45 protein-coding genes, 1 pseudogene and 1 CRISPR repeat array (1 of these 47 running past the window's edge) are annotated in these 57671 nt (G+C 44.2%); of the genes and pseudogenes, 19 read left to right on the plus strand and 27 right to left on the minus strand.

Annotated elements, in window-relative coordinates:
- From QUA43_RS21195 to QUA43_RS21205, 3 genes are all read right to left on the minus strand, one after another.
- The coding region (locus QUA43_RS21195; protein WP_333376258.1) for a two-partner secretion domain-containing protein at positions 1-2564 on the minus strand (2564 nt) is incomplete at its 3' end.
- A 65-nt stretch (positions 2565-2629) separates the two neighbouring features.
- Positions 2630-5578 (minus strand): S-layer family protein, encoded by a 2949-nt coding sequence (locus QUA43_RS21200; RefSeq protein WP_333376259.1) that lies wholly within the window; start codon positions 5576-5578, stop codon positions 2630-2632.
- Between the two features lie 107 nt (positions 5579-5685).
- Complete coding sequence (locus QUA43_RS21205; RefSeq protein ID WP_333376260.1) at positions 5686-6303, minus strand: Uma2 family endonuclease; 618 nt, start codon at positions 6301-6303, stop codon at positions 5686-5688.
- A 256-nt stretch (positions 6304-6559) separates the two neighbouring features.
- Between QUA43_RS21205 and QUA43_RS21210 the strand changes: the two are divergent.
- The 7 genes and pseudogenes from QUA43_RS21210 (at position 6560) to QUA43_RS21240 (ending at position 11637) form a co-directional block, all read left to right on the plus strand.
- A pseudogene (locus QUA43_RS21210) lies at positions 6560-6773 on the plus strand (DUF433 domain-containing protein).
- Between the two features lie 135 nt (positions 6774-6908).
- Entirely contained in the window at positions 6909-7049 is a 141-nt protein-coding gene (locus QUA43_RS21215) for a hypothetical protein (protein WP_333376261.1), read from the plus strand.
- Complete coding sequence (locus QUA43_RS21220) at positions 7046-7324, plus strand: hypothetical protein (RefSeq protein WP_333232807.1); 279 nt, start codon at positions 7046-7048, stop codon at positions 7322-7324. Before QUA43_RS21215 ends, QUA43_RS21220 begins: the two co-directional genes overlap by 4 nt.
- A gap of 380 nt (positions 7325-7704) precedes the next feature.
- A complete protein-coding gene (locus QUA43_RS21225) occupies positions 7705-8328 on the plus strand; it encodes a hypothetical protein (RefSeq protein ID WP_333376262.1) in 624 nt (207 codons plus the stop codon).
- A gap of 2 nt (positions 8329-8330) precedes the next feature.
- Positions 8331-9758: a 7-cyano-7-deazaguanine synthase gene (locus QUA43_RS21230; RefSeq protein ID WP_333376263.1), complete on the plus strand. Its 1428-nt coding sequence runs from the start codon at positions 8331-8333 to the stop codon at positions 9756-9758.
- Between the two features lie 114 nt (positions 9759-9872).
- On the plus strand, positions 9873-11066 hold the full coding sequence (locus QUA43_RS21235) for an XRE family transcriptional regulator (protein ID WP_333376264.1): 1194 nt from the start codon (positions 9873-9875) through the stop codon (positions 11064-11066).
- A gap of 19 nt (positions 11067-11085) precedes the next feature.
- Positions 11086-11637, plus strand: coding sequence for a hypothetical protein (locus QUA43_RS21240; protein ID WP_333376265.1), 552 nt, complete (start codon positions 11086-11088; stop codon positions 11635-11637).
- A gap of 228 nt (positions 11638-11865) precedes the next feature.
- On the opposite strand, the gene QUA43_RS21245 is transcribed toward QUA43_RS21240, so the two are convergent.
- From QUA43_RS21245 to QUA43_RS21305, 13 genes are all read right to left on the minus strand, one after another.
- Positions 11866-14031, minus strand: coding sequence for a ShlB/FhaC/HecB family hemolysin secretion/activation protein (locus QUA43_RS21245; RefSeq protein WP_333376266.1), 2166 nt, complete (start codon positions 14029-14031; stop codon positions 11866-11868).
- Positions 14032-14669: 638 nt separating this feature from the next.
- Positions 14670-15677 (minus strand): protochlorophyllide reductase, encoded by a 1008-nt coding sequence (locus QUA43_RS21250; RefSeq protein WP_333376267.1) that lies wholly within the window; start codon positions 15675-15677, stop codon positions 14670-14672.
- Positions 15678-15936: 259 nt separating this feature from the next.
- Positions 15937-17055, minus strand: a complete 1119-nt coding sequence (locus QUA43_RS21255) for an alkene reductase (RefSeq protein ID WP_333376268.1) — start codon at positions 17053-17055, stop codon at positions 15937-15939.
- Between the two features lie 115 nt (positions 17056-17170).
- Entirely contained in the window at positions 17171-17335 is a 165-nt protein-coding gene (locus QUA43_RS30920; protein WP_445301990.1) for a transposase, read from the minus strand.
- A 74-nt stretch (positions 17336-17409) separates the two neighbouring features.
- A CRISPR array of direct repeats spans positions 17410-22952; the repeat unit is 37 nt; unit sequence GTTTCAATCCCTGATAGGGTTTTAGGTTGTTTTCGGC.
- Between the two features lie 254 nt (positions 22953-23206).
- Complete coding sequence (gene cas2 / locus QUA43_RS21265) at positions 23207-23479, minus strand: CRISPR-associated endonuclease Cas2 (protein WP_333376269.1); 273 nt, start codon at positions 23477-23479, stop codon at positions 23207-23209.
- A 15-nt stretch (positions 23480-23494) separates the two neighbouring features.
- Complete coding sequence (cas1d, locus tag QUA43_RS21270; protein ID WP_333376270.1) at positions 23495-24499, minus strand: type I-D CRISPR-associated endonuclease Cas1d; 1005 nt, start codon at positions 24497-24499, stop codon at positions 23495-23497.
- A 22-nt stretch (positions 24500-24521) separates the two neighbouring features.
- The gene (gene cas4 / locus QUA43_RS21275; protein ID WP_333376271.1) at positions 24522-25115 is read right to left on the minus strand and encodes a CRISPR-associated protein Cas4; all 594 of its coding nucleotides are present in this window, start codon (positions 25113-25115) and stop codon (positions 24522-24524) included.
- A 283-nt stretch (positions 25116-25398) separates the two neighbouring features.
- Positions 25399-26235, minus strand: coding sequence for a CRISPR-associated endoribonuclease Cas6 (gene cas6, locus QUA43_RS21280; RefSeq protein WP_333376272.1), 837 nt, complete (start codon positions 26233-26235; stop codon positions 25399-25401).
- Positions 26236-26278: 43 nt separating this feature from the next.
- Positions 26279-29026, minus strand: a complete 2748-nt coding sequence (cas3, locus tag QUA43_RS21285) for a CRISPR-associated helicase Cas3' (protein WP_333376273.1) — start codon at positions 29024-29026, stop codon at positions 26279-26281.
- Positions 29027-29030: 4 nt separating this feature from the next.
- The gene (locus QUA43_RS21290; protein ID WP_333376274.1) at positions 29031-29843 is read right to left on the minus strand and encodes a hypothetical protein; all 813 of its coding nucleotides are present in this window, start codon (positions 29841-29843) and stop codon (positions 29031-29033) included.
- 3 nt (positions 29844-29846) lie between these two features.
- Complete coding sequence (locus tag QUA43_RS21295; RefSeq protein ID WP_333376275.1) at positions 29847-30833, minus strand: hypothetical protein; 987 nt, start codon at positions 30831-30833, stop codon at positions 29847-29849.
- A 2-nt stretch (positions 30834-30835) separates the two neighbouring features.
- Positions 30836-33376: a hypothetical protein gene (locus QUA43_RS21300; RefSeq protein ID WP_333376276.1), complete on the minus strand. Its 2541-nt coding sequence runs from the start codon at positions 33374-33376 to the stop codon at positions 30836-30838.
- 130 nt (positions 33377-33506) lie between these two features.
- Positions 33507-33692: a hypothetical protein gene (locus tag QUA43_RS21305; protein WP_333185747.1), complete on the minus strand. Its 186-nt coding sequence runs from the start codon at positions 33690-33692 to the stop codon at positions 33507-33509.
- Between the two features lie 479 nt (positions 33693-34171).
- Between QUA43_RS21305 and QUA43_RS21310 the strand changes: the two genes are divergently transcribed.
- A complete protein-coding gene (locus QUA43_RS21310; RefSeq protein WP_333376277.1) occupies positions 34172-35038 on the plus strand; it encodes a WYL domain-containing protein in 867 nt (288 codons plus the stop codon).
- Positions 35039-35211: 173 nt separating this feature from the next.
- Here QUA43_RS21310 and QUA43_RS21315 read toward each other — a convergent pair whose 3' ends face one another.
- On the minus strand, positions 35212-35427 hold the full coding sequence (locus QUA43_RS21315) for a hypothetical protein (protein ID WP_172188518.1): 216 nt from the start codon (positions 35425-35427) through the stop codon (positions 35212-35214).
- 252 nt (positions 35428-35679) lie between these two features.
- On the opposite strand from QUA43_RS21315, the gene grxC reads away from it, so the two are divergent.
- The gene (gene grxC / locus QUA43_RS21320) at positions 35680-35994 is read left to right on the plus strand and encodes a glutaredoxin 3 (RefSeq protein ID WP_332980048.1); all 315 of its coding nucleotides are present in this window, start codon (positions 35680-35682) and stop codon (positions 35992-35994) included.
- Positions 35995-36119: 125 nt separating this feature from the next.
- Here the strand turns inward: grxC and menD are convergent, their stop codons facing one another.
- Positions 36120-38102: a 2-succinyl-5-enolpyruvyl-6-hydroxy-3-cyclohexene-1-carboxylic-acid synthase gene (menD, locus tag QUA43_RS21325; protein ID WP_333376278.1), complete on the minus strand. Its 1983-nt coding sequence runs from the start codon at positions 38100-38102 to the stop codon at positions 36120-36122.
- 73 nt (positions 38103-38175) lie between these two features.
- On the opposite strand from menD, the gene QUA43_RS21330 reads away from it, so the two are divergent.
- A complete protein-coding gene (locus QUA43_RS21330; RefSeq protein ID WP_333376279.1) occupies positions 38176-38475 on the plus strand; it encodes an antibiotic biosynthesis monooxygenase in 300 nt (99 codons plus the stop codon).
- Positions 38476-38527: 52 nt separating this feature from the next.
- Here QUA43_RS21330 and QUA43_RS21335 read toward each other — a convergent pair whose 3' ends face one another.
- Positions 38528-39961, minus strand: coding sequence for an isochorismate synthase (locus tag QUA43_RS21335; RefSeq protein WP_333376280.1), 1434 nt, complete (start codon positions 39959-39961; stop codon positions 38528-38530).
- Positions 39962-40344: 383 nt separating this feature from the next.
- Between QUA43_RS21335 and menA the strand changes: the two genes are divergently transcribed.
- From menA to QUA43_RS21365, 6 genes are all read left to right on the plus strand, one after another.
- Positions 40345-41241: a 2-carboxy-1,4-naphthoquinone phytyltransferase gene (menA, locus tag QUA43_RS21340; RefSeq protein ID WP_333376282.1), complete on the plus strand. Its 897-nt coding sequence runs from the start codon at positions 40345-40347 to the stop codon at positions 41239-41241.
- 150 nt (positions 41242-41391) lie between these two features.
- Positions 41392-41637, plus strand: a complete 246-nt coding sequence (locus tag QUA43_RS21345) for a hypothetical protein (RefSeq protein WP_333376284.1) — start codon at positions 41392-41394, stop codon at positions 41635-41637.
- Positions 41638-41642: 5 nt separating this feature from the next.
- Positions 41643-41849: a retropepsin-like aspartic protease gene (locus QUA43_RS21350; protein WP_333376285.1), complete on the plus strand. Its 207-nt coding sequence runs from the start codon at positions 41643-41645 to the stop codon at positions 41847-41849.
- A 231-nt stretch (positions 41850-42080) separates the two neighbouring features.
- Positions 42081-42881 carry a 2-succinyl-6-hydroxy-2,4-cyclohexadiene-1-carboxylate synthase gene (gene menH / locus QUA43_RS21355; protein ID WP_333376288.1) on the plus strand — a complete coding sequence of 267 codons (801 nt, stop codon included), beginning with the start codon at positions 42081-42083 and terminating at the stop codon, positions 42879-42881.
- An 11-nt stretch (positions 42882-42892) separates the two neighbouring features.
- A complete protein-coding gene (locus QUA43_RS21360; protein WP_333376289.1) occupies positions 42893-43927 on the plus strand; it encodes an o-succinylbenzoate synthase in 1035 nt (344 codons plus the stop codon).
- Positions 43928-44003: 76 nt separating this feature from the next.
- On the plus strand, positions 44004-45431 hold the full coding sequence (locus QUA43_RS21365) for a 2-succinylbenzoate--CoA ligase (protein WP_333376291.1): 1428 nt from the start codon (positions 44004-44006) through the stop codon (positions 45429-45431).
- 118 nt (positions 45432-45549) lie between these two features.
- Here the strand turns inward: QUA43_RS21365 and QUA43_RS21370 are convergent, their stop codons facing one another.
- The 4 genes from QUA43_RS21370 to QUA43_RS21385 all read right to left on the minus strand — a co-directional run bounded on the left by QUA43_RS21370 (position 45550) and on the right by QUA43_RS21385 (position 49296).
- Positions 45550-46521, minus strand: coding sequence for a putative 2-dehydropantoate 2-reductase (locus QUA43_RS21370; RefSeq protein ID WP_333376292.1), 972 nt, complete (start codon positions 46519-46521; stop codon positions 45550-45552).
- Between the two features lie 77 nt (positions 46522-46598).
- Positions 46599-47024 (minus strand): thioesterase family protein, encoded by a 426-nt coding sequence (locus QUA43_RS21375; RefSeq protein ID WP_333376294.1) that lies wholly within the window; start codon positions 47022-47024, stop codon positions 46599-46601.
- A gap of 153 nt (positions 47025-47177) precedes the next feature.
- Positions 47178-47624 (minus strand): tellurite resistance TerB family protein, encoded by a 447-nt coding sequence (locus tag QUA43_RS21380; protein ID WP_333376297.1) that lies wholly within the window; start codon positions 47622-47624, stop codon positions 47178-47180.
- A 367-nt stretch (positions 47625-47991) separates the two neighbouring features.
- Positions 47992-49296, minus strand: a complete 1305-nt coding sequence (locus QUA43_RS21385; RefSeq protein ID WP_333376299.1) for an ATP-binding protein — start codon at positions 49294-49296, stop codon at positions 47992-47994.
- A 125-nt stretch (positions 49297-49421) separates the two neighbouring features.
- Between QUA43_RS21385 and QUA43_RS21390 the strand changes: the two genes are divergently transcribed.
- Positions 49422-49745: a TMEM14 family protein gene (locus tag QUA43_RS21390; protein WP_190735279.1), complete on the plus strand. Its 324-nt coding sequence runs from the start codon at positions 49422-49424 to the stop codon at positions 49743-49745.
- A 202-nt stretch (positions 49746-49947) separates the two neighbouring features.
- Here the strand turns inward: QUA43_RS21390 and QUA43_RS21395 are convergent, their stop codons facing one another.
- Positions 49948-50973 carry a hypothetical protein gene (locus QUA43_RS21395; RefSeq protein WP_333376301.1) on the minus strand — a complete coding sequence of 342 codons (1026 nt, stop codon included), beginning with the start codon at positions 50971-50973 and terminating at the stop codon, positions 49948-49950.
- Between the two features lie 77 nt (positions 50974-51050).
- Here QUA43_RS21395 and QUA43_RS21400 point away from each other — a divergent pair, with 77 nt between their 5' ends.
- Complete coding sequence (locus tag QUA43_RS21400; RefSeq protein ID WP_333376303.1) at positions 51051-52463, plus strand: hypothetical protein; 1413 nt, start codon at positions 51051-51053, stop codon at positions 52461-52463.
- Between the two features lie 225 nt (positions 52464-52688).
- Here the strand turns inward: QUA43_RS21400 and QUA43_RS21405 are convergent, their stop codons facing one another.
- Both QUA43_RS21405 and QUA43_RS21410 read right to left on the minus strand, forming a co-directional pair.
- The gene (locus QUA43_RS21405; protein WP_333376305.1) at positions 52689-55232 is read right to left on the minus strand and encodes a protein kinase domain-containing protein; all 2544 of its coding nucleotides are present in this window, start codon (positions 55230-55232) and stop codon (positions 52689-52691) included.
- Positions 55226-55672 (minus strand): hypothetical protein, encoded by a 447-nt coding sequence (locus tag QUA43_RS21410; protein WP_333376307.1) that lies wholly within the window; start codon positions 55670-55672, stop codon positions 55226-55228. Before QUA43_RS21410 ends, QUA43_RS21405 begins: the two co-directional genes overlap by 7 nt.
- Before the next feature lie 331 nt (positions 55673-56003).
- Here QUA43_RS21410 and QUA43_RS21415 point away from each other — a divergent pair, with 331 nt between their 5' ends.
- The gene (locus QUA43_RS21415) at positions 56004-57248 is read left to right on the plus strand and encodes a glycosyltransferase family 2 protein (protein WP_333376308.1); all 1245 of its coding nucleotides are present in this window, start codon (positions 56004-56006) and stop codon (positions 57246-57248) included.
- Positions 57249-57473: 225 nt separating this feature from the next.
- Here QUA43_RS21415 and QUA43_RS21420 read toward each other — a convergent pair whose 3' ends face one another.
- Positions 57474-57671 carry the 3' portion of an FdhF/YdeP family oxidoreductase gene (locus QUA43_RS21420; RefSeq protein WP_333376310.1) on the minus strand. Its footprint extends 2076 nt past the window's final position, so only the last 198 of its 2274 coding nucleotides appear in the window; its start codon lies beyond the right edge, outside the window; its stop codon occupies positions 57474-57476.

Below are 57671 nucleotides of genomic sequence, written 5' to 3' on the forward strand. Positions count from 1 at the left end.
ACCACATTTTGTGGCAGTTCCACTAAACCTTGAGCAGGATTCACCCCTGAAGCACTAAATGTAACACTACCTTGCAACGCCGGGCCGCTACTTTGGGAAATCGCCGCAATATCGCTGGTAGGAAGTAAAGAAGTTGGATTGACTTGTAAGGCCGCAAATTCAGCATCAGTCAGTCCTAAACTACTCCGGGCTTGTTCGCGGTTAAGGCTTGTAAAGCCAAAAATATTTGGTACATTGACCCTAACTTGACCACCTCTAGCTGTCCGAGCGTTAGCTGTAATATCGCTATTTTCTCTTGGTAAAGCTACCAAAATATCGCTGTCAATTCTGATATTTCCCCCGTCAGAAATACCTGCATCTGTTGTAATTCTGCTACCGCGCCGCAACTGTGCATCTTGCGCCCTGATATTAATATTGCCACCACCGCCAGAGTCAGTTGTACCGTCAATACTAGCTTTATTATCCAAGGCAATTGAGTTAGCTACAACATTAATATTTCCAGCCCTTCCCCTTCCTAAAGACTGAACACTAACCGTTGCTCCATCCCGGATACTCAATCGATTTACATTCAAATTTAATGAACCCGCGTTCCCCGTAGCGTTGGGATTGACAATAATAGAAAAACTGCCAGCCGAAGCCTCAATTCTACTTGCGAAACGACCGTTACTCCCCGCACCTTTAAGTTCTATGCGATCGGCATCAATAGTAATATTTCCGGCATCTACTGCACCCAAAGAAGCCGCAGAAATAATTCCCCCATTCCGCAGAGCTAGCATCGGTGTAGAGAGATGGATATCTCCACCTCGGCCAGAACTTGAAGTTTGAGTAGCCAGAGCACTCGCTCCGAATCCTACATTTCCCAAAACTCCAGATACCCCGCTCACTTCGATAGACTCGGAAGCTCTCACAGTTAAATTTCCTCCTAGACCTCCATTTCTAGAAAACACGACTTGCCCAATAACCGCACCCGTTGATAAACTAATTGAGGCTCCATCAGAAACACTTAGCCGCTTAGTGTCGATCGTAATATCTCCCGATTTGCCATTGCCATCAAAAGAGTTTGTACCGATCCGAGTTTGGGCGGCACTTCCAGAAATACCCCCCGACAATTCTACAGATTCAGTTGTTTTAATCGTGATATTTCCTGATGCTCCATCGCTGCGGCTGATGCTAACCAAACCACCAGCATCGCGTATAATTAACCGTTGGGCCTCAATATTGATATTGCCGCCAGAGCCGCTACTTTCCTTAGTTGTTCCATTATTGATTGCTGAACTGACAAACTCCACCGTGTTAGCGCGGACAGTCAGATTTCCCCCATTTCCAGCACCCAGGGTGGCGGTACCGCCTACCACGCCATCGCGCAACAGCAACCGTCCGGTATCGATGTTAACCTCTCCAGAAGTTCCACTGCCCACAGTACCACTATTAATTACAATTTGGGGGTCAAAGGGGTTGAGGGTTCCAGATAATATATATTGGGTATAAAATCGCTGATAGCCTCCTATTCCTAACCCAATCATTTCTACTGAGTCAGTAGCGCGGATATTCATATTACTCCCCTTTCCATCTCCCAGGGTTGAAGTAAGAATTTGCGCTCCTCTATCTACTCGTAAATTGTGAGCGTTGATGTCAATGCCTCTACCATCAATACTTCCCAATGTTAGGCTATAAATTCCCGAACTACTGACGGTGACGTTTCCACCTCTGATGTCAATTTTTCCACCTCCTAATCCGCTGGTATTTATAATTGCACCGTTCATTTCAATATTGCCGAAGTTGGAAATATTGTCATAGTTTAAATTCAGACCTAAAGCTGTTGGTTCAAATTGTACTAAACCTGGACTTTGGACACTTCCCAGTAATATTTGTCCAGTATAAGCTGTTAAATTTCCTCCTTGCAGTTGAATGTCACCGCCAATTAATGCTAAAGTTTGACCGGGGTCTACTGCTAAACCGAGTTTTTCAAAAGCCGGAATTTCTATGGGTAGAGGCGGTAAGGCTGATGTAGGAGCCATTGTTTGGGAAGAGTTGACAATTGTGCCGGAATTTTCTCTAAAGTTCAAACCCACAGGAATGTTAATCGCTAATAATGGCACTGCGTTAGGATCGGCAGCGCTAAATTCAAAGCCATTATCAAAGAGAACACCGCTACCAGTTGCACCAATAAATGAACCGCGCAAATCTAACCGAGCATTAGGGCCAAAGATAATCCCTTTCGGATTAAGTAAAAATAAGTTAGCATTTCCTTGGACTCCCAGAGTTCCTAAAATATTAGAAGGGTTGCCACCCGTAACGCGGGTGAAGATGTTGGCAATTCCGCTGGGATTGGCAAAATATGCTCCTCTGCCTTCACCCACATTAAATTCTCGTAAACTGTGAAATAAATTTACTCCGCGAGTTGCGCCGCCTTCTATTCTGTCCGAGGGTAAGTTATTAATAGTGTCGGGAACTATGCGCGAACTTTCTGTACCCAAGCTATTATCGGGGATAACTTGGGCGATGGCGGGAAAAGGAAACAGCAGTAAAAATGCAAAAAATAGGGGGGAAGATTGGCGGGGCATCTTTTAAGTCGGGTTAATTTAATATTAGAAAAATAGCGAGGGATTAGCTAAAACCTCAAGAGTACCTATTGAGGTACGCAAACACCGGTTGGTTTCGGACTGCGAAGAGATGCACCACCAGAATTATAGGCTACCAGCGTTACTTGTTCTCGATCGTCCATTACCCAGCCTTGAGCAGGCATAATTTCTGTTGGTCGAATTTCGAGGGATGGTATGACGCCTTCTACTTGCGGACTTCCACCTACCGCTGGTTCCACCCACGGAAACGGCAATGGAGCGCTGCTGAGAACTTCATTAGGACTCGGTGGCAATCCCCCCCGCCCAGTCACAGTAAACTCGTTTTCGGCCCCTTGGATACAGGGATTTGCAGCAATTAACGCAGCCGGATTCACCACATTTTGCGGCAGTTCCACTAAACCTTGAGCGGGATTCACTCCAAAAGAACTAAATGTTACCGCCCCTTGCAAAGCCGGGCCGCCACTTTGGGAAATCGCGGCGATGTCGCTGCTTGGAAGCAGAGATGTAGGACTTACTTGCAACGCTGCAAATTCGGCGTCACTGAGCCCGAACCTGTTTCTGACTTGTTCGCGACTCGCTGCCGTAAAACCAAAAACATTGGGGACATTGATATTCACGCGGCCACCGCCTGCTGTGCGGGCGTTGGCTGTGATGTCGCTGTTTTCTTGCGGGAGGGCGACAAGAATGTCACTGTTGATGTTGATATTGCCGCCGTCAGAACTGCCTCCATCCGTGGTAATTCGGCTGTTGCGGCGCAATTGGATGTCTCGCGCTTGCAGGTTAATATTTGCTCCAGTACCGGATACAGTCGTGCCGTCAATACTCGCTTTGTTGTCAAGAGCGATCGAATTTGCGACAATATTGATATTACCAGCGCGTCCGGTTCCTGTAGCCTGCACCGTCACTGTAGCTCCATCTCTGACAATTAGTCGATCGGCATTCAGATGTAACGAACCGGCATTTGCCGTAGCATTGGGATTAGTACCAAATATTTTGCCCACCGAAGCATCAATTGTACTGACAAACAGACCATTATTTCCGCTGCCGCTGACCTCAATGCGATCGGCATTAATAGTAATATTCCCCACATCTCCCACCCCCAAAGAACTCGTAGAAACTATCCCCCCATCCCGCACGGTTAGGCTGGGCGTATCAATACGAATATCCCCACCTCGACTCGAACTCAACGTTCCAGAAGTCAGCGCACTCGCATTTTGAATTCCGCTGCTCAAAAGTTGAGAAATACCTGAAATTTCTACTGATTCAGTCGCCCTAACTGTTAAGTTCCCAGCAGGCCCGCCCTCCTGAGAAAACAAAAACCTGCCAACTAAAACACCCGTTCCTAATGTAAACGCCGAACCTCCAGAGAGAGTCAACCGCTTAGTATCAACGTTAATATTCCCCGCCCTTCCGTTAGAACCGATACTCAACGTGCTGATTCCAGTTGACACAACTGTTGTCGGGCCGCTGTTAGACAATTCTACTGATTCAGCAGCTTTAATGTTGATATTCCCCGACGGGCCGCTGCTGTAGCTTGTGGTACCCAAAAGAGAACCGTCGCGCATAATTAATCTGGCGACATCAACACTAATGCTTCCTCCCGCACCGCTACTTTCTTTAGCTGTCCCGTTGTTAATTCCAGAACCCACCATCTCAAAAGTATTGGCGCGAATTATTAAATTGCCGCCATTGCCACCACCAAAAGTGATGCCGCTACCTACTACGCCATTGTTGAAGAGCAGGCGGCCAGTGTCGATCGTAATATCGCCCCCTGAACCAGCACCAGCACTAGCATTCAACAGCACAAATAGCGGGTCAAACGGGTCTGTAGTTCCCGATACCAAATATTTAATTGCAACCTGTTGATAACCCTCAACTCCCAACCCGCTCATTTCTACTGAATCAGCAGCGCGGAAATTGATATTGCCTCCTGCACCATCTCCTAGAGTCAAAGTAGAAAATTGCGTGCCGTTTTCCACTCGCAACTTTTGAGCGCTGATATCGATACCTCTACCATCAATATTTCCCAGTGTCAGCGCATAAATTCGCGCACCGCTGAGGGCGACATTTCCACCTTTTAACTCTACTCTGCCGCCACCAGTGCCGCTAGTGTTGATCAGTGATCCCTCGGATATTTGAATATTGCCGAAGTTCTGAATATTGTCATAATTTAAAGTTAAATTCCCCTTTTCCCCCGCTGTCAGTGCAAAATTAACTAAACCGGGACTCGCTGCGCTACCGAGTAAAATTTGTCCGCCGCTGGCGGTTAAATTGCCGCCTTGCAGTTGGATGTCGCCGCCAATCAGTGCTAAAGTTTGACCGGGGTCTACTGCTAAACCCACTCGATCGCTAATCGGAATTGGCACAGGAGAGGCTGGGAGGTTTACCTTTCCTAAAGCTGTCGATTGATTGACAATTGCACCGGGATTGTCTCTAAATCTTAAACCAACGGGAATATTAACGGTTAACAGCGGAGATGTTTGTGGGTTGGTGCTGCTGAATTCAACGCCGTTATAAAAAACAATACTGTCAGCCGTGGAACCGATAAAGGAACCGCGCAAATCTAACCGCGCATTCGGCCCGAATATAATTCCTTTCGGATTAATTAAAAATAAATTGCCGTTGCCTAAGACTCCCAGAGTTCCTAAAATATTTGAGGATTTTCCGCCAGTAACGCGGGTAAAAATATTAGAAATTCCCTTGGGATTTTCAAAATAAGCTCCCCGCCCTTCACGGATGTTAAATTCGCGCAAGCTGTGAAAGAGGTTAACCCCACGAGTTGCACCGCCAGTGATTCTATCTGAGGGTATGTTATTGATAGTATCGGTAACTGTGCGGGAACTTTCTGCGCCCAGGGTATTATCGGGGATGATTTGGGCGATCGCGGAAGTGGGAAATAGCAACAGGAAAGCAAAGAGTAGGGAGTAACTTACGGGCGGGCTAGATTCCCAACCCCTACTCCCCACAATAAAATCTAGTATTTGTGGAACAGGCATCTTGCCTGTTTTTGAGAATGGTGAAAATAGTAAAGAGTAATGGACGGGAAGCATAAAAACACTCTTTCCAGGATAAAAAAATATCGGTGTAATCTCATCTCGTTTCTCTAAATGTTTTGAATTTGGCTGCTGAGTACAAGTTGCTCGACTGTGATTTCTAGTTCGGGAAAAGTTTTAGAGATAATGCGCTCATTACCTGTAAAACTTTGAACTAAATAACTGCCATTTTCCAACGAGTAAACGAAAACTGTGGGAATTTTGGGATTTCCTAGATAAGCCCTAGAAGCGATCGCTAAATAGTCCACAATCCAATACTCACAAATGCCGAGGCGTTGATACTCATCTAGTTTATCCACATAGTCGTCTTCCCAGTTAGTTGAGGTAACTTCAACTGCCAATTGGATAGGTTCGGTAAGGGCTCCGTAGCCACTTACATTGCTGTTCCATACTGATGCCTTAACCACGCCAACATCAGGATTTCTGCCTTGTTCTTGTCCTGAAGCTGTGACAGTCCTCAACACTATATCTTTGTCAACGATATAGTCAAGCCCCAAGCGATCGCTTTCTCTGTCGAAAGACTTAACAAGAAATCGTGCCACATTTTTATGAGCTCTGGTTGCTTCCACTTTGACAATCTCTCCATTTACAAGTTCGTAGATGCCAGATCCGTCTGGGTAATTTTCGAGAAAGTCTGCAAATGTTAGTTTAGTTTGTGTCTGAACCATAAGACAAGCCCTCTTGTGTTAACTAGGTTAGGATTTATATCGTTTCCGGTTCCATCATAATTATATATTTGGATCGTATCAGTGCGATCGTCCCCGATCGCGACCCAAGTAGCGATCGAGACCGCGACTTAATAAAATTTGACCGTCAGCGCTAAAAATAACTGACAACCTTGCCAGCTCCACAGCCATAGGCTAACATTTTGCCAAGGTCGAGAACACAATCTTACCAAGCTTTTTTATGAACTACTGAAACCACATCACGATCGAAGCAAATAAACGCGGTGGTAAGCCTTGTGTACGCGGCTTGCGAATTACAGTTTATGAAGTGCTTGAGTACCGGGCTTCCGAGATGACTGAAGCAGAAATTCAAGGGTGATTTTCCCGATCTGACGCGACAAGATTTAAAAGCCTGCATAGCTTATGCTGCTGACCGTGAGCGTCGGTTTATGACCGCCCCATTATCCGCATGAAATTACTTTTTGATGAAAACTTGTCGCCCAAGTTACCGAACAGTTTGAGCGATATTTTTTCAAATATAAGAAAGATAGCTTTTTTCAGTGCGACGGCTGAGGAAATCTGTTGCTGTTTAAATATGTGTGCAGAATATGCGTCCGAACGTTGATTCTCAGAAGATAGAACGATTGATGCAAGTCTTGGGTAGAGAAGCTCAGGGTTCAGTGCTTAGAAGCAAAGTTGAGAACTTCATCGAACGTTTTGAAGGTAACTCAGAGGAGGAACAGTCATGAGCTTGAATGAGTTGCCGGGAGCGGAGCTAATTCTAACGGGATTGGACGATCTTCATCATGGTAAGACGAATACAGTTGGGTCATTGTTAGTCGCGATCGCATCTGTACGCTTAACCGAAGCAGGCTTGGATATTCCGAAGGAGCCTTTAGTATCAGAGCCGGAACTAGCCTTGTATGCCCATCTTCAGAACGAACGCGATGATGCTTATTATTACTACAATGCTTTACTAAATAGCCTCAACAGCTTTTGTGCTGCACTTGAGTCTAGAACATAACAATGATAATTCCGACTATGAACTACGGTTTTTACCAATGGAGAAAACAAAATGGCGATCGGCCGATCTGCTATTTTTCAAGTCCTTACGAGAATAAATCTTGTTGATTCTCGTGAGCGAACACCTAGAATGACGTAAATACGTCTGATCGCACCTTGACAGGGCTGGCAATGCCTAGGCTGTAGTGTTGGTAATGGATCCAGTTTAGTGGACTATCACCAATATGTTGTAGAAACTTAGACCGCGAATACAGTCGATTAGCTTACGCAATAACCTGACATTTTATAGATTTATTCCCTTTAATTATTGACAATGTCAGGTTATTGATCTAAATTGAGGGTATAAGCAAACTCCTATTTTTGCAGCACGGAGCAGGGAACATGGCTGATGGAGATATTTTCCGCAATGGGCTTGGGTACTATAAAAAGCTATATGAGTCGCTCTGTGAGGGGAAAGCAAGTATCGATGAGTGTACTCGGATGGCGATCTCAGCACTGAAGCGAGATCTTCAAAAAAAAGGCAATCTACCAATCGTTGTTGCCCAACAGATGGGTGAAAGGTTGTCCCAGGTTATTGACATCGCGGGCGGGAATAACTCTGTTGACTGGGGTATGGCGAATAGGGAAATAGAAAAAATACTTCAAGTTGATGGAAGGCATGACGTTAAGGAGCTTATTCTTTGCGCTGGAAAGAGTTTCCTACATGAGCTTAGGTATGGTAACGATCGAGGATTAACTGCTAATAGTATGTCGGAAGCAATTTTGGGGCAATACATGACCACAGTGCTGGAATCAGGATTTCATGGTCGTATACCACTAACCGATGAACATCTTGCAGGGATGAATGATCGAACTCTTAAACAACTAATTCAAGAAATTCAGCCTGCGGTTGTTTCTGGAATCGGTAATTGGGCAAATAAGGCAAATATCGATGGAAGTGTAACCAAGTTACGACTACCACGCCGTCAAGTAAATCCAGTAGATATGGATGAAGACCTATGCTAACAATGAAGAAAGAATTTCATGCCCACGATAGTGATTACACGCTAGATTTTGGCTCTGGGGTAAATAGTAGTGGGTGTATTCAGTTTACAGATCATGCTACTAAAAAGGAGAGTTCTATTGGAATTACGATAGACGATGAAGAATTTAACTATCGAGTCAAGCAAGAGTTTCCATCTGTAGTTGCTGATCTAATCGATCTGGCTGTTGGAATCCATTTCGCTGATCGTCTTGCATTTCAAAATCTACGCCAAGATCAAAGTCGCATTTATGTAAAACTACCAGTCCGTCATCCTGAAATAATGAATACTGAATTATTTCGATCTCACCTAGAAAATTTGCTTGAATGGGCTACTGGAAGTCTATGGTTGTTTGACTTCCCAAAGAGATCAGATGCAGAACGTTCCGTTGTTCGGCAACCATCTTTGCCAGTAGCATCTCAGGATTGTGAAGTGGCCATGTGGAGTGGTGGTCTTGATGCCTTTGCTGGTCTCTATCAACGTTTGCGATCGCATCCAGAAAAGTCATTTTTACTTTTTGGCACTGGAGGTAATGTTAACGTTCACAAGCTACAGGAAGATACAGAAAAACAAATTAGATCTATTTTTCCAAATCGTTGTACTTTATACCGATTTCCAATTAGCTTCTTTGATAGCAATGCAGTTAGGAAAAACAAAATTACCCGCGCAAGAGGTGTTGTATTTGCAATGCTGGGTGCTGCCTGTGCATCTTTAATGGGGCGACAAGAGCTTTGCTTTTATGAAAATGGAACTGGTGCAATTAATCTTCCATATCGCGAATCTGCGTTGGGATTAGATCACACCAGATCGGTTCATCCATTGACTTTGCTGAAAGTGAGCGATCTCATTTCAGAGCTTCTAGGAGAGGCATTTCGGGTCTGGAATCCATTCCTATTCTCAACTAAATCTGAAATGTGTCAGATATTAGCAGAAGACGTGACGGGTAGACTATCTTCGCAAACAAAGTCATGCGACAGCCCCCACAGACATAATATCAGTCAGTGTGGATATTGCTCCTCTTGCCTTTTACGACGACAAGCTCTTAGTGCTGCTAAAATAGAGGATAAGACTCGATATCTAATATTACATGGAAATTATTCACCCGTGAAAGATCCAAGTGAGAGTTTACGACATATGCTCGCACAAGTTGAGACGCTACGATGCTTACTCAATCGACCTAATCCACATGAGATTCAGTGGGAAGCGTTAACTCGTAAATTTCCGATCCTCGATGATATTGTCGATCAATGTTCAGTCGTAGAAAAGTTGACCACTCTTGATATGCAGAGCAAGTTAATTAGACTTTATCAAAAGTATGTCGCTGAGTGGGATGATGTAAAATCTCAACTATCAGTCAACCTCATTAAGAATAGGGACAGTGAGTCGTTAGCTCGAAACTATAGCGGCTCTTAGATAGATGAGGTATATATCAAAGGTCACAAACCTTGATGTACATAGAATCTGGCATACCTCACCTTTTTGAGAAAGGCTATATTCGATCGCTTAATAAGATTAAGGAACACTGTAATGGCTACTAATATATTAGACAACATCGATCTAGCGAGATTGGGGGAACTCCTTCAACAAGCCCGTAAAAGCTGTGACATGACTCAAGCTCAAGCAGCCCAGATTATTGATACTGCAAGAACAACTATTGTTGCAATTGAGAAAGGAGAACGCCGGATCAAAGCAACGGAACTGATTAAACTCGCCCGTGCTTATGGAAAAGCCATCGGCGATTTCGTTCAGCCTCGTGCTGTTACAGAACCTTTTGAGGTTCAATATCGCTCGGCATTTGGGCAGAATGAAGCTGAAGCAGCACGGATTAAACCCAGTATTTTGCGCTTAGAGGAACTGTGCCAAAACTATCTAGATCTCGAAGCGATGATGGATGCACCCTTACCTCGAAATTATCCACAAGAGTACAAGATCGATAATATGCCACTTGAGGCCGCAGCGGAAAGTATTGCCATCTCAGAACGTCAACGGCTTGGGCTTGGTGATGCACCTATTCCATGTCTGCGAGATATTTTAGAACAGAGTGTCGGATTACGAATTTTTTATATAGAGATGCCACCTAAATACTCAGGTATCTATAGCTACAACGAACAAATGGGTGGCTGCATCGCGATCAATGCTGGACATCCTGAAGAGAGAAAACGCTGGTCATTAGCACATGATTATCTGCATTTTCTCGCTCATCGACGGAAGCCCATAGTTGATTTTGACGATCAGTATAAAAGGAAACCAGAGAGCGAGAGACTAGCAGACACTTTCCCTAATTATTTCCTAATGCCGACAAGTGATTTACTCAAGCGATTTAACGATATGCACCGATCTCATGGCAAGTTTACTGCAACAAATTTATTCACTTTAGCTCACCATTATGGAGTGTCTATTGAAGCTCTAATCTATCGATTGGAAGCAATTAAACTGTTACCCTCTGGAACTTGGGAGCGTCTGCGTGATCGAGGATTAAAAGTCCGAAAAGTTCAACAGGAAATGGGCTTGGAACCTATCATGGAACGCATCGACATGGCTCCTGTTCACTATCAGCATTTAGCGATCGAAGCACTAGATCGAGGGTTAATTACCGAAGGACACTTTGCTAATTTTCTTGGTGTCGATCGCCTGGAAGCTCGACGGATTGCAGAATCATTAAGCGGACATTCAAGCGGAATAATCGAAGAAGTTGCTGATTTAGACCTTTGTCAGGCGTAGGATAATTGGGTAATTAACGATGAATATTAAACAATCCCATATTGTCCTAGATGCCTGCTGTATTCTAAATTTCTATGCTTCGGGAAAATTTCGAGAAATATTGCAAGCTATTCCCGCTCAAATTGTGGTTGCTGAAGTTGTTAGATCGCAAGAATTAAAGACGCTTCAGCGGATTGAGAATGAGGAGAGTGAAGGTCCAATTTATTTTGACCAGGCGGTTCAAGAAGGTTTAATATCGATCGTAGATTTTGAATCGGAAGCAGAGGCAGAAACTTTCATCAACTATACTGCTCAAATGAGGGATGAAGGAGAATCTGCAACATTTGCGATCGCCTTTCACCGCGAATGGGCAGTTGCAACTGATGATAAGAGAGCGATCGCCTTTCTAAGAAAAGAGGCTCCTCACATCCAAATTATATCAACACTGGAAGTCATTGAACATTGGTCGGAAAAATCAAAAATTGACTCAGTAACATTAAAAGCCGCATTGAGTGCAATTCGAGTTAAAGCGAGATATCAACCTCCTCGAAATCACCCTTTGCTGATTTGGTGGGAAACTGCAATGAAATAAATAGATGAGCGCTCGAATATATAAAGCCAAGTAAAGCACAAAATAAATCTCGCAAAACATAAAATATTTACTATTTAGGGCTTGATTGACTCTAGTTATTAGTTATACCATTTTTCTATGAAGCTGCATAGAATATATACTTGGCCGGAAAAGGTTTCAGGTTTCCCATTCTGTGCAGCTTCATAAAGAATTGGTATTACTTATCAATTTTGTAACCCAACCTACAATTTAGAAAGCAAAGTAATTAATCCGAAAGTATAGGCCTTTTTCCTGCAAAGATCGATCGCCCGATCGAGCATTTATCAAAGGAATACCATAGTCTAAACGCACATTCAACCGATCGCCCATCTGCCAAACCAGGCCCAAACCCGCACCCAGCAGTTTATCCGAGTCAGGATTCGCCTTTTCCTCCGAATGGTTCCACCCTAGCCCAAAATCGATAAACGGAGCGACTTGCAACAAACCTTGGACTTCCGGGACACGCCAAACCGGAATTCGCACTTCTGCAGATGCGATCGCACCGCTATCAGTTAACAGCAAATCTTGGCGGTATCCGCGCACGCTTTGAACGCCACCGATCCCGATTTGTTCGAGGGAAAGCAGGGGGCGATCGGCTAATTGAATGTCAGAACGCACAATCAGCAAGGTTTCTGGGGCTAGCAGCCGCACGTATTGGGCTTGTCCGCGCCACGCCAGAAAGCTGCTGTCGGGCCCGCTATCGTTCGCAGTAGCGCCGAACAGATTAGTGCCGAGGGAAAACTGCGATCGCGCCGCGAACACTTGGCTGGAACTCCGCTGCACGTATTCTTGAAAAAAGCGCACAGCCGAAACCCGCGTTTCGCCGCGGTCGTTTGCTCCCGCCGAAAGCGCAAATCGTTCCCCCGACAGGAATGTATCGCTTTCTTGCCGCGAAAAACTCAGTCCCAAAGCCAAAGTGCGATCGGGCTTTTCGACAATCGGCTGGCGGTAAGTTAATTCGTAGGTGCGCGATTTCCCCTCAATTTCAGCAGCATCAAACGGTTCCTCGATGATATTGGTGCTAGCAGCACTCGCAGCGAAACCAATCGTGCCGTTGCGGGCGTTGACGGGGACTGTGTAGCTGCCGTTGAATTCGTTGCTGCCGTCGGTGTTAGCATAAGATACCTCTAATCCGTCGCCCAAACCGAGCAAATTTGCTTGATTGATGCGAACACCGCGCCGAAAACTGCCAACGCTGGGCGATCGATTGTTGTCTGCAAACACTTCAGCGCTAAAGCTGTCTGCTTCTTTGACGCGCACTTCTAAGCGGCTGTTTTCCGGGCGGCTTCCGGCTTGCAATTCGGCCGAAATATTGCCAATTAAGGGGTCGAGTTGCAGCAGTTGCAAGGCTTCCAGCAAGCGATCTCGGTTGAGGGGCTGTCTGGTGGCGCGTTCTAGGCGCGATCGCACGTAATTTGAATTTAAGCGCCTGTTTCCACTAATCACAATTTCATCTAATCCGCCTTCTACAATCCGAATTTTCACCACACCTCCTTCTCTCGGGAAGGTTTGGTTGGCGGTAATTACAGCGCCGGAATTGATGTATCCTGCCGCTACATATTTTTGAGTGACGGCTGCTTCGGCTGCGATCAGTTCGGCAAAGGTGATTTCGCGGCCCGCAAACTGTTGCGTAACTTCTGCGAGTTCGCGATCGCTAAAAGCTGTGTTGCCCTCAAATTCAAAGCCATCGACCCTAATTGTACCCAGAATGCTTGGTCGAGAATCGCCCGGAACAGGTTTTAGTGGGGTTGGTTGGAGGGGAGACGGCGCAGGCGGTTGCGGCGGCTCAGGAGTTGGCAATTCCGGCTCTCTGGGCAGAATTGGGTTGGGCAGTTGGCTTAATTGCAAAGGTTGAGCGATACCCAAATCGGTTTTCTTTTGGTCAATATTTTCTTCTAGCTTTTGATCTGAGTTAAAAATCTCGGTTTCTTGAGTTTTTGTGCTGAATGTGCGATCCTCTCCGAGGGCTTCGCTAACGGGCTGAGATGTTGCACCATTCTCAATAAGCCTTTTACCGGCGGGCAAGATGCCCACCCCACAATCAAACTCACTCCTTGTGGAACAGGCATCTTGCCTGTTCTTGACAATCGTGTAAGATGCCACATCGACTGAATTTGCCGCAGACGGCGGTAAGTCGGGAGTTTCCGCCGCCGCCGAGTGTTCTGACTCAGCGGGTAACTGCGTCTTCTCGTCAGCGGTGGCTAAGTCTTCGCGACTGTCAAGATTAGTGTCGCCTGCGCTGCTAACTGCTGCCAAATCCTCAACATTTGAGGTCAAAATTTCAACTGTGCTAGCGGATGTTTTCGCTGGTTTTCCCAACAAAACCAACCCAAAAATTCCAGCGAGTAAAAATAGTTTTTGCGATCGACAAGCCATAGGATATAATTATTATCTCGCTTAAGTGGGGGAAAATATTTTCAGGAAGTGAGCACCTAAGAGTAAAAATCAATCTTAACAGCAAAAAAGGAAACAGCCGTCGCAGCCAACAGTTTCGGCGACGCTACAAACCAAAAGGTCGATCGACGGCTGTTCATTTCCCAAGAATTACGCACCAACCGGGTTCTTATCCGAAAAAATATCGTGTAAGTCGATCGTAAACGGTAAAAAAAACCAAATGTTTGGGTTGCAAAACCTACGCTTTCATGCTAATGGCGCAACCCGAATAGCCCTGTACCCCAGGGTAAACCAGAAACCGGGTTGTTTCCGAAAAGACGCGCTACAACTGAGATCTTGCACTATTCTCAATAATCTTTTGATGAACAGGCTCTTCGGCCTGTTCCACAAGAGATAAATTTTCTTGTGGAACGGGCCGAAGAGCCCGTTCTTAAGAATAGTGCAAGATGTGAGTTACAACCCGCAGAGCCACTAAAAAACCCGGTTTCTTTGATTTTGGTGCATCATACCAAATCCGACTTTAATACCCCCTTCATTATTGAGTCAGCGTCTACCCACCTCCTGTGCGTAGACGCCGTTTCAACCGCCAAGCCTGATAAAGGGGGGTTTGTAACTTTGAACTATGCAGAGCGGCCCGCACCAGCCGCAGCACCCATTTGAGCCCCGTCAGTCAATCCCACCAACTTAGCACTCAACTCCCACATCCGCTCGCCTTTTTCATCATCGCGGGCCTGGGGAGAAACCTTCTGTACAAAAGACTTACCATCTTTTTTCTGGCGATTTCCCCAACTCCAATAAGCCCCAGATTGCTTGTATTCTGGATCAGCAACCACCATCGCCAGCCTTTCCCCCGCCAACTCCTGCGACACGTAACCGCCGGTGATATTCTTCTGAAACAGCGGGAACAGCTTCTGAAACAAAGGATAGTGGTTGCGGAATAGTGGGGTATCCGCAACGCATCCCGGATACAGCGAAGTGAAAGTAATCCCCGTGGATTCATGAAAGCGGCGGTGCAATTCCCGCATCGTCAGCACGTTGCAAACTTTGCTATCTTTGTAAGCCTTGACCGGTTCAAACTTTTTGCCATCAACCATCGAAATCGGGTCTTTGAAACCCGCTTCAAAACCCTCAAACTTGCCCAAATCCGGGCGCGGCGGAATCTTCCCGCCCAACTCGTCTGGATTGTGAGTCACAGTTCCCAAAATCACGATTCTCGCATCGGAATAATAGGAAGGCTTCATATTTTCCATCATCAGGTTACACAGCAGGAAATGACCCAGGTGATTGGTAGTCATCGTCAACTCGTAACCCTCCGGGCTCCGCAGCGGTTCCTTAATCAAAGGCATATAAATGGCGGCGTTGCACACCAAAGCGTCCAGAGGCCTACCGCTGGCCTTAAATGCCCGAGCAAACCTACGCACACTCTCCAAATCGCCCAAGTCAATCTCCATGATGGAGAAACTGCCTTCAGGTATACCCAACTCTTTGGCGGCCTCTCCAGCTTTCCGCACGTCCCGACAGGCCATGACTACGTGCCATCCCTTGTCTGCGAGAGCTTTCGCGCCGTACAAACCGACGCCGGAGGAAGCGCCGGTAATGATAACCGTTGATTTGTGATTTTGTGCCATCTTGTTAAAAGCGCTTCCGCTATTGATTTTTTTCAGGCTCTCAAAAGCTGAGCTAGCAGCTTGGATGTTTTGAAGTACCCTATGGTTATTAGGATATGGGGAAACGTTCTCGATCTCAACCGGCGATGACAATTAAATATCGCTTCAACTCCCACTCCTACTTTTGTGAATTAACCATAAATCCGGTTGGGGCGAGTTCACCATTATCTATGATGCACATACTCGGTATTGATCAACCCGCCCCAACCAACCAACTCAATTAAGAAATAGCGGCCGATTCCTGATATCTAGGGAAATCGATATAACCTTCAGGCCCAAAAGAATACCAGACGCCCACTTCAGCAGGCGGATTGAGCGGCCAACCATTAGTAAAACGCTCTACCAAATCGGGATTGCTGATAAAATCTCGACCAAAAGCAATTAAATCCGCAACTTTGCTACTCAGGGCCGTTTCAGCCTGTTCTTGAGTATATCCGCAGTTGCCGACGATCGGCCCTGCAAACACATCGCGAAACTCTCCTATCATCATGGGCGTTCCCAATTCGTGAAAGCCAAATGCTAGACCGTCCACTAAGTGAAGGTAAGCTAAATTATAGGCATTTAACTGCTGCGCGAAATACAGAAAATCTTCCCGATATTCGGGAGAACCCATATCATTGTAAATACCATTGGGAGAAAGCCTAACCCCTACTCTGTTGGCCGGAAATACTGTGATAATCGCCTCTACAATTTCCTTCAGAAAACGGTAGCGATTTTCGACTACGCCGCCATAGGAATCAGTGCGGTGATTGGTTTTGGTTTGCAGGAATGTGTCAATGAGATAGCCGTTTGCTGCGTGAATTTCTACACCGTCAAAACCTGCCATTTTTGCCCGTTCCGCCGCCTTGCGATAATCTTCTACAACCAGGGAGATTTCATCGGTTTCTAGAGCGCGGGGAGTTTCGTAGGGTTGTTTGCCTAGAGGGGTATGAATGCCTTCTCCATTTATTTTGATGGCAGAGGCTGCAACTGGCAATTGATTGTTTTGATGAAAACTGCTGTGGGAAGCTCGTCCGCAGTGCCAAAGCTGCATGAAAATCGGCGTTTGGTGGGCATGAACCGCACTCACAACTTGTTTCCAAGCTTCTCCTTGCTCGTCTGAATAAATACCGGGGGTATTGAGCCAACCAGTAGCTTGAGTAGAAATCACTGTCGCTTCTGTAATGATTAAACCAGCGGAGGCTCGCTGAGTGTAATACTCTGTCATCAAGGCGTTGGGCATCCGCGCTTCACCGGCTCTGGCTCTCGTCAGGGGTGCCATGAGTACCCGGTTTTTTAAGGGTAAATCTCCGATTGTGAAGGGACTGAGTAGGAGTGGAGAAGTTGTTTGAGTGGTCATAATTTTGAGGTTGTCTCAACTGAAGAATCTGGGAAATCACATATAGCAACGGCCCGTGTTAGGATGCAAGGCGCAAGACATCCAAGGGTCGCCCAAATGTAAGCAATCAAACTCATCAAGCTGTGTACGAATTTGACTTTTTAGCCAAGACTCTTCTTTGTTCAATTTTGTTAAACTCTGGAGAGTATGGCGGTAAATATAATAGTCTACACCGGGCTGTTTGAATCAATTCCTGAATCCGACCACTTTTATGAAATGTGAGATGATCCATGACCACCACCTGTGCTGTGGCAAGTGTTGGAAGTAAACTTGTTGCTAGCCCAAGAGATGAGTAAGGAGATGGATAGCTGCGAGGTTTCAATCCCTGATAGGGTTTTAGGTTGTTTTCGGCTCTCTTACGGGATGATGTCCAACTTGTGCGGCCCTGTTTCAATCCCTGATAGGGTTTTAGGTTGTTTTCGGCCTAAATCTTGGCGAGCACGGTTGATGATGGGTGATTGGTTTCAATCCCTGATAGGGTTTTAGGTTGTTTTCGGCCCAATCATACGATCGGCGGTTTTTTAGTGTCTAGGTGGTTTCAATCCCTGATAGGGTTTTAGGTTGTTTTCGGCTTAAATCCTTTCTCGTTAAGCCAGCCTTGAAATTGTTTCAATCCCTGATAGGGTTTTAGGTTGTTTTCGGCAATCCCATCCATGCAAAAAGTGTCCGAAATTTCGGAGTTTCAATCCCTGATAGGGTTTTAGGTTGTTTTCGGCTGAAGGTTTACCAGAAATCTCGGCGAAATAGTCCACGTTTCAATCCCTGATAGGGTTTTAGGTTGTTTTCGGCCAAATATACCCGTTTGAAAATTATTTGCTGGATGGTAGTTTCAATCCCTGATAGGGTTTTAGGTTGTTTTCGGCATGGTGCCAATTTCTCAGCAACAGATTCAACCGCATTAGTTTCAATCCCTGATAGGGTTTTAGGTTGTTTTCGGCGACTCTGCTTGTAGTTGATTAAAATGCGTTTAGTTTTTGTTTCAATCCCTGATAGGGTTTTAGGTTGTTTTCGGCGGTTAATACAACTTTTTCACTTCTTCTGCAATCGTTTCAATCCCTGATAGGGTTTTAGGTTGTTTTCGGCGCTTTTAAAGAAAGCCATTTCCCTTCTCTATAAGTTTCAATCCCTGATAGGGTTTTAGGTTGTTTTCGGCTCATCTACCAAATTAATCAAAGTCACTTCTTGCTGAAGTTTCAATCCCTGATAGGGTTTTAGGTTGTTTTCGGCTGTCTCAAGATATCAAGGAGGATTTTTACCCTTTGTTTCAATCCCTGATAGGGTTTTAGGTTGTTTTCGGCCATTGCCTCAAAAGTTGGATTCTTACAGATAGTTAGGTTTCAATCCCTGATAGGGTTTTAGGTTGTTTTCGGCTTCCCTGGTGGTTGCCATCGCATTTGCGACCCTTCCCAGTTTCAATCCCTGATAGGGTTTTAGGTTGTTTTCGGCGTTGGCGGCAACTTTCTCATTAATTGCAAAATGTTTCAATCCCTGATAGGGTTTTAGGTTGTTTTCGGCGAGTGATTGCAGTGATTGCAGAGTGATAGCATACTCGTTTCAATCCCTGATAGGGTTTTAGGTTGTTTTCGGCTGTGTTCTAAAGTTAAGCGTACACGTAGCTGTGGTGGTTTCAATCCCTGATAGGGTTTTAGGTTGTTTTCGGCTAGTTCACCGGTGCATAATTTCAGGGAAGATCTGTTTCAATCCCTGATAGGGTTTTAGGTTGTTTTCGGCAGTAAGAAACTGTATACAAATGTTGACAGTGTGCCGAAGTTTCAATCCCTGATAGGGTTTTAGGTTGTTTTCGGCAATGACAGACCAAATTGACAATTACCAGCGCAAAATGGTTTCAATCCCTGATAGGGTTTTAGGTTGTTTTCGGCGTTGCACTAGAAGGTGGATTGCTATCATATCTCGTTTCAATCCCTGATAGGGTTTTAGGTTGTTTTCGGCCAAAGCGCGCTTTCTGTGCTTTTTTGTTTGGCGGTTTCAATCCCTGATAGGGTTTTAGGTTGTTTTCGGCGTCACGATGAAAGACGCTCTGTCTACGATCGTGGTTTCAATCCCTGATAGGGTTTTAGGTTGTTTTCGGCTTTCAACGTTCAGGGTGAATGTATTAAGAATATCCGTTTCAATCCCTGATAGGGTTTTAGGTTGTTTTCGGCGGGAAAAACCCTTTTTGCTTACTTTGAAGCCGGGGTTTCAATCCCTGATAGGGTTTTAGGTTGTTTTCGGCGCTTACAAGTCCAAGTGTGCAATTCGTGCTGAATCGTTTCAATCCCTGATAGGGTTTTAGGTTGTTTTCGGCTACCAGTGTCAGGATGGATGCTAGGAGGCAAAAGTTTCAATCCCTGATAGGGTTTTAGGTTGTTTTCGGCCGAGGCTCCAGCAGTGGAGTTGCCGAAAGCTCCGTTTCAATCCCTGATAGGGTTTTAGGTTGTTTTCGGCCCGTAGTAGCTGCGTAACGGGCACAAAAGCGATCGGTTATTGTAGTTTCAATCCCTGATAGGGTTTTAGGTTGTTTTCGGCTTGCTAGTTTCAGTAACAACAGGCTTAATTCTTTTGTTTCAATCCCTGATAGGGTTTTAGGTTGTTTTCGGCCTTTCCCTTACCTTATTGACCAAAATTACCTGCGTTTCAATCCCTGATAGGGTTTTAGGTTGTTTTCGGCGAGATTATGGCCAAAAACTTGCAGGCAGTCGATAAGTTTCAATCCCTGATAGGGTTTTAGGTTGTTTTCGGCTTGGCATCGTTATTTACTCCTGATTTGATGATTTAGTTTCAATCCCTGATAGGGTTTTAGGTTGTTTTCGGCTCGGAGTAGAGCCACTAGGAGCAGGGGGAGGAGTGTAGTTTCAATCCCTGATAGGGTTTTAGGTTGTTTTCGGCAATTTTAGCTCCAATTCTATCAATGTCTGCTTGAGTAATTGTTTCAATCCCTGATAGGGTTTTAGGTTGTTTTCGGCGATCGAGCCCGGATACCTCACCGGCCTTTACGATCTAGTTTCAATCCCTGATAGGGTTTTAGGTTGTTTTCGGCGCTCAACGCGATCGCCGTTCTGCACATTCCACACGTTTCAATCCCTGATAGGGTTTTAGGTTGTTTTCGGCATAATAAAAAGCGCTACACCGCGTTATATAGAATACGTTTCAATCCCTGATAGGGTTTTAGGTTGTTTTCGGCCGTTGGGGATGCAGATCCTACTGTAAAAGTCCCAGTTTCAATCCCTGATAGGGTTTTAGGTTGTTTTCGGCGAGTGCTTGATATAAATAGAGATGATTGCAAGTATTGTTTCAATCCCTGATAGGGTTTTAGGTTGTTTTCGGCGATACCGCCAAAAATTGACCGCGTACTTGGCACTTATCCGTTTCAATCCCTGATAGGGTTTTAGGTTGTTTTCGGCTCTAAACCTTCAGAAGGTGGTACATCTACCGCTGGAAGAAGTTTCAATCCCTGATAGGGTTTTAGGTTGTTTTCGGCAATAGCTTGACTAACTGCACCTTAAATTTCGATTTTGTTTCAATCCCTGATAGGGTTTTAGGTTGTTTTCGGCGTGCTACCGGGTTGACCGCCCTTGCTAGCGGTGGGTTTCAATCCCTGATAGGGTTTTAGGTTGTTTTCGGCTCGTCTGGTATCGAGAAGAGGTCAAAGAATATGAGTTTCAATCCCTGATAGGGTTTTAGGTTGTTTTCGGCTCACGGGGCAAACACTCAAGCGTTAAAAGCGCTAGGTTTCAATCCCTGATAGGGTTTTAGGTTGTTTTCGGCTTGGATGGAAAAGAGATTTACAAGCGTTTTATGTTTGGTTTCAATCCCTGATAGGGTTTTAGGTTGTTTTCGGCCTTTTTACGTACCTTCGATCGCCAACAAGTAGGGTTTCAATCCCTGATAGGGTTTTAGGTTGTTTTCGGCTCTACCTCAATTCAGCAATTACAGCAGCAATTGCAGTTTCAATCCCTGATAGGGTTTTAGGTTGTTTTCGGCGTTGCTGGCGCGGCGATCGGCAAACGCTGGCTGGTTGGTTTCAATCCCTGATAGGGTTTTAGGTTGTTTTCGGCACTGTTCGCGCATCCCACGTATCGGTAAGCATAGTTTCAATCCCTGATAGGGTTTTAGGTTGTTTTCGGCAAAAGTTAGCTACAATGACAACAAATCGGTCACAATTGTTTCAATCCCTGATAGGGTTTTAGGTTGTTTTCGGCCTTATGAATCACTTGATTTAATTTGTGTTTCTGAGTTTCAATCCCTGATAGGGTTTTAGGTTGTTTTCGGCTCGAAAAGTGCCAGCACCGCCGCCAGCATATCGGTTGTTTCAATCCCTGATAGGGTTTTAGGTTGTTTTCGGCATATCGTTCCAACTAAGCGTGAGTAATTTTCCAGTTTCAATCCCTGATAGGGTTTTAGGTTGTTTTCGGCGCGAGGTTGCAAAATTATTGGCGGTGGCATGAACGTTTCAATCCCTGATAGGGTTTTAGGTTGTTTTCGGCGCTCCAATGCCATTGACCGGATTGATTACTGGGTTTCAATCCCTGATAGGGTTTTAGGTTGTTTTCGGCATTAGCCAAGTTCGAGCCAACCCTCGCGAGCACGGTTTCAATCCCTGATAGGGTTTTAGGTTGTTTTCGGCATTCTCACGCGCTACACCTTGAATACCTCCTATCCGTTTCAATCCCTGATAGGGTTTTAGGTTGTTTTCGGCTTCAACAATTAATTTTTCAAGGCGCTCCATCTTTCGTTTCAATCCCTGATAGGGTTTTAGGTTGTTTTCGGCCGTTGCAACACCATGTCTAGGCAATCGGCTATATGTTTCAATCCCTGATAGGGTTTTAGGTTGTTTTCGGCACTCCAGATAATATTGATGGTTTGGATTTTATTTTTTTGTTTCAATCCCTGATAGGGTTTTAGGTTGTTTTCGGCATCATGTGATAAGATAGGCATAGCTTTTATAATTGGTTTCAATCCCTGATAGGGTTTTAGGTTGTTTTCGGCCGCCGCGGTAACGCTATGCGAGCCACCTATAAATGGGTTTCAATCCCTGATAGGGTTTTAGGTTGTTTTCGGCGCGAGCGCCAGCCATAGAGGTAATGGGGGATGTGCAAGTTTCAATCCCTGATAGGGTTTTAGGTTGTTTTCGGCTTAAGTATTTTAGATTGTAGAGGGTCGGATTGTAAGTTTCAATCCCTGATAGGGTTTTAGGTTGTTTTCGGCTTTCTATTCATGCCAATTAATCAGCCACCCCCTTCTGGTTTCAATCCCTGATAGGGTTTTAGGTTGTTTTCGGCGTCATCGGCATCCAAAACAAACTGCCAAGGGGCCCGTTTCAATCCCTGATAGGGTTTTAGGTTGTTTTCGGCAGTCTATTCAGCACGAATTGCACAGATGGATGTGCGTTTCAATCCCTGATAGGGTTTTAGGTTGTTTTCGGCCCCCACGGTGACTTTGAAGCTATGGATGACTTTGTTTCAATCCCTGATAGGGTTTTAGGTTGTTTTCGGCCTCTTTTGGACTTACCTCAAGAGCTTGCGTATTATGGTTTCAATCCCTGATAGGGTTTTAGGTTGTTTTCGGCGTTTTCTGTTGGTTTGTCGGGGTAATCGCGGTTGTTTCAATCCCTGATAGGGTTTTAGGTTGTTTTCGGCCTAAAACCATTTTCTCAAATTCCGCTTCCGTGCTATTGTTTCAATCCCTGATAGGGTTTTAGGTTGTTTTCGGCTCGAATCTCAGCCCGTTGGTCTTGAATTTCGAGATCAGTTTCAATCCCTGATAGGGTTTTAGGTTGTTTTCGGCTTAGTCGTTCGATTCTCAGTAACTCTTGCCTTTGCTGGTTTCAATCCCTGATAGGGTTTTAGGTTGTTTTCGGCCGCCGGGGCCTGGGAGGTTTGAAATATAAGGTTTTCAAGGTTCAGTTGCGTCTGACTGCAATCAATATACCGTTTGGGCGATCGCCCTGTCAAGAGGGCAAAATTCAAATAGACCTCAAACTCTCTCCCAGTAAAGCTTTCAGCATTTGCGTCTGACCCGCATGAGGTACAAACCACTGCAAACCAAGTCCTGGTAAAGCTCTCAGCCATTAAAATTCACCCCCTCCGTTCAACACCTACAGCCAGACGCAAAATCACACCATAAAAATCGTAGTATCCAGCGGTGCCCGGCCGCCAATCCGCTCGATCTTGCCCTGACAGCAAGCACACAAATAGTGAAACATGATGCTGTCTTCTTCCGACTTAATCACCTTACTCAGACGTTGGCGCATCCGGGCATACTGAGTATCCGTCAGCTCGCAATGAAACACCGAATACTGCTTCCATTCCCCATAAGACTTGAGAATCTGGTGAATCTTAGTGCGGCGCTTGTCCTCTGATATATCGTAGCAAACCAAAACAAACATAACTTAATTACCTCCCTATTTCAGAATCAAAGGCGGATACTTATCAACTTCACCCATCAAATACTTAGCCATCAACCGCCCTTGAATTTCAAAAGCTTCTTGATAAGTACACAACTTTCCCATCACTGGATGCTTGAACTTTGACTGTTTCTTTTGTTCGTAAAGTCGCAAAAAGTTGTGCAGCGCTTCTTTTGTTAAAGAAACCGCCCCGCTCAACGGTTCTGCCGTAAAATCATTAGGCGAAACTTTCTGCAAATTAATCGCCGTCAACACTACAGCATCAACAACCAAAGGTCGAAATTCTTCCATCAAATCCAGCGCTAAGGAAGGACGGCCATAGCGCTCAAAATGCAAATATCCCAAATACGGATCGAATCCCACAATATTCACTGCACTTTGAACATCGTGCCGCAGCAGAGAATATCCCAAACTTAACAGAGAATTTACCGGATCAGTAGGCGGACGGCGGCGGCGAACTTCAAAGCTAAATTCCGGCACCCGAATCAGTTGATTGAAGCAGCCAAAATAAGTCGCACTACCCGCCCCCTCCAATCCTCGCAGAGAATTAATACTGGAAGTTTTATCGATTGACGCAATTACTTGTTTCAATTGTGCGATCGGCTTTTCAAAATCCTGGGGAGAATATTTGCGCTGACATTCTAACAAAGTATTGCGGTAATTCTTGAGTTTTCCCCGTACAAATCCCCTGACTAAATGCACGGCTTGTTCCGATTCCCCAGCCGCTTGCCACTGAGCTTTTCGCACAAAGATATTTTTCGTCATTTCCGGTTCCAACCTCCCCAAATAACGTCCGTTTAAAGTCAAAAAACTCAAAGGAATGTGACGTTCCAACAGTTCCACAACCACAGCCGGCGAAACTGTAGCGCGTCCCAATGCAACAACACCATCAATCTTAATTAATGGCACGTCCAACAGATTTTTTTTATCAGCTTTAACTGTCAGACGTTCATCCACTTTGCCGATAAAAGCATCTTCTTGAGTAATGTAAACTGTTCCCATTGTGAATTCTCCTATTTGCAGGTTAACTTGCTTCTTGATAACGGTTGACTTTGGCCGCAGCTTGGGGCAGACATTGGGGAAAAAGACTGCATCCCGTACACCGAGCGGTGTAAACTGGTAAAGGGATATTTCCCGATCGCCAAAGAGCACCGACTTTTTCAATAGTGGCGATCGCATCCTGTCTCAAACCCTCAGAAATCTCGACTAATTGCCGCTGATGCGACTGCGCGTAATACACATATCCAGTCGCAATAGTTTTCCCCGTCATCTCCTCTAAACAAAGCGCTTGGGCGCAAACTTGCAACTCGTCGTTATCCCATTCCCCCTTCCGTCCCCGCTTATATTCCACGGGATAAATCTCACCCTCAGCCGACTCAATCAAATCGGATTTACCAATAAGTTTATACTTCTCAGACTTCAGCCAAATCGCCCGAACCTGCCAAGTTTCATCGCGATTAATTTCGCCCATCGTGTGAACGCGATCGTGCAAACTTGTCCCTTCTATGGTATACTGATTATCGGTGAATTCTCCCGCACAAGACATTCGCCAGCAGCGGTGAGGACAGTAAGAATACTGGTTGAGAGTTGCGATCGAAATGTAATCAAAATCGTTCATAATTTTGATGGTTTGTAATAGATTGGTAATTGGAATTAATTAGTGATGCCCCAGTCCGCCAGGGGTTGAAACCCCTGTCTTATAGCTAAAGTCGGTTGAAACCGACTGAAGAAGTAATTTAATCATTGATGAGATTTGGAGCTTGTCGGTAACAGTAAGCGCAAAGGTTGAAACCGACTGAAGAAGTAATTTAATCATTCATACTTGCAGTCCTCTTTAGAGGACTTTCGCTTTGAGGCAGGGGTTTCAACGCTTGCCGGACTATGGGTTTTACGTTGAGTTATCAAGAACTCTTATTAACAACAATCCGCCGAGTCATTCCCATCCCCATCGGAGTTTTCCTCCCCACCCCGCAGTAAACAGCAAAATCAGCCAAAGCATTAATTTGCTTAATCACTAAAGGCTCCACATCTCCCAAAATCCGATAACTAACCTCCCCAACCATGCCGACAAAATCGCTTTGATAGTTAGTCAATCTTTCACTTTTGATATTGACAAATGTCGAAAAAAGTGCATCGAATGACTGATCGGGAATTGCGATCGGGCTGTACTTATTCCACCGACTGAGGAGACTATTAAAAACGCAATCTCTAGTAGGAATCACCGAATCGAATTTGCCCTGTCGAAAGGTAGTAGGAGTCGCAAAACTGAAGGCAATTAAGCGATTAGTTTCCGAAGCGCGATCGTACAATTTAGAGTAATCGCAAGCATTAGCCCAAGGCTGATCTACTTGGGGCGTTCCCAGAATCTTAGTAATCATCAAATCGGCGGGCCCGAGATGCCACGGCTTCGACGGATTGAGGTTCAGCCAAAGATTAGTTAATTGACCGAATAAAGTGTCATCAAGCAGAGTAATCCGCCACCAACAGAGGGTATGTTCTGGAATCGGTTCTGTGTGTTCCCATTGCAGGAAATGGTGTTTTTTGAAAGGGCATTTTTTAGTTTGCAAAGGGCTGAGAGTGAAGGATTTTTGGGCGGCGGCATCGTGGAGGCGATCGCCGAGTTTTTTGTCAACGGAGCTCACGAGGGTGAGGAAGAGGGCGTGCAGGTGTCTACCGGTGAGGTATCCGGGGGGAATCGGGGCCAGGGGAAGGATGTTTAGGACTAGGCTGTGTGGCATATTTGGTTAATGGTTGGTTGTGTTGATTAGGGTGCGATCGCTGTTAAGTCGTCTCCTCTAATGCCTTGGTGTATGTAATAATTACTGATTTTTTCTGACCCGTGTTGCCATACTGATATAATAATTTTTCATCAAACCCATTTGTTCTCAGCTTGATGAAAACTCCTGGCAGTTCTACAAAACCTAGTTCTGGGTTATAGGAATATTCGGGATTGGCATCTGGCATAAATGCACCATCATTGGTTTGATTTATTTTGATGACAATTTCTTTTTGATAGGCAAAGCCCCAGCGTAAACCGCGCATTTCCCAGGATGTATTTTCTTGGTCATAGTAGCGTTCGCAAACATGAGTATTGGCATACTGATTGATATTGTTTTTTTTGATGGTTAAACGGTCAATTGGCACTGTCACTTGAGGCATATTTTCAATTTGGTCGCCATGAGTTCCATCGTCATAAACTAATGTTGCGGATGGTGTCCAACTCCGAGTAACGACTAGCCCTTTTTCGTGAGCAGGTTGACAAGTTAAGTCAGCACTGTAAACATAGTCATGGAGCATTGAGAAGAGTTCGACTACTCGGTAGTCATCAACTTGTTGCGATCGCGTGATATGTTCGGCAATTTTATGGCTGTCAAAGCTTTCTAATTGCTGAAGAGTTTCTTGATAGTCTTGCCATTCAGCTTCCTCCAAAGTTTGAGCATAAAAAGGGATACGACTGCCCTCAATTTTACCCAGAACAATTACCTTAGCATCAGGAAAATTGCCTTTCCGATTACAGCGCCCTGCTCTTTGAATTAAGTTTTCAGGTGGGCAAATTTCGGAAATAAGAACCTCACTATTCAAGTCACATCCAACTTCAATTGCGCTGGTGGTAATGAGAATATAAGGTTGAGCCTTATCATCTCGTTGTTTGAGTTGGGTATAGACCTCTTGCCTGACTCGATGGTCTAGACGACCGTGGTAAAGGTATAGTTGTTTATATTCTGTATTTTCAGTCAGTTTCAACTTATCTGAAAGTTGCCCATAAATAGCAACGGCATCTCTAACAGTTTGAACCACGGTAATAATTCTGCAATTCGATTTAGATTGCCATTCTTTAGTTACCGTTTCAGAAATCCGTTTTTGAAAAGGTTCAGGATTTTCAGAGTGGCGCTCGATGTCGTTAATCCATTCAAAACTTCTTCGATTGAGATAAGGCTGTTGTAAGTGTTGTTTCTGGAAATTAATCAACTGTTCAGCTTTGACCGAATCATCGGCAGTACCGATATAATCGATCGTTTCTAAATAATCAAAGCGATAGATGTATTCCTGTGGCATTGTAGCAGTCATTAACACGAGCGATCGTCCAGCTTCATAAAGTGACTTTACTAAACTTTGAAAATTGGTAAATGCTATCTCATCGTAACTGTGAGCCTCATCAAAACAGATGAGAGTTTTTTCATCGCCAGTTTTGTCCCGGTGAATCCTCAAGGGAAATACAAAAGACTTTTGCTTGTCCCCAAAGGCAAAATAGCGGTAGAGAAATTTGTCCAAGGTCGTTAAAATGACATCTGCCTTGTACAGATGCCGTCTGGGATTGTAAGTTCTCGGTTTAGGTTCCTCTTTTCCATTGCGATAAACCCAGCGTTGCATTTGAGAACCCGTATCGATGACTAAAGAGATTTCACGGTCTGGATTCAGCTCAGAAAAACGTTTTAAATACTTTTCTATTCGCTGTTTTTGGTCTTCTATTAAACTTCTAGCAGGTAGTGGCAAAATTAAACGACTATTTTTTGATAATGCCGGAAATAAAATCGCTTCAAACTTTCCAGAACCCGTAGGAGATTTGAGCAAAAAAGCTGGGTTTTCTGTCTGTTCAATTACCTCAAAAATCATTTTTTGCATAGGGTTAGGTGCAAAGCCAGCTAACTGCTGATACCAAAACTCACAATCTCGATTTTGAAACTGCTTGTTTGACGGATAAGGTTTGAGCGTAACTTTTCGAGGTTCTGCTTTTTCTGGCTGACCTTGCTGCTTTTGCCACCATTGTTTAGCAATTGCGTCTAACTTTTTCCCTAAGTCAACATCTCGATTTTCTGTCCGACATTTTTTCAAATCAGCCTTGTCATCCTCAGAAAGACAAAACAACCAATAGTCAAAAGTTAATTCAATTTGGTCTGTCGAGAAAATCCAAGGGTCAACTCGATAAACATTTTGCTCGGAATCATCCTTAGCAATGGTATAATCCATGAAAGTGCGCGACTCGGCTTGCTCGTCATCTCCAATTACCCGACAAGCTAACTCAGCTTCAATTTGATCGCACATTTCTAAAATGTAAAGTTCTCGTGCATAAGCTAAGGGATCTTTAGCAAGAATGCTCTGGTACTCTGGATATTTATTTAACACATAAGCATCACGGCTAATATCTTTTACTGAAAAATCGTGATGTCCTTGAGCAAGTTTTTCCACCCAAAGATTATCCTTGCATTCGGCTAGAAATCGATGCCCTCTAAATGAGTAGATGTATTTTTTAAACTTGTGTTGGGAGTCAGTCTCAACTTGGAGAGCGAATTTCTGGGGTTTACCAATATCGTGAATGTTGGCTGCTTTTATTACTCGCTTGAATGAGGATTCGTAATGGTCAGGAAAATCACTAGGTTGCCATTTTTTTACCAGTTTTCCTACATTGCTAACATGATTGCCCAGAGGCTGAAAACGGATTTCATTGGGAATAGCCGGATTGGGATTGGGTTTACTAGGAAAAAAGACACGACCAAAATTATAGGGAGGCTGACGTTCTGACTTAGCCATAAACTTAATCTCTTAGCAGGTTGATAAGGGAAACGGGGATATAAATTTCTCCGTCGGTGTAGCAATCAAGAGTAGGTGGAGAGTTAAAAGCTTGCGGGTAGTAAGCGACAACAAAAGGAATAAATCCATCTACAAGAGTGCGATTTTGGTCTAAAAATCCCTCTGTTTCTGAATCAATTTCAGAACCAGCAGACCAGTTGTAACGGTACAAGTTGTAAATATCGCAACCTCCAACAAACTGAGAACTCTGTAACATTGCTTCCATCGGGACAATTGTTGATGGATAAGCTGTAACTGTTTCGCGCTTTAACTCAATGGGTGTAAAAACTTCTGTGACAACGGCAAAGCCTTCTTTACCAAGTTTGCAGCCGTAGGTTTCTAGGTCTTGGAAATGTTCTAAACCTTGTAAAGATTCGCTGACGACATAACCCGTTAGTTCTTCAACAATTAAATATTCCCAAGTGTGGAGTTGAAAGTTAGCTTTGTCTTTTTCCACATACAATCGGGAAAATACATCGTGATTAAATTCTCGCATTCCTTTGCGGTAAGTTTTATGCACTCCTCGCCAACTGTTTAAGCTAGGATAAGCTCCTAGCGCTACATAATGACGGGGTAAAGCATAAAATGGCGGGTCATCTTTGTTGATTCGAGTTTCAGGAATTTCTAACCCGACACTGAGCATTCCTAACCTTCGCAAGAAACCTGATAGAGTTGTCGGCGGTACAAAAGGATAGGTAGCAATATTGAGAATTGACCCCGGCAGAATGCGGAATGTCATTGCTGCCGTAGGTGTGATGGTAAGTTTTATGCAATACATAGATCACGCCTGTAAAACAGTTTCAACGAAGTTCGCGGCGTATTCTTGTAATTTCTCTAATGCTGCATTTCCAATCCAGCGATCGAAGTGAGTTGCTTGGATGCGATCGGTGTTATCTTCTGGAGTTCTGGCTAGTTGAAGAAATTTATAGATTGCCTCTCCGGCATGAGTTTCTGAAGGGGAAATAATTGGACGTTTGCCTCTGGGAGAAAGATAGCGATCTAAGACTAATAATGGCATAGAAACATTAAAATTAATTTCTTCACCATTAGCCCGAATAATTTTCTCCCCATTTTCAGCGATCGCAATTCCCTTGGGATTTCCTGAACCAATGCGTGGTAAGGAATCCAGAAAAGCATAGGCAACAGAGGAAAAATCTTTATCAGTAACACTCAACGCATGGTTAGAAACTGGATAGAGGATACCGGGCTGATTGTACTGACGCTTAAATGGTATCGGCGTTTCATCTTTTTGATTTACTAGACGTGCCGGGTGCATTGCCCGTTGCTTCTCTACTGGGTAAATATCTTGAACAGCAACACCGCCACCGTGAGTAACGCGACCAATTAAAGTGCTTTTTCCTGGGTCAAGAGCACCATAGGGAGCGCAAATAGGACAGTCAGGTTTAGCACAAGTTTTGGGAATGCCACACTGTTGTTTATCTCCTAGCAGTTCCCCACTTTTCACAGGTGCCCAAAGCAAGCAACGTCTCTCAACGCCCCGCCGTTTCGTTGGAGAGATATAACATTTTTCGATGGATTTCCCCTCCTTAGTAGTGAGCTTAACTATTTCCACCAAGTTGACATTGACTTGTACTTCATGCCCAAAATAAAGCTCCTGTGAACCTTCAAGAATGGCATAAATATCAAAGTGCATACGAGGGTTCTTTTCATCTGTTCTGGGTAATCCACTGGTTACTTTGGATTCCTTAGCCGTCTCAGAACCATTTTCAGTTTGATCATTAGTTGTTTGAGATTTTTTAGGAGCCATGATTAGTTTTTATCCGTGGTAGATTTTACTTTGCGAACCAATTCAGGAAAACGAGTGTAGAGAGAAAGTTTTAAGTTATAAGTTAACTCATTCCACTCTCGGTCTTGACTGTAGCCATTTTCAGCAAAGTAGGTATAAGCTCTCATCACATCATCAGCGTAGAGCGTTAGCCACATTTGCTGTTTTTCGGCATCTTTTTCTTCTCTGTTGGTAATTTTTAATTCTTCCAACAAATTCTTTGTTTGTTCATAAACAAAGTAGTTTTCAGGGTTGCAATAAAGTCTTGCTTGGACATTTGTTTTTTTCTCATCCCCAAGGGTGGCGTAGTAGCAAAAAGCAACGGCATCATCCACTTTTTCAATGATTTTACTTACTTCTCTTTCTGCATCTTCTGTTTTCATTGCCTTTTTAGCTGTACTTTCTAAAGATTGAGCAAAGGCATAGGTTAATCCAGTCAAAGCAGTGACATCCTTGTATAATTTGGCTCGTTTAGCCATTTGGTTTGATGACCCCATATTTACTCCTTGTAATTTCAAGTCTTCTTGAATGATTTGCCAGTAGAGTTGGCGGACTTTCTCAAGTTGCAAAGAGTTGACTTTAGCAGCAGCCTTCGTCACATCGTATTCAGCAAGAAAGGGTAAATCTTCCTCTATATAGCGAACAGCATCGCCTAGAGTCATATTAATTTCCTTGCCAGTAATTACAATTGATTGGTTGTAGCCGTCGATCAATCCCTTTATGAAAACTAGATATCTGCTGGCTAAGTGTTTTGGCTGACTTCCCTGAATAATTAGGGAGAATTTAAAATCAGCTAAAACCTCAAGGGCAAAAATTGAAGCTACTTTTGCTAGTGCATATTGAACTTGACCGAGTTTCTGGGATGCTAAATCACCCCCACCAGTTCGATCTGAGGCTAGGACTAAATATCGACCTGCACTTAAATGTAACTCTTTATTGGTTAACATTCTAATGTAGTCTTTAACTCTGAGTTTAGCAGGTTCACTTTGATTGACTGGTTCAAGTTTCAAAATGATGCTTTCATCAGTAAGTTTTAAGGGTGAAGCAAATGCTAAAGCTGAACAGGAAGCACAAATATAAGGTCGATCTTCGCTTGATGACGATTGACGACGCTGGGAAGGTCGCTCAAACATAAATCTGGCTACTTTCCATTTAGCATTTTCAAGAGTAACGCCGCAGGAATAGCAAAAATCTTTCCCGTCATCTCCAGCCGATCGCACTTCCTTGAGACTTGGCTTTTCATTCAGCAATGGTTTCGGTAATGGATCGCTTGGCGGATTTTCCAACAGGCGATACATCTCTAGAATACACTGAGTAAAAATATCTCCACGAGTTGCATTGATCTGGTCTGTAGCAGTTTTAGTGAAACTTTTAGAAATGTTAATAATGTCTTTGAACCGAGCGGGATTTTGTTGGCGATCGCACTGAATAAACTTAAATGGTTCACCATCTGACTCTGCGAGCAATCGATTTTTTTGCTGAACAGACTCTTGAGTAAAAATAATTTGAGGCAGTAGCTTGTCTTGCTGTTTGTGTAACTTATTCCTCTGTGCTTTCGTTAACCCTGAGTCGGTCAATTCACTTTTAATTTGATTTAGCTCTTGCCCTATAGACTGTTGCTCCTCCAGAAATTTACCAAATGACTTTTGAAAAGCTTCGTTGTACTTTTTCGCTTCCTTTAACTGCATCTCCTCCTTTTCTAGCAACTTTTTTTCTGAATATTTGCGGTCTTTATCAGTTGTATCAGGATTATCTATTTCTGTTTTGAGCTCTTTAATTTTCTTCTGACGCTCTGTTTGACGCTTTTCTACCTCCCTAACAACTGCAAAATACCAAGCAGCTAAAACATTAGATTGCTCTTGTGTCAAAATCGGAATTTCCAAGGTGCTGAAACCGCGTCCCGCTAGAGTGACACTATTGAGCATGACAATGAATGTTTGTACTAATCCTGGTAAATTGTGCTTGGTATCGCCATAAGTTGAGAAAGCAATATTTTCCATGAACTCTCGCCAATATTGACTAAAGTGTGCTGGCTCTTTTCGATGGGGAATAAAAACCTGTACGTGATAGTCACTTTCATGGAGTACCACTATTTGATATTGCTTCTGCAAATATTCTAAAAATCTATCTATGGCGCTTTCAATAGATAATTTTGCCTGTAACTCTCCTGGTAATGGCGATTTGTACAAAATCTGAGTTTTGCCAATATCTTGATTTTGATAGAAAACGCGATCGCCTGTGAAAGTTAGTTTGGGTAGCTGAGTTTTTTCTTGACTGCGCCTGAGTCTGAGTTTTCTAACTAGACTAGAGTCGCTGAAAGAATGTGCGATCGCTACCGCCACTGACTGATTTGCTAATTTAGTAATTACTTCTGACCGTTGACGGTCAGAAATAACTTTAGCAGCTAAGGCACTTAAAAGAATGCTGATGTCAGAGTTAGTAATCTCATCCATAGCATCTTGATTTGAGACTTTTTGAGGCTGTTCGCCCCAATCATCGAACAAAGAGAGTTGCTTTCCAATCATCAATCTGCCTCCTCTTCCTCAATAGATTGGTACTTCACATTTTTGAAAAAGGTATCTCAGATGGGGGTAGGCTAAAAATCTACTCCCATCTTCGCTGCCAACATCAAAAAATTTTGAACGCTGACGGTTATTAGTGCCTTGAGCTCAAGTCAGCGCAGTCGGCGTATGAGATTACCTCACCTTCCTCGCTTTCGACAGTTTCCCGCCCCAAGTCCCGAAGCAACCTGTCAATCCGTGCGATTTCGCGTTCGTGCAACTCTCGCAGTTCCCTGTATACGGCAACTTTGTAGTCAATAACTTCAATTGAGTAAGTCATACTGGATTTCCTCCAATAGGTTTACACCGAACGAGCCATGCTAGTGCTAGCCTAATAGGTGCGAAGCTACATAGCGAGACTGCACGACTCTCGTGCGGTTTTGCTAACGATAGCATTTTTTAACTGTCTGTGTCCTATAGTGTTTAGGGCAATAGGCTTGACAGGTAGGTTTTTGAAATATATGCTTGAGAAGCCCTAAAACTGACTCCCTATCAGGGATTGAAACTGTGTAAACCGTGTGCTTAGGGCTATAACACAACTTCATAAATCCCTATCAGGGGTCGCTAGCCAGAGTTCTGCTCTGGCTTTTTTAGTGCCTTCCCCGATCGCTCCACCATCACCAGCAGTGAGTTGTTCTAAAGACACCGAATTCTCAGTCTCAGGAACTTCTATCTCGATCGCCAGCCTGCAATCTCCGTCAACTCAAGTACAATATAGACTATGGCACATATATTGCAAAAATACAAGTATATTTAAAAATGTCTAGGAAAAAAGAAACACTTACACTGTCAGTGCCGCCGGGAACCAAGGAGCAGCTAGAGGAGCTAGCTCGCCGCTTGAACATTTTCTGGGGCAAAAGTCCCAGTCCTTCGGGGTTGATCGTAGCGATCGCCCAACAAACCCCGGAAGTCCGCAAACTCTTTACCCTGAACCCGACTCAGGTGGAAGCGCTACTGCAAGCCACTAAAATCCTGACAGATTCAGGTCACGCCGGACAAGCTCAAACCCTTTTAAGTCTGGTGTTAGACCAAGGAGAGCTTGAAGCGCCGATGCGCCAATCGCTTTGGCAATTAGCTAATCAGCCTAGCGTGGCATGGCGAACTCAAGTCGATCGACACATCAATAACCAGCAACCTTTCCGCCTGCTCTACCTGAACGCTCAAGACGAGGAACTGGAGTTTACAGTGCGCTACGCGGAGATTTCCTTTGAAGAAAAGCGCTTTTACTTGGAAATCTGGTGCGAAGAGACTAACGATCTCAAAAATCCCGACTATCCCGAACTTGTTCACAATCGGTGTTTGCGGTTCGATCGGATCAAGGCTATTGAGCCAATGGACGGACTGTGGCGCGAGGAAGGCTTAGATTTTTTAAAAGTGTACTTACACTTTTATCGTGGCATGGTAAAAGCTTACGAACCCAGGCAAAAAGATATCAGTGAGGAAGATCAAGTCATCGGAGATGTCCGCCAAGTCGTGCGGCGCGTCTCTAATCCCTTTTGGCTGATTCGGGAGGTATTCCGTTACGGCGAAGATTGCGTCATTGTGTCTCCAGACAGTGTGCGCGATCGCTTCCAACAAAAACTGATCGACCTCTGCCGCCAGTACAACCTCGAAATCCGCGATTAGATCAAAAAAAAGCAGCCGGTAAAGGCTGCTTTGACAAATAAACCGTTGTTGAGTTAGAGGAGAAAACTTTAAATCGAATTCAAATTACCGCTGTTTCCACTCCTGCCTGAGTTTCCACTATTTTTATCTACCGCTGACTCACCTTGCCTTCAGAACAAAACTTCAAATCCCGATTAGAATGCTGCTGAAAGTTCGTTGACTACTTGGACTCGGCCTCTGAGCACCGCGCGCAGCAAGCGGTTGACACAGCCTCTGTCTTCGTCATTCAGAGAGTCGTCGAAGGTGGCGGCCATCAAACCGTAGCGATCCGCCAGAGTCAAAACGCCTGTATCGGTTACAGAAGCGAGGATTTCAGAGATAGCGCCGGGGAGAAGTTGTACGGGGTGCATGGCAGTGCGGTTGAATTCGATATATTTATCATCTTCTGGTTTCCTCAAAAGCTCAGTGATATTAATGAGGCCGCGAAGGTGATTGTCAGGGGTGAAAGCAAGTGATCCGAGTAGAGTCAAGTTGTGATTTGGGTCACAATGCGATCGCCCGACAGCTTAAAACCCACCTCTGGCAGATGCGCCCATACCAGCGGAATTTATACACTTGGTATGATTTCTAAATGAGTTCCACCCTTACCCCCCCTACCGAAAATGCTTGATTTTCTCAATCCCATCTTGGGCCGCAAGCCCGATCGCATCAAAGCCAATGTGGAAATCTATACTTGGCAAACCTGTCCCTACTGCATCCGCGCCAAAACTTTGCTGTGGTGGAAAGGCGTAAATTTCACGGAATACAAAATTGATGGCGACGAAGCCGCTAGAAAAGCAATGGCCGATCGCGCTAACGGACGCCGCAGCGTACCCCAAATTTTCATTAATAACCAACACGTAGGCGGCTGCGATGACATTCACAAACTCGATGCAGATGGACAGTTAGATCCGCTGCTAGCTCAACCAGCAGTTTAAACTGAGATATTATTGCAGCATTCCCAAGAACAGGCTTTCGGGCCTGTTCCACAAAAAGTGAATTTTCTGCTTGTGGGGTGGGCCGGAAAGCCCGCCCGCGAAAGGCTTATTGACAAAAGTCCTGACTACAAATCTTTGGCAAATTTACTTAGATTGTCTTGCCGCCATTTAGCATCCGATCGCCTGTCTGTTTGCAATTCTAAGACGCGAATCCCGCTATTTGGCAGCAAATTTAATTTTTGTTTGAACTGTTCCCAATCCTCAATTACCTCGTGTTTCACGCCATAAGTTGCACACAACTGAGCAAAGTTGATATGCTGCGGCGTGGCAAAAAACTCTTCAAAGGGCGGGTCAAATTTGGCAACTGGCAACATTTCAAAAATTCCGCCGCCGTTGTTATTAATTAATATGATTGTCAGATGACCGACAAATTTATTTTTAATTAAAAAACCGTTTGTATCGTGCAAAAGTGTTAAATCACCTGTTAGCATAATGCTGCTTTGATTGCGGTGAGCAACTCCCAATGCTGTTGATAATGTGCCGTCTATGCCGTTAGCGCCACGATTGACAAAAGTTTTTATTTCTAAGTTGTTTGGCTTCCAGAAAAACTCTACATCTCTGACGGGCATACTGTTGGCAATAAATATCGGTGTTCCAGGTGGCAAAATTTGGGAAAGCAGCCAGGAAACTTTGGGCTCGATTATGTTGTTAATTGCTGATATTTTTTGGTCTATTGTTTGTCTGATTTGGATTTCGGTGTTGCGCCAAAGTTGGAGGTATTCGTTTGAGGGAGAGGTTTGAACCCCCCCTAACCCCCCCTTATTAAGGGGGGGGACTGGAGTTGATTTGTCCTTGTTTAGGGGGGGGATTTGAGTTGACTCGCCCTTGTTTAGGGGGGGGATTTGAGGGGAGATATTAGTGGTAGCAGTGGTTAGAACCCCCCCTAACCCCCCCTTGCTAAGGGGGGGGACTTGAGAGGACTCCTCCTTAAGCAGGGGGGGGACTTGAGTTAATATAGTTGCGAGATTAGTTGCGAGATTTTCTACGGAGGTTCGGAGATGAATTGTTTGGCCGTGTAGCGGATCGAAGTTGTGGTGGCTGGGGTCGATTATGTAGCGTTTTGGTTGGGTTTTGTCTAGCCAGTTTCGCAGTTCTTTGCTTGTGGGTAAGTCTCCGATTTGAATGGCGATTTCTGGGCTGAATTTATCTGCTAGTTGGCGGTTTCGCAGGATTAAATCGTAGGTGGAAATTAGATGGGGGTTTAGTTGGGCGTGGTTTCTGACTGGGGATAGTCCTTCTGCTAAAACTGGCCAGTTTAATAATTGCGAAATTTGGCCGATCGCACTACAGTATTTTTCGGCAAATTGAGGCTGTGCAACGCCTGCAATAATTATCCCTTTGCTGCACTTTTGCCATTGTTGCATTGTACTTTCTTCTCCCCCCCTTAACAAGGGAGGGCTGGGGGGAGTAGAGCTTTCTCCGGCGAAAATGGGTTCTAATCCTGCAAAAAAATCTTCGGGATTGAATTGTGTTTCTAAAGCTTCTACAGCTATGTCTGGAACGGGTATAAGCGGGTCGCGTAAGGGGATGTTGAGGTGGACGGGGCCGGGTGTTGGAAATTGCGATCGTTCCCAAGCATACACGATCGTCTGGCGCAGATAGTCTAGCATTCCTCTGGACGCAGAAGGTATCGCTAATTCGGCTTGCCAGTTCGGATAATTGCCGTATATTTTAACTTGGTCGATCGCTTGTCCGGCGTGACAGTCCCGCAGTTCCGGAGGGCGATCGGCGGTGAATATTAGCAGCGGAATTCGACTTTCTCTAGCTTCTATTATCGCCGGATAAAAGTTGGCTGCGGCGGTTCCAGAGGTACAAATCAGTGCGACCGGTAAACCGGATTTTTTGGCGATTCCTAATGCAAAAAAGCTGGCTGAACGTTCGTCGAGTATGGGAATAGTTTCTATTTTTTTGTTCTGGGCAAAAGCTATTGTTAGCGGTGCCGATCGCGAACCGGGACAAATCACGGCTGTAGTTAATCCCAACCGCTGCAAAGTTTCTGCTAATACGGAAGCCCAGACGGTATTTGTGTTGCGAAAATCTATTGGCATTGCTAAACCTGAGTAGCTCAACTCTGTATTGTGCTACGATATTATACCCAAATAATTGTCAGGATACATTTTTATGATTCTTGAGGCGGTTGTGCTTAATGTAAAATCTGGCTGTGAGGGTGATTTTGAGATAGCTTTTACAGAAGCATCCAGTCTGATAGCGTCTATAGATGGATATTTATCTCACGAACTTCATCGCTGCACAGAAGTTCAAGGAAAATATCTATTATTAGTGAGATGGGAAAATTTAGAATCTCATACAATTAGATTTAGGAATTCCGCTGAATATCAAGAGTGGAAAAGAATGCTTCACCATTTTTACGATCCTTTTCCCATAGTAGAACATTTTGAGGAGGTGAAAATTAAACATTAACACAGACTCAATCAATTAGCCAGACAACTCTACATTCTGCACATTAGCTGAATTAAACTAAAGCATTTAAAAGTGGTTGTAATTTGAGCTGAATTTCTGCTAGTTCTTTTTCCGGTTCCGAACCGGCAACAATACCAGCACCAGCATAAAGTATAGCCCGATCGCCGTCGATTAAAGCCGATCGAATTCCCACAGCAAATTCGCCGTTGCCACTGCGATCGATCCAGCCGAGGGGTGCTGCGTACAAAGAGCGATCGCAGCTTTCGCAGCGGCGAATTTGTTCTAGGGCAATATCTCTCGGCACGCCCGCTACCGCTGGGGTTGGATGCAGTTGAGCTAAAATCTTTAATAAATGAATATCAGGGGGAATTTGAGCTGTGATGGGTGTCCACAAATGCTGAATGTTTGATAGTTGCAGCAGTCTGGGCACTGGGGAAAATTTGGGAGTTATGCCGAGTTTAGACAGGCGATCGACAATAAAGTCAATCACAACTTGATGTTCGCGAATATCCTTCTCACTCTCTAGCAATCCTTGGGCTAATTTCGCATCACCCGCCTCAGTTTTTCCCCTCGGTGCCGAACCTGCTAAAGCATCTGTTAATAACTGATTGTTGTGAATGCTAATTAAGCGTTCTGGACTGGCACCGATAAAATTTTGTCCTTTGCCGTTACTGGTTGAAAATACATAGCAATCTGGATAGCTGAGGCGCAAGTTGTTTAATGAATCTATTAAACTGAAAGGGGTTTGAGCAATCACATTAATTGCTTGAGATAAAACAATTTTACTAAAATATTTAGATGCGATCAATTCTAAAGCAGACTTGACTGATGCTTTGAATTGATTAGCATCATTGACGGGGATTTGTTTCAAAGATATCGAACTGTCGATCGCAGTAGTTAGTTTATGGTATTTACGAGATTCAATCTTATCAAAAGTTTGCCAAATATTTTCAGCAATGTTTTTAACGTTTCGATCTTTTTCTATTACGGCATTGGCGACGAGAATGCAGCTATCTTTCTGTCGGGTAATTTGCCATTTTGGTAAAAATATGGTGGCGGGCGGAAAGTAAGAATTAGCGGCAATGTTCTCATCAAAAAAAGCAAAGCTACAAAAAAAGTGAGGCCCGCTAAATGGCAAGCGTTCCGCACCAATGGTAATTGTATTGGCAACTGTTGAACGAATAAAGTTTTGAGCTGCCACAAATCGATCGGTTCCTGCTACGGTGAGATGGATTGCCGAATCAAGGGCGGCAATTGCAAAACTTTTGCCGGCAATGGGGTCTCTTTTTTCAAAGTAAAAGTGCCGCTGACAAGGTTCGGAAATCTCTTGCAGTACAGCTAGCGGATCGAGGGGATAAATTTCCTGAGAAATACTAACTATTTTTGTGCGTTCTTTCTCGGTTAAAGACTGCTGGCAATTTAACAGAAACTGATGCAGTTGATTGCGGTCTTGCAAGAGATTAGCGCGGTGCGGTATTACTGTCATGAAAGCGAGAATAGCAGATTTGTCAGATAGAGTGTGGGTTTGTCCGGCTAAAACCCCTATTTCGATCTAAGCACGGGAGGGCGATCGCAAAACACGACCTTTTGAGTTTCCCTCCCTGTTTGGGCTCTGTTGGGGAAAAAAACCGACCGTCGGGCGATCGAGCGAAACATTTAGACACAAAACTTTAAGATCGATCGGCTAAATTTCGCAAAAGTCGATCGCCCCCCGCAGAGGTTTACAGACGGGCTACTTGCGCTGTTTGAGTGCCGCCACAGCCTCTGTGTGGATGTCAGCCGCGCACTCAACCCGATCGAGAGTAGACTTTGTTCACCAATAAAATTGTAAAATTACTAAACTGCTATCAATTGAATCAAGTTTGTGTGATGACAACAAAGTTAATTGAACGTCCAAATAGTAAATTGTGGCTGGCGGCAATCAAGCCGCCCATGTACAGCGTTGCGGTGATTCCTATTTCAGTAGGAACAGCAGTTGCTTTTGCCGAAACTCAAACGATTAATTCGTCAATCTTTTCGACATTTTTAATGTCAGCCATTTTGATTATAGCATGGCTGAATCTCAGCAATGATGTATTTGACTCGGAAACAGGCATCGATAAAAATAAAGCACATTCTCTAGTTAACTTAACCGGAAATAAAGCTTTAATTTTCGGGCTGGCTAATCTGTTTTTAGCAGTCGGAGTGTCGGGAATCTGCGCCATAAGCTGGTGGCAAAAAGACCCAACAGTAATTTTGCTGGTAGTTTTGTGCTGTGCACTGGGCTACACTTATCAAGGGCCTCCGTTTCGTCTTGGCTATCAAGGTTTGGGGGAAATAATCTGCTTTTTCACTTTTGGGCCGCTAGCTTTCGCCGCTGCTTATTATAGTCAGACTCAAACTTGGTCTGCCACTAATTTTGCAGCGTCGGCAATCGTGGGAATTACTACGAGTATCATCTTATTTTGTTCTCACTTTCACCAAGTTGAGGACGATGTGGCGGCGGGTAAAAAATCGCCAATTGTGCGACTCGGTACGAAAAAAGGTGCTCAGTTGTTGCAGTGGTTATGCGGCAGCGTTTATGCTTTGACTGTGCTATTTGTGGCTTTGGGAATGTTCCCAAGTTGGACGTTGTTAATTTTTGGGAGTTTGCCATTTGCGATCGACCTTTGCCACCATGTCACAGACTATCACGACCAACCGGCAAAGGTCAGCAACTCTAAGTTTATCGCAGTCACGCTGCATTTTTCGAGCGGATTGCTGCTGGCGTTGGGCTTTGGTTTGTAGATCGGGCGATCGAGAATTCCGGTAAATTGGAGGTATGGTTTGCTAAGCTGAGGGAGTTGGGGGAGTTGGCAGAGTTGGGCGACTTCTCAAAATCTTCTTTAATTTAGCAATCCGTACCTCACATTGAATGGTCAAAAGGAGAATCAAAGCATGAGTACGCAAACAGAAATTGGCAAAATTATGAGTTTAGAAGAAATCATCCACTTATATCCTAGCGAGTGGGTGCTAATTGCTTACACTGAACTGGATGAGGATTTGAATGTAATTCGAGGTGAAGTTTTAGCACACTCACCGGAGCGCGATTTGCTTTACAATAATGCTTTGTCAAGGAAGGGAAAATCGGTGGCAATAGAATACACCGGCCCTATCCCTGAAGACTTAGCAGCTATGTTGTAACAAAAATGCCAGATTATCAAAAAGCTTATCGCTTGTTGCGTCACGGACGAAATTTGCTCGCGGTGCAAGCAACCATTGGTGGAAATAATGGTGAGGCTACTGAGTATCGGGTGCGTTTATTGGTGGATACGGGAGCCAGCTACACAATATTGCCAGTTAAAACATTAGAGGATTTGGGTTACGATACGCGCAATCCTCTCCGCAGGCAATAAATCTTTACAGGTCAAGGAAGAATCTATGTTCCTGTAATTAATGTATCTTGGTTTAATTGCGTGGGTCAACTAATAGAAAATTTTGACGTATTTGCCCACGATATACCGCCAAATGTTCGTATAGATGGTCTTCTTGGTATGGACTTTCTCACTCGTTTTCAGGCAGTTATCTCTGTTGGCGATGCGGAAATTAGATTTCAGTAAATACGGCAATTATAGTAATAATTGTATATGGAGATATTTAAAAATTATCAATTTCACTATTCCTTAACTGGCAACAAGAATCAACCGACACTTTTATTTTTGCATGGATTCACTGGCAACAGTCAAGACTTTAGTAGCATCATTCCCTTACTTCTTAAAAGTTATTGCTGTCTAGCAGTTGACCTTCCCGGCCACGGAAAAACCAAAGTCAACGGCGATGAAACTTGCTACAATATGTCAAAGACTGCCCAAGCATTGATACACTTATTAGATGACTTAGAAATAGACAAATGTTTGTTGTTGGGCTATTCAATGGGCGGGCGATTGGCACTGTACATGACATTACATTTTCCAGAAAGATTCGAGAAAGTAGTGTTAGAGTCAGCTTCTCCGGGATTGAAGACAGAAAAAGAGCGATCGCACCGCCTGGAAGCCGATTTACAGCTAGCACAAAAGCTGGAAAATAGCAACATTAAAGATTTTTTATTCAACTGGTACGATCGCCCTTTATTCAAATCTTTAAAAAACTCTCCCCACTTCGACAAACTCATAGAAACCCGCTTAGCAAACAATCCCTTAGAATTAGCCAAATCCCTCCGCAACATGGGAATCGGCAACCAGCCCTCTCTCTGGGAAAAACTCGCACAAAATCAAATCCCTCTCCTCTTGCTCGCGGGAGAATATGATGATAAATTTACAACTATAAATATCGAAATTGCCAGCTTGTGTCCGGCTGCGCGTCTGGAAATTGTACCAAAAGCTGGTCACAATATCCATTTTGAAAATATTGATACGTTTGTCGCACTTGTGAGACAATTTTATGATTAACTAAAAAACAAATGCTTTATCAATTCGAGTTTCGCACTTATCAGCGAAAATTTAACCGTCCACTGCGAACAAGTCACGGCATTTGGGATATTCGCGAAGGAATTATCCTGCGACTTGTTGGCGAAAATAATCGAAGTGGTTGGGGAGAAATTGCTCCTTTGAGTTGGTTTGGTTCCGAAAGTTTTGAGCAAGCTTTAGATTTTTGTAAATCGCTGGCGACTAATATTTCAGAAGAAACTATTTTTTCAATTTCCGCTGAATTGCCTGCTTGTCAATTTGGCTTTGAGTCAGCACTAAACGAGCCAAATTCACCCCCCCCAGCCCCCCCTTGCCAAGGGGGGGAGAAAAGTGAAAATTTAACTTACCTTTGCCAAGAGGAGGAGAAGAGGCTGAGTCAGTACAGCGGTTTATTGCCAGCAGGTGAAACAGCTTTGCAGGCTTTGCAAGTTCTTTGGTTAGAGGGATATCGCACGTTTAAATGGAAAATTGGCGTTGCTGCAATTGAACAAGAATTAAAGATTTTTCAGCAGCTAATCCAAGCAATGCACAAATTGTGCGATCGCGAAAAAGCATTTTTGCGCTTAGATGCCAACGGGGGACTCAATTACTCGCAGGCTAAAACATGGCTGGAAGCTTGCGACAAGGTAAAAGCAACTCCCGACTTTTCCGCAAGCATTGAATTTTTGGAACAGCCGCTGCCCGTAACACATTTTCAGGAAATGGTAGAATTGAATGCTATTTATGCAACTGCGATCGCCCTTGATGAATCTGCTGCCAACCTCGATCGCATCCAAGAGTGCTACAGCCAAGGCTGGCGGGGCATTTTCGTCATTAAACCTGCGATTGCTGGTTCTCCATCTCAACTGCGAAAATTTTGTAAAACTCACAACATAGACGCTGTTTTCTCATCAGTATTTGAAACCGAAATCGGCAGACAAGCAGCATTAAATTTAGCAACCGAATTATCTGTAAATAAGAGAGCACAGGGCTTCGGCACCGATTGCTGGTTCGACGACAATCATTCGATTTTAGATTTTAGATTTTAGATTTTAGATTACTCCCACGACTACATCAAGCGGGTTAGGTAATTGTTTTGGATCGAGAAACTTGGTGAAAGCATCTATGGCAACAAATCTAACAGTAAATATCCTGGATATCGCGGCTAGCTTGCCCGATAATTGGCTTATCGGTTGTGACAGTCGCGAATTTGCCCAAATTGTCGATCGGCTATTTCATGAAATCACCCAAAATCCAGCACAAAAAACACCCCCAAAAATTTGCCTTGCCGAACCAGAACCCGTGCAATTTCTTGCCAGTTTCATCGCCGCCCGCGCCGCAAAATGCCCGATTTTTCTGTGCAATCCTAACTGGGTAAAACAAGAATGGCAACAAGTCTTTGATTTAGTTCAACCAGACATATTTTTAGGACAATACCCGCTTGCAATCACTCCCCATATTCCAGTCCGCGAAGGCGGACTTCGTTTGTGTAGCCGCGAATTCCATTCGCCCGAATTCCATTCTAAAAACGGTTTTGATACAATCATGATTCCCACCGGCGGTTCTTCAGGAAAAATTCGTTTTGCCATCCACACTTGGGAAACGCTAACCGCATCAGTGCAAGGCTTTCAACAATATTTTCAAGCTGACAAAATCAACTCATTTTGCGTTTTGCCATTATATCATGTCAGCGGTTTAATGCAATTCATGCGTTCCTTTACTACCAAAGGAAAACTCGCTATTCAGCCATTTAAAGAATTAGAAAATGGTCAAATATGCGACATCGAACCCGAAGAATTTTTCATTTCTTTAGTTCCAACTCAACTGCAACGGCTGCTGCAAAACCCAGATACAGCTAATTGGCTTGGACGGTTTCAGGCTGTACTTTTGGGCGGTGCTCCCGCTTGGCCGGAACTTTTAGAAACAGCTAGAAACTATCAAATCAAATTAGCGCCTAGTTACGGCATGACCGAAACAGCCTCGCAAATTGCTACACTAAAACCCGAAGATTTTCTCGCGGGTAATAACAGTTCCGGTCAAACTTTACCGCACGCTCAAATAACTATTCGCAGTGCCAATGGCGAGATTTTGTGCGACAATCAAATCGGAAATATTGCGGTCAATGCTAAATCTTTGGCGTTGGGTTATTATCCTGAAAATTTTGCCGATCGCCAATACTTCCAATTAGACGATTTGGGATTTTTTGATAAAAATAACTACTTAAATATCGTCGGACGCAGCAGCGACAAAATTATCACAGGCGGAGAAAATGTATTTCCGGCGGAAGTCGAAGCCGTTGTGCGATCGACTAATTTAGTGGCGGATATTGCTGTAATTGGCTTGCCAGACAAAGATTGGGGTCAAGTCGTTACAGCTATCTACGTTCCCGCTAATTCCGAAGTTACTGTCAACAATCTGCAAGCGGCAATAGAAGATAAGTTGAGCAAGTTTAAACGGCCGAAATATTGGGTTATCGTCGAAAAATTGCCGCGCAATTCTCAAGGCAAAGTTAATCGAGAACAATTGCAAAAAATTGCGAGCAAATATCAATAATTATTAGGCGCAGTCAATGCAGAAGGCAGAATTTCTCATGCTTATTTCTGACAACAGTCAACAGTCAACAGTCAACAGTCAACAGTCAACAGTCAACAGTCAACAGTCAACTGACTAATTACGACAAACCTAATAGCCTTCTCGTCCTCTCCGCTTCTTGTCTTTGAACATCCACAAACTTCAACATTCGGTAAAGTACCTCTATTTGGGGCAACTTAATACCTGCCTGCTGCGCCACCCGTATCGGATTACCAAAAATCGCCTCAACTTCCAGGGGTCGCGATTCATCATAATCGATTTTCATGCTGGTGCGGTAAGGCTTCATTTTCTGAGTGTATTCCAGCATCTGTGGGATAAATTCATCGGGAATAATGCGATCGCAACTTTTGGCTCCCGCTACCACTTCCCCCATGATTTCCTCCACTAAAATCAGAGTATCAGGATTAGCCATCAGTTCGTCAGTTCTCGCATCCAATACTACAGACAGCCCGTTATAAGGAATATTCCAAACCAGCTTTTTCCACCTTGACAATAGCAAATCTTCGCTCATTTTAATAGGAATATGAGCACGTTTAAAGTCCTTAGCAATTTGGTGCAATCTATCAGTAATACCGATGGCTTTGTAGTCTTGGGCATATTCTCCCAGCGTGATAGTGCCGTAATCTAGGTGGCAGATGTGACCTGGCCCAACTTTATAAGAACAGAGAAAACACAGCCCGCCAAGCACTCGTTCTGCACCGACAATTTTAGCGACTTCCGGTTCCGTATTTAATCCGTTTTGCAATACTAAAACCGCGCCGTTATCCTTTAATAAAGGAGGCAAAATTTTTGGCAACAAGTGATTTTGAGTTGTTTTCAGCGCTAGAATTACTACGTCGCACTGAGGCATTTTGTGCGCGTCGTGGTAGGCGCGGACGTGGGGGAGGGTGAAGTTGCCTTCGGGAGACTCGACAATCAAACCGTGTTTTTTGACGTGATCGTAATCGCTGCGTAGCAAAAAATTGACTTCTAAACCTGCTTGTTGCAGTCTAGCACCGTAAAATCCGCCTAAAGCTCCCGTGCCCACAATGGCATAATTGCGATTTGACATACTATCAACAATTCAGAAATAATTATCAACCAAACAGAAATTTGACAGTCATTCCCTGCTATTATTTAAAGATATAACTAATCGGAAATCTCAATCTCAAATTTCCTCATCCACTGTATCAAGTCTTCAGATAGCTGTTTTCTAGTTCGGCTAACTGCATCGATGCAGACGTGCTTAGTCAGAGCTTTAGCAGCGCTTCTTCCTGCAACTTCCTCAGAAAATACTTGATAGGCAATTTCAAATTCATCGCCAGTAAGTTGTTTGGGCGTCAATTGAATTATCAGCCGATCGCCCGCAAACATTGGGCGATAAAAATCTACACTAGCATGAATTATGGGAAAAGCAACCTCGAAATTGCTTAAAAATGCTTTGAGATTGATTCCGGATGCTGCTAGAGATGCCTCGTAAGCTTCGTGGCACATCGCCAAAACGTTAGCAAAGTAAACGACTCCAGCAGCATCGGTATCTTGAAAGCGAACAGTGCGGGTGTAAGTGAAAGGCATTTGAGGTAGTAGCGGGCGATCGCAAATTCGATCGCAATTTTACCAACCATCATATCGGTAAACCCGCACTTTTGGAGAAGTTATCAGCTAAGTAAGTAGGCGCTAATTTTTTATATTGTAAAATTCGCTCTCCTCACTGCTCCCCCTTCTTTTTTAACCTTTGTTCTTAATCAACATCACGTCTATAATCTTGAGTGCAACATCTTCGGAAAGCCCCAATGCACTGTAAAGATCGTTCAAAAGTTGTTCTTCTTCTTCTGAAACCTCGCCATCGGCTAAAGCGATATCAGTTGTCACAGCAAAAACAGTTTCTTTAAGTTCGTCGGGAAGCGTTGCTAAAGCCGCATTAAACAGTACCTCAACTCCTTGCCGTTGCAGAATCATCAGCAGGCGTTCGAGCATTTTTCTCATCACGTCATCGGGATAACTGCGGAACAGTTGCATCCGAGATAGCGTCATGCTAATCGCTTTACTTTCGCTGTCATTGATGTAACCGTCGGCTGCTACAGCAATTAGCGCGATCGCCGCAAATGATTCGGCAGGCCCTAACGTTACGTCCGTTTGTTGGCGAGTCTGCGATACTTTATCAAATAAACCCATGATATTTTCCTCGTTATTTAGTGGTCGATTTAGGGAGTCAGGATGGGTTCTGGCTCTGGAGGTTTCTTTGGGGATTTTGATAATTATATCAAATTTTGTTAGTTAGTTGTTATCAATAAAATTATGAAAAAATTAAGAATTTTTATTTCGCCCTTGGGTGCTGTAAGGGCGGGTTGATTCCTATCCAGAATTGCCTTCCCATATATCGGCTAAAACAGGCATCTTGCACCATTGTAAGCAACAGGCAAGATGCCTGTTCCACAAAGAGTGAATTTTATTGTGGAACAGGCAAGATGCCTGTTCATAAAAAACTTATTGAGAAGGATGTAACATCTCAGTTAAAACCCGCCTTCCCAGCGCCACCGATCTACTTGTCAAAAAGGGCTAAATCTGCTTTCAGGAAATCAACAAACTGCCGCGCAGTCCTGCCCGATCGCCCATTGCGACGAGTTGCCCATTCTTTAGCGCGGTGTTCCAAATCATCGGGAGCGAGTTTGATTCCAGCAAGTTCTGCCAGATGTCGGACAATTGTTAAATAAGTGTTTTGATCGGCCGGTTCAAAAGTTAAAGTCAAGCCAAATCGATCGCTAAATGAAAGTTTTTCCTGCACAGTATCCCAAGCGTGAACTTCGTCTCCATCGCGGGGGCGAGGCCTGTCGTCAAAAAACTCTCGAATTAAATGCCTGCGGTTAGATGTGGCGTAAACTACCACATTTTGAGAGCGAGCAGTGACATTCCCCTCTAAGACAACTTTCAGAGCTTTAAAAGCATCGTCATCTTCCTCAAAAGACAGGTCATCCACAAAAATAATAAACTTTTGAGGAACTCCCCGCAACTGCTCGACAATTAGCGGCAAATCTTGCAAATCCGATTTAGATACTTCAATCAAGCGCAGATTGCGAGATCCAAATTCATTTAATAGCGACTTCACCAAAGAAGACTTGCCGGAACCGCGGCTGCCGTACAGCAAAACGTGCAAAGCCGGATAACCTGCCAGCAAAAACTCCGTATTTTTCACCAGAGCATCCCGCTGCCAATCGCAGCAAACCAACTCTTTTAAAGTTATGCGATCGGGATGCGAAATATTTGCCAACTCCCCTCCCCGCCACCTAAAAGCGCGATATTCGGCAAACAAACCCGTGCCAAACTGTCGGTAATAAACTGCCAAAGATTCCGCCGCGCTCGACCATTTTTCCAGTTTTCCGTGCAGCGGCAAATCTCCCTGTTCTGCTACAGTTTCTGAATGCCAAATCGGAGGCACTGCGTCAAGTTGACCCGCTACCCGCACCCACTTGCTCAACTGTTCGCTGCTGCATTCGTAAATATTTTGCAGCACTTCTAAATCATGTCGGGCGGCCTCCACCAACGCGGGGGGCAAACTTGCAAAATCTGTTTGCTGAGCTCGGCGTGAAAAGGGGTTTTCGTCTTTGAGAATTTCGGAAATCAGAGAATCTTTCCAGCTTAAATTTTTAGCAGCCTGAAGTTTGAACCAGTTCCCGTAAGCTACCTGACATTCCAAACCGCTGACTTCGCTGTGGTGAAGGGCTTGCAGCAAATCGAGAAAAGCTTGACCTGCGGGGCTTTTGAGAACCGATTGATACAGCAGCAGGGATGCTGCTTGGCGCTGGAGGTAACGGATTTGGGCGATCGCACCAGAAGTTAGGGCTGACATAATGGCAATTGTATAACAGTTACATATCCTGACTGGCTTTAATAAATTTTCTAACAATTCGTGACACTAATTGCAGGCTGCGCTGTATAAATTTAGATGCACTTGTGAAATCGGGAGGATTAAAAATGAATTTAGGTACAGCAGCGGCGATCGGCTACGGCATTTTAACACTGGTTGGCGGCATCATGGGTTATATCAAGGCTAAAAGCCAAGCCTCGCTCATTTCGGGCTTGATTAGCGGTTCCCTGCTAATTTTTGCCGGCACCGCCCAGCTTATGGGACAAAGTTGGGGTTTAACATTAGCAGCAGCCATCTCCGCTGTTTTAGTAATAGTCTTTATTGTGCGCCTTGTTAAAACTCAAAAATTCATGCCCGCCGGAATGCTAATTTTAGCTAGCTTAGCGTCTTTGGGCGCGATCGTTTACGAAATCAGCGGTCAATATCAATAATCTGTTGACTGTTGACTGTTGACTGTTGACTGTTTTTAGTGGTCAGTGGTTATTTGTTAATTGTTAGTTGTTCGTTCTAATAACCAATAACCAATAACCAGTGACCAATAACCAGTGACCAATAACCAATAACCAGTGACCAATAACCAATAACTAATAACTAATAACTAATAACTAATAACTAATAACTAATGACTAATGACTAATGATTGATAACTGCATCAATATACTGCTGAACTTCCCTGAGTTGCTGCCGCTGGTATTCGATCCAATCTTTTTCCGCCGCTCGCTGTTCCGGCGTCTCTTGCTGATACCGCGCCTGCTTCTCTAAAAAATTATTGTAGAATTTAATTGCTTTTTCAACTGTTTGAATTGCCAGTTTCATACGCGCATCAAAAATTGCTAAAATCACATTCTCCAGGATTGACCCAATCACTTTACAGAAATCTTCAAAATCGACCAAACTGATTCCCAGATTGCTTTTATGAACCAGAGTTTCTACAGGTTCTTTCAGCGTTTCTTTAAAAGTCTTCATATAAGAATCCGGCAAATATTTCAGTGGCTCCGTAAACTTAGATACAATCTCCCCACCTATTGATTGTAGTCGTTCTCTAAATTTTGACTGACTGTTTAGGTCGAAGCATTCAATACAAACTTCAATTTTTTCTATATCAATAGATTGTAATTCTTTAAAAATTAAACTTAGTTCATTCTCCATAATTAAAATCACTCGCTCTGCCTGGGCATCCACTTCATGTCGCAACTCTTTGTGCAAATTATCTTTTTCAAAAAAAACGATAGTATCTCTTTGAAAGACTTGATAGTTTTTATCCCACAAAAAACACTGATTTTTTAACTTTGTAGCCTTGTCGAGCCACGATTTGCGAACTTTAACAACAGCATCATATTTGCCCTGTTTTCCTAAAGTGCGAATTCTCACATCGCATCCGCTTAGTTCGCCAATTTGCTCCCAGACATCAACAGGAGATGCTCCAGTAATTCTCGGCTTGCTATTCCAGACATCCTCAGCCTGAGATACATCTTTGAAACATACCTGAAGTAGCCCTTTGAGTCTGATGGCAGATTCCTTAATTTCGTCAATACAAGGTTCCACATCTAAACTGAGTTGGGTAGCTGACTGTTTAATCTCCACGGATTGATATTCGTCTGCCAACAATCGATCGCTAAACAGGGTAATAGCCTGGAATGCCTTGAGATACTCATTCATTTCCTTTGATGCCTCGTTTCCATAAACAGCATACAATACAAAACATCTGCCTTTTTGAATGGAAACTGAGCCACAACATGGATTATATATTCACCCCTGCAACTCAGGCGCGACTCAATAGTGGCAACCTTGTACAGCCTGCTACCAAAACAGGAAAATTGCTCCCTGCGGCTAGAGATTCGGTGACAGGGGAGTTTGTGGAGCTGGCAAAAATCTTTTATCAATCAACAACTGGAACTAGCTCCTCGCGCGGAGTTCTAGGATTGCTCGCACAGTTAGCCGGAGGTGGCCCCATACAGCCGCTGGTAGCTCCCGTGTACGTGACACTGGCGCCGTTGCAGGTGGCTCAAACTCATCAGGGGTTTCAAAAAATATACAGAATGCTTAACTGTCTGAAAATTAATTTGGCAGTGATGCAAGCGACTACTGCTGTCATTGGTATTGGCGCTGTATCGAGCACAGTTTTGTCAGCAGTAAACCTCAACCAAGTATTAAAAATCCGAGAAGAGGCAAAGCACCAGAAGCTAAAAATTAAAGACGGATTTATTGATCTCAGACACATCCTCAAAGATAGGGGAGTAGAGGTGATCCAGCAGATTTTTAAGGTGGCTCACAACTCTAGTTTTGAAATGCACCGCCAGAAACTGGTTAACGGTTATGAGATTTTTTCTAAAGCTATCAAACGCTGTCAGTCAGCCCTGACAGTTCCCGATCTTAAACTTCGGAATTCCGAAATTAATAGCGGGCGGGATATGCTGTTTGAGGCTTTAAAAATTTATGATAATCCTAGTTTGTTGGAGGGGCTGTCTTCTGCTGGACAGCTCAGGCAAATGGAATGTGTTTGGGCGATCGAGCAGGCGATCGGGGTCACGTTTCACTTGCAGCGGGCCTACGATATGGTGAGCGATCGCCTGCTGGAACTCCAATCAAAAATTTGTCAAAATCTTCTAACTGTTGTTAAAGGATGTCAATCCGAACCAGAACTAGATTTTTTATTTCCCGAAGTTACTAGGATTCTCGGTCATGATTTAAGTGTAATAGAATTTTGGCAAAATGAGGTTGATTGGATGCAAACTTTGTCTCCAAAAGAGCAGCACCAGTTAGCTAGTTTAGATAAACTCACCGGCGAGAGTGTAAAAAGCAGCGTGTACACTACATTCGCGGTATTAGCTGCGGAACCTTCACTTTATGAAAGTTTAAAGCAAAAGTCTCACTTTCTATCCTTGCGCGACCAGCTAACCTTCGCTGTGTCGCCGGAAATCCGCCGGGGATACGAATTTTATGTCAGCCAGCAGGCGATCGCTACTGGCTATCAAGCTTTAGCTGCCTCGAATTGGCAAGAAATATCCGATTTAACTGTGGCTAACCTCTACCACTTTTTTCAAATCCGAGAGGAATCAACTGAAAAGTCTCCAACTGAGGACGAATTAGAAACGCCTTATTGGCACTTTCCCAAAACCTTAAAAAACGAGCTGAATTACAGCAATTAAATGACCAATGACTAATGGATACTGTTGACTGTTGACTGTTGACTGACTTCTTCAGTCGTAGATACAACTTTTCAATTGTTACACTATCTGTAATAGTAAGGTGTGCACTGCCCACCCTACAAGTATAGTCTGTGCGTCAAGGACTATTTTTCCTTCTTCCTTCTATCCTTTACATCCGTTACATCCGTTACATAATCCGTTGCCGAACTTCCTTCTTCCTTCTGATTACCTCAACCACAACTTAATAGTATTGTCTTTAGAACCGCTAGCAATAGTTTTGCCATCGGGACTAAAAGTCACCACATAAACCTCATCAGAATGTCCCGTCAAAGTATTCAGCAATTCTCCTGTAGCAAAATCCCAAACTTTAATAGTTTTATCCTTGCTCCCGCTGGCAATAAACTTCCCATCCGGGCTGATAGCAACCGAGACAATATCGTCAGAATGTCCCTTGATAGAGCGAATTAAATCTCCTGTTTCGATATTCCAGATTTTAATACTTTCATCGTAGGAACCGCTAACAATTGTCTTGCCGTCTGGGCTAACAGCAACCGACCTCACCGCGTCGCCGTGTCCCTCAAGAGTTTTGAGCAACGCCCCTGTTGCGACATCCACAACTGTAATTTTTTTATCCTTAGAAGCGCTAACCAAACTTTTTCCATCTGGAGTGAAAGCAACAGAATAAACAAAATCTGTATGGTCTGGAAAACTCTGAATCAAACGGCCAGTTGCTGCATCCGAAATCTTTGTGGTTTTGTCTCCACTGCCACTAGCCACAAGCTGTCCGTCGGGGCCCAGAGCGACAGACCAAACAGAAGCAGTGTGGTCGAGACTGCGAATCACTTGCCCTGTTTTCAAATCCCACAGCATGACTCGCCAAAAACCGGTGCCAGTCGCCAGTTTCGTACCGTTTGAGTCAAAAGCAACCGACCAAATAGTGGAGGAATCTCCTGGAAAAGTGCGGATCGACTTGCCTGTAGCTAAATCCCAAATTTGGATGGTTTTGTCTTTAGAACCGCTGGCTAACATTAAGCCGTCTGGACTGAAAGCAACAGACCCAACTGCATCGGAATGCTGAGCAAAATTTTTGACTTTGGCGTTCTTCCACCGCAAACCGGCTTGGCACTGTTCTTGTAACTCCTGAGCGGACGAATAGCTGCTGGAAGTGTCGGCAATTGTTGGTATTTGGCTGATGCAGCTTTCATAATTGCTGGCTTTATAAAGACCTTCAATTTGATTGATCTGTTGGGATTCTTTCTGGACTCGCTGCTGCCATTCTTGCCACCTGAGATATCCGTAAACTCCGCCGATCGCAGCTAAGATAGCCGCAATTGTTGCCCCGGCAAGATAAGGATTGAATTTGCGAGTTTCTTTGGGGACAAGTGCTGCTGCGCTGCCGATCCTCTCCGTTGGCGTAGCCCCCGTAGGGGCGGGCTGCGCTAACGATAAATCGGTTTTTCCGTTCAGATTTACCTGCGAGGATACCGCCGGACTTGCCGGCAATTCGAGGTGAGGGATGCTACTCGCTGGTGGCGGATTGGGGTTGCGGTGTCCCTCCAAAACTGTGGATATCGCCTTGTACAATTTAGCAAATAAAGATTTAGGAATGACTAATTCTTCGATTTTGGCGGCATCTTCGTCGGTAAGCCCTAAAACTTGCTGCAAGCGTTTTAACTCGTCGCGAGTTTCCAGAGAAAAGGGATATTCTTGCTGCATTGCTTCTTGCAGCGATTGTTCGTAGCGTTCGCCTTTTTCCCTGTATTTCCGGTAAGGGTTCAATACCTCATCTTCGATCGCCTCTGCTTCTTCTGGCAGCAATTCCAAACTGACGCGCAGTTCATCTAATATTCTACGACCGACGACGGTAATATCACCCCGGCTGCTGCTGCGCCGATCGACTTCTTCGCGATATATTGTTAGCTTGGGAATCCGCGCCCGCGAGCGATCGCCAATTTTCCTCAAATCGGCTAAAGCTTCCGCCGCCGACTGGTACCTCTCCCGAAAATCGTAGCGCACCATATTATCCAAAACATCGGCCAGCGCTTGGGAACAGGTGGCTAAATGCCGCCAAACAATTTCGCCTTTATTAGAATTTTTCAAATCCCGCAGTTTCGGCAAATCGTAAGCCGGCAAACCCGTCATTGCTTGGATGCCAATCATTCCCAAAGCGTAGATATCGCTGTTGAGTTGCGGGTTGTATTGAAATTGTTCGATCGGCATATATTCCAGAGTGCCAATCCGCACAGTTACCGGCGCTTGTCTTTGAGCGATGTGAATTTCTTTCACCGAGCCAAAGTCAATCAAAACTAACTTGTTGTCGGAATAGCGGCGGATTAAATTTCCCGGTTTAATATCTCGGTGAATTACTCCTTGTCCGTGTACAAACACTAAAATTTCTAACAGTTCCTTCAGCAAAGGAATCATTTTTTCTTCAGTTAGAGGCTTGCCCGGTACAATCTCGGTTGATAGCGAGTGACCGGCAACAAAGGATTCAACTAAGAAAAATTCTTCATTTTCTTCAAAATAAGCGAATAGCTGAGGAATTTGGTCGTGTTGACCGAGCTTTTCTAGAACTTCTGCTTCTTTTTGAAAAAGACGGCGCGTAGTATTAATTAATTTCGGTTCGGTAGTACCGGGACGCAGATGCTTGACAAAGCACTGCGGTTCTCCCGGACGACGAATATCTTTGGCAAGATAGGTTTGTCCAAATTCTCCTGTTTCTATGACTTCAATGATTTGATAGCGTCCATCTAAAAGTTGGCTCACCATGATAATAACGCAGCCTTTTTTTGGTTGATTTTCGCAAGAAACAGTTGCACTGTTGAGTCAGTTGTATAGCCTTTTTCAGGTAAATTAGGTGTTCCTGGGCATTGGCAAAACAGGGCATTGGGCATTGGCAAAACAGGCCATTGGCAAAACAGGGCATTGGGCATTGGCAAAACAGGGCATTGGGTATTCGGAATAGTTGTTTCTTTCCTTATTCTTTCTTTCCTTATTCTTTCTTTCCTTCTTCCTTCTTCCCTCTTCCTTCTTCCCTCTTCCTTCTTTCCTTCTGACTTCTGACTTCTGACTTCTAACTGAGATATTGCACAATTCTCCATTACTTGTTTAGGAACAGGCAAGATGCCTGTTCCACAAGAAAAATCATTCTTTGTGGAACGGGCATCTTGCCCGTTCTTGACAATGGTGCAACATCTCAGTTCTGACATACTTTATCTTTTCAACATCTGCAAAGCTTGATATCCCAAAAAGAAAAAACCCAAAGCGCCGAGTACCGCTATCGTGTTCGCAAACACATCGACTGTAAAAAATTCGCCCATTGCAATATCCTCTGAAAACTGATATCTATCCTCGGCTTTTCGGTCGCTGTCTGGGTGAGGGGTCTTGCCCCTCGCTGCGGGCGAGCCGAAAGATGCTCACAAATTATAGCAAAAGAGGCGGTCAAAATAACTTTTCGGGCGATCGACTAGCTTTTTGTTTTAATATTTTTTAATATTTAGGGAGACAAATCCTGTACCGAAATTTTGAGGTCAGTTCGCTTTGATATTGTTAACCCTGCTAATTTTTTCTCTGATTGTAAGTAGAGCTTACACTAAGAATTTGCGCCGATCGGTCAAAAATGCGCCTCGAACCGACAGAAGTTCCGCGAGGCCCTCACCGGAACCCGCCGCGCAGTTCCCTAAAGTTTCGGTAATCGTACCAGCATACAACGAGGCAGAGAATATTCGGGATTGCGCGATCACCATTTTGGAGAGTACACCGCTGTCTGTGGAAAACTTAGAGGTTTTAATTGTAGACGATCGATCGACAGACGAGACGTTAGCGATCGGGCAAACCCTGCAACAGCATCTCAACGACCCCCGGCTTAAAATATTAGCAGGTCAGCCGCGACCAACCAACCAATATTGGGCGGGCAAAAACTGGGCCTGCGCCCAAGCTGTTCAAATAGCAACCGGAGACTTCTTATTATTTATCGATGCCGACGTGCGACTCAAACCGGGGGCGATCGAAACCGCTATCGCCACAGCCGAAACCGAGAAAATAGACTTGTTCACCTGTATGCCAGCGCTGGTTTGTGAGTGTTTGGCCGAGTGGTTAGTGCAGCCGATAATGTTCAATCACCTAGCAGTTTGCTACGACTTTACCGCCGTCAACGATCCCTCGAAAACAGACAGTGCTTTCGCGGGCGGGCCATTCATGTTATTTAGGCGATCGGGCTACGAAAAAATAGGCGGTCACGAAGCAGTTGCAAGCGTTATTGTTGAAGATGTGGCATTAGCTAGACGCATCAAACGTGCGGGTTTAAAGCTCGGACTTTATTCCGGGTCAAATTTGGCATCCGTGCGGATGTATCGGTCTTGGAACGCATTGTGGGAAGGCTGGACAAAGAATTTGTATCTCGGCGCTAACCGCAGTTGGGGGTTGATGGTTTACATGGCTGCAATTATGTTTTTTCTTTATCCTATGCCCTGGTTGGCATTAGCTATTTTGCTGGGAAACGGGGAGTTTGCAGAAATTCTGACAATCACCAATTACCAATTACCAATTACCAATTACCAATTACCAATTACCTTGTTAACTATCTGTTTATCCGTAATCGTAATTTGGCAGCATTACAATTTGCGACGTTTGGGTGCCGAGATTTCCGACTGTCCGACGAAATACTGGTGGTTGGGAGGTTTCGGAGGTGCGTTAGTGGCGGCGATTGCGATCGGTTCTGCGATTAAAACTGAAACCGGTTGGGGATGGACTTGGCGCGGTAGAACTTTGCAAATTAAGAGTTAATTAAGACTTGCATATGGGCAGGCAAGATGCCCACCCACAAAAAAGTAACTCCTTGTGGAACAGGCATCTTGCCTGTTCTTAAGAATAGTGTAATTTGTGGAACAGGCATCTTGCCTGTTCTTAAGAATAGTGTAATTTGTAGAACAGGCATCTTGCCTGTTCTTAAGAATGGTGTAATTTGTAGAACAGGCATCTTGCCTGTTCTTAAGAATGGTGTAAAATATTCTATACTTCCGCGTATACAAAAGCAGGTACGCGCTTGTAAGCAGGCGTGCCCGATCGCTTTTCAATCTCCGGGTGAAAAATCACATTAACTTCAGGATAAAACATCAAAGCAGCACCCTCACGAACCGCCCCATAAATCACCTCGACATTTTCCATTTTCCCCACATTTCCCTGCACCGTAACCCGCTGATGTTCTTG

The organism is Microcoleus sp. N9_B4 (assembly GCF_036701635.1).
GTDB lineage: Bacteria > Cyanobacteriota > Cyanobacteriia > Cyanobacteriales > Microcoleaceae > Microcoleus.

What these genes read in the sequence shown, in the direction of transcription:
- QUA43_RS21200 (WP_333376259.1), bottom strand. Translation starts at nt 5,578, where the DNA reads ATGCCTGTTCCACAAATACTAGATTTTATTGTGGGGAGTAGGGGTTGG.
- QUA43_RS21205 (WP_333376260.1), bottom strand. Translation starts at nt 6,303, where the DNA reads ATGGTTCAGACACAAACTAAACTAACATTTGCAGACTTTCTCGAAAAT.
- QUA43_RS21215 (WP_333376261.1), top strand. Translation starts at nt 6,909, where the DNA reads ATGCGTCCGAACGTTGATTCTCAGAAGATAGAACGATTGATGCAAGTC.
- QUA43_RS21220 (WP_333232807.1), top strand. Translation starts at nt 7,046, where the DNA reads ATGAGCTTGAATGAGTTGCCGGGAGCGGAGCTAATTCTAACGGGATTG.
- QUA43_RS21225 (WP_333376262.1), top strand. Translation starts at nt 7,705, where the DNA reads ATGGCTGATGGAGATATTTTCCGCAATGGGCTTGGGTACTATAAAAAG.
- QUA43_RS21230 (WP_333376263.1), top strand. Translation starts at nt 8,331, where the DNA reads ATGAAGAAAGAATTTCATGCCCACGATAGTGATTACACGCTAGATTTT.
- QUA43_RS21235 (WP_333376264.1), top strand. Translation starts at nt 9,873, where the DNA reads ATGGCTACTAATATATTAGACAACATCGATCTAGCGAGATTGGGGGAA.
- QUA43_RS21240 (WP_333376265.1), top strand. Translation starts at nt 11,086, where the DNA reads ATGAATATTAAACAATCCCATATTGTCCTAGATGCCTGCTGTATTCTA.
- QUA43_RS21245 (WP_333376266.1), bottom strand. Translation starts at nt 14,031, where the DNA reads ATGGCTTGTCGATCGCAAAAACTATTTTTACTCGCTGGAATTTTTGGG.
- QUA43_RS21250 (WP_333376267.1), bottom strand. Translation starts at nt 15,677, where the DNA reads ATGGCACAAAATCACAAATCAACGGTTATCATTACCGGCGCTTCCTCC.
- QUA43_RS21255 (WP_333376268.1), bottom strand. Translation starts at nt 17,055, where the DNA reads ATGACCACTCAAACAACTTCTCCACTCCTACTCAGTCCCTTCACAATC.
- cas2 (WP_333376269.1), bottom strand. Translation starts at nt 23,479, where the DNA reads ATGTTTGTTTTGGTTTGCTACGATATATCAGAGGACAAGCGCCGCACT.
- cas1d (WP_333376270.1), bottom strand. Translation starts at nt 24,499, where the DNA reads ATGGGAACAGTTTACATTACTCAAGAAGATGCTTTTATCGGCAAAGTG.
- cas4 (WP_333376271.1), bottom strand. Translation starts at nt 25,115, where the DNA reads ATGAACGATTTTGATTACATTTCGATCGCAACTCTCAACCAGTATTCT.
- cas6 (WP_333376272.1), bottom strand. Translation starts at nt 26,235, where the DNA reads ATGCCACACAGCCTAGTCCTAAACATCCTTCCCCTGGCCCCGATTCCC.
- cas3 (WP_333376273.1), bottom strand. Translation starts at nt 29,026, where the DNA reads ATGGCTAAGTCAGAACGTCAGCCTCCCTATAATTTTGGTCGTGTCTTT.
- QUA43_RS21290 (WP_333376274.1), bottom strand. Translation starts at nt 29,843, where the DNA reads ATGTATTGCATAAAACTTACCATCACACCTACGGCAGCAATGACATTC.
- QUA43_RS21295 (WP_333376275.1), bottom strand. Translation starts at nt 30,833, where the DNA reads ATGGCTCCTAAAAAATCTCAAACAACTAATGATCAAACTGAAAATGGT.
- QUA43_RS21300 (WP_333376276.1), bottom strand. Translation starts at nt 33,376, where the DNA reads ATGATTGGAAAGCAACTCTCTTTGTTCGATGATTGGGGCGAACAGCCT.
- QUA43_RS21305 (WP_333185747.1), bottom strand. Translation starts at nt 33,692, where the DNA reads ATGACTTACTCAATTGAAGTTATTGACTACAAAGTTGCCGTATACAGG.
- QUA43_RS21310 (WP_333376277.1), top strand. Translation starts at nt 34,172, where the DNA reads ATGTCTAGGAAAAAAGAAACACTTACACTGTCAGTGCCGCCGGGAACC.
- QUA43_RS21315 (WP_172188518.1), bottom strand. Translation starts at nt 35,427, where the DNA reads ATGCACCCCGTACAACTTCTCCCCGGCGCTATCTCTGAAATCCTCGCT.
- grxC (WP_332980048.1), top strand. Translation starts at nt 35,680, where the DNA reads ATGCTTGATTTTCTCAATCCCATCTTGGGCCGCAAGCCCGATCGCATC.
- menD (WP_333376278.1), bottom strand. Translation starts at nt 38,102, where the DNA reads ATGCCAATAGATTTTCGCAACACAAATACCGTCTGGGCTTCCGTATTA.
- QUA43_RS21330 (WP_333376279.1), top strand. Translation starts at nt 38,176, where the DNA reads ATGATTCTTGAGGCGGTTGTGCTTAATGTAAAATCTGGCTGTGAGGGT.
- QUA43_RS21335 (WP_333376280.1), bottom strand. Translation starts at nt 39,961, where the DNA reads ATGACAGTAATACCGCACCGCGCTAATCTCTTGCAAGACCGCAATCAA.
- menA (WP_333376282.1), top strand. Translation starts at nt 40,345, where the DNA reads ATGACAACAAAGTTAATTGAACGTCCAAATAGTAAATTGTGGCTGGCG.
- QUA43_RS21345 (WP_333376284.1), top strand. Translation starts at nt 41,392, where the DNA reads ATGAGTACGCAAACAGAAATTGGCAAAATTATGAGTTTAGAAGAAATC.
- QUA43_RS21350 (WP_333376285.1), top strand. Translation starts at nt 41,643, where the DNA reads ATGCCAGATTATCAAAAAGCTTATCGCTTGTTGCGTCACGGACGAAAT.
- menH (WP_333376288.1), top strand. Translation starts at nt 42,081, where the DNA reads ATGGAGATATTTAAAAATTATCAATTTCACTATTCCTTAACTGGCAAC.
- QUA43_RS21360 (WP_333376289.1), top strand. Translation starts at nt 42,893, where the DNA reads ATGCTTTATCAATTCGAGTTTCGCACTTATCAGCGAAAATTTAACCGT.
- QUA43_RS21365 (WP_333376291.1), top strand. Translation starts at nt 44,004, where the DNA reads ATGGCAACAAATCTAACAGTAAATATCCTGGATATCGCGGCTAGCTTG.
- QUA43_RS21370 (WP_333376292.1), bottom strand. Translation starts at nt 46,521, where the DNA reads ATGTCAAATCGCAATTATGCCATTGTGGGCACGGGAGCTTTAGGCGGA.
- QUA43_RS21375 (WP_333376294.1), bottom strand. Translation starts at nt 47,024, where the DNA reads ATGCCTTTCACTTACACCCGCACTGTTCGCTTTCAAGATACCGATGCT.
- QUA43_RS21380 (WP_333376297.1), bottom strand. Translation starts at nt 47,624, where the DNA reads ATGGGTTTATTTGATAAAGTATCGCAGACTCGCCAACAAACGGACGTA.
- QUA43_RS21385 (WP_333376299.1), bottom strand. Translation starts at nt 49,296, where the DNA reads ATGTCAGCCCTAACTTCTGGTGCGATCGCCCAAATCCGTTACCTCCAG.
- QUA43_RS21390 (WP_190735279.1), top strand. Translation starts at nt 49,422, where the DNA reads ATGAATTTAGGTACAGCAGCGGCGATCGGCTACGGCATTTTAACACTG.
- QUA43_RS21395 (WP_333376301.1), bottom strand. Translation starts at nt 50,973, where the DNA reads ATGAATGAGTATCTCAAGGCATTCCAGGCTATTACCCTGTTTAGCGAT.
- QUA43_RS21400 (WP_333376303.1), top strand. Translation starts at nt 51,051, where the DNA reads ATGGATTATATATTCACCCCTGCAACTCAGGCGCGACTCAATAGTGGC.
- QUA43_RS21405 (WP_333376305.1), bottom strand. Translation starts at nt 55,232, where the DNA reads ATGGTGAGCCAACTTTTAGATGGACGCTATCAAATCATTGAAGTCATA.
- QUA43_RS21410 (WP_333376307.1), bottom strand. Translation starts at nt 55,672, where the DNA reads ATGTCAGAACTGAGATGTTGCACCATTGTCAAGAACGGGCAAGATGCC.